We start from the raw sequence: 55197 nt of genomic DNA, 5'->3' as shown, positions 1-55197 counted from the left end.
CGGGGCGTTCCGCAACGTGCTCAAGATCAAGCCGCCGCTGCCCTTCGGCGAGCAGGACGCGGACCGACTGACCGAGACGCTCGCCGATGTGCTGAAGGAGCCGCGGCTGAAGGTGCTGCGGGCGGAGGACTGAAACGCGGTACGGTCGGGCGGGGCGGCTCAGGCCGGCTGCTTGGGATAGACGCTGACCTTCGGCCGGTCCTCGCTCCCCTCGAAGGTCACGATGCCGGATACCCGCGCGAAGAGGGTGTGGTCGCGGCCGATGCCGACGTTGAAGCCCGGATGGAACTTCGTGCCGCGCTGCCGGACGATGATGGAGCCAGCCGGGACGAGCTGGCCGCCGTAGGCCTTCACGCCCAGGTACTGGGGGTTGCTGTCACGGCCGTTGCGTGAGGAGCCGCCGCCTTTTTTGGTCGCCATGGTCCCGGACCCTTCTCGGTTAGACCGTCAGGATGTCGGTGATGCGCAGTTCGGTGAAGCTCTGCCGGTGGCCTTTCGTCCGCCGGTAGTTCTTCCGCCGCTTCTTCTTGAAGATCATCATGGAGCGGGTCCGGCCCTGGGCGACGATCTCCGCCGTGACCTTGGCGCGCTCGACCGTCGGGCGGCCGACCGTCACGCCGCCCTGGCCGGAGACGAGCAGGACCTCGCCCAACTCGACCGTCCCGCCGACCTCGCCGTCCAGCTTTTCGACCTTGAGCACCTGACCGGGCTCGACGCGATACTGCTTGCCGCCGGTCTCGACGATGGCGTACATAGCTCGATCCTCCTTGCGCAGGGCGGGCTTATGTATCATAGAGGTCTTCGGACTGTCAAGCCGGACGCGAGGGACGCCGGCCGACAGCTTGACTCCAGGGAGGTGCCTATGGCGATTCGATGCGGCCGGGCGCAGCCGCGCCGGCCCGTGATGTGCCCCATCGCGACGGTGCTGGTCCTGCTCGTGGCGATTCCCTGCCTCGCCGGTCTCCAGACCGCCGACCGGTTCACGGTCGTCCTCGACGGCGCCGCCGTCCGGGACAACCGGACCGGCCTGCTCTGGGAACGGGAGCCGGACGCGGTCCACGACGTCTGGAGCGCCTCGCTGGCCCGCTGCCGGGCCAAGACGGTCGGCGGGCGCACGGGCTGGCGGGCGCCGGCGGTCGAGGAGCTCAAGACGCTCGTGGACCCGGAGGAGCGGGACCCGGCGCTGCCCAAGGGCCATCCCTTCGCCAACATCCGCTCCGCGGTCTACTGGTCGGCGACGCCGTCGGACACGGACGACATCGTCGCCTGGCACGTGAGCTTCTTCAGCGGCGAGGCGGTGACCGACCAGAAGTCGCAGACGCGGCGCGTCTGGTGTGTCCTCGGCGAGCCGACGGCGCCGGGCGCGCGCTGAAGGCATCGCGCCGACGCATGTCCGTCGCGCGCCGCACCGGCTTCGCCCTTGCGGCGGTTGACGATGCTTTCGGGCCGCTGCTATAGTGGCGATCGGCGCGGGCGGCGGGGAGCGGCGCCGTCACGCACGCGGGGAGGGGCGATGCTCCAGCCGAGCGAGAAGATCTGGATGGACGGCTCCTTCGTCGGGTGGGAGGAGGCGACCGTCCACGTCCTGACCCACTCGCTCCATTACGGGCTGGCGGCCTTCGAAGGCCTGCGCTGCTACAAGGGCAGGCAGGGCTCCGCGATCTTCCGCCTGCCCGAGCACGTGGACCGTTTGTTCGAGTCGGCACACATCACCAATCTGAAGATTCCCTTCGACCGGAAGCAGATCAGCGAGGCCATCGTCGAGACGGTGCGCGTCAATCGGCTCGACGCCTGCTACATCCGGCCGCTGGTCTACGTCGGCTACGGGGCGATGGGCGTGTATCCCGGCGGCAACCCGGTCCGCGTCGCGATCGCCGCCTGGCGCTGGGGCACCTACCTCGGCGAGGAGGCGCTCGCCAAGGGCATCAAGGCCCGCGTGTCTTCCTTCACCCGCCACCATGTCAACGTGACCATGACCCGCGCCAAGGTCTCCGGCTACTACGTGAACTCCATCCTGGCCAAGGAGGAGGCGAAGGCCGACGGCTACGACGAGGGCATCCTGCTCGATCCCGACGGCTACGTGGCGGAGGGAACGGGCGAGAACATCTTCATCGTGCGACGCGGCCGGCTGATCACGACGCCGCTGACCTCGATCCTGGAGGGCATCACGAGGAACTCCGTGATGGAGCTGGCCCGCGAGCGGAACATCCCCGTGGTGGAGGAGCGCTTCACGCGCGACGCGCTCTACGTCGCGGACGAGGTGTTCCTGACCGGGACCGCCGCAGAGATCACCCCGGTGCGGGAGATCGACGGGCGCGTGATCGGCAAGGGCTCGCCGGGCCCGGTGACCATCACCCTGCAGAAGACCTTCTTCCAGATCGTCCAGGGCGAAGACACGGCCCACCAGGCCTGGATGACGAGGGTCTGAGACAGCGTCGCCAGTTCTCCGTATTCAGCGATCAGTTGAAAGGGAGGAGCGCGGGCCCGGCGCGAAGGGCTGCGGGCGGAGTGTCCGCGCAAAAGCTTCGCCGGAGGCTGACAACTGACGATGGAGAGCGTCGGGCTACGGCGTGGCCGGAGCCGGGGTCGGCGTCGCGCTGGACTCGGACTTCGCCCCTTCGGCGGCGGGGGCGCTGTCCTTCTTGTTGAGGTCGATCACGGTCGAGGAGAAGGTCCGTTCCTTGGAGAGGACGGCCAGGCCCAGAGACGTGAGCATGAAGATGATCGCGGCGGCCACCGTCACCTTGCTCAGGAACGTCCCCGGTCCGCGGCTGCCGAAGACCGTCTGGCTGGAGCCGCCGAAGGCGGCCCCGATCTCCGCTCCCTTGCCCGCCTGCAACAGGATGGAGGCGATCATCAGGAAGCAGACGATGACGTGGATCACGACCGCCAGGGTGTACATCCGGGTCTCCGATCGGGTTAACGGGCCGCCGTCCGCGAAACGGCGATGATTCTAGCAAAGGACTGCCCGTCCAAACAAGCCCCTCCGACGAGCGCGCCGTCCACCGCCGGCGCGGCCAGGAAGCCCGCGATGTTGTCGGGGGTCACGCTGCCGCCGTAGAGGATCCGGACCGCCTCGGCCGCCTCGGCGCCCCAGCCCTCCGCGAGCAGGGCCCGGCACAGACGGTGCACGGCCGCCGCCTGGTCCGGCGTCGCCGCCTTGCCCGTCCCGATCGCCCACACCGGCTCATAGGCGAGGACTACCTTCCGGGCGTCTTCTTTGGAGAGCCCGGCCAAGCCCTGCCGCAATTGGGCGGCGACCACCGGCTCCGTCCGCCCGGCCTCGCGGTCGGTCGGCCGCTCTCCGAGGCAGAGGATCGGCGTGAGCCCGTGCCGCAGCGCAGCCCGGACCTTCTTGTTGACGGCCTCGTCCGTCTCGCCGAACAGCTGCCGGCGCTCGGAGTGGCCCACGATCACGTAGCGGCAGCCCAGGTCCACGAGCATCGGGGCGGACACCTCGCCCGTGTAGGCGCCCTGGTCCTCCCAGAAGAGGTTCTGCGCACCGAGCTGCAGGGGCGATCCTTCGGGCAGGGCCTGCCGGACGGCGGCCAGCGCCGGAAAGGGCGGGGCCAGGACGACCTCGATCGGCTCGACCTCGGCGGCCGACAGGGCCAGTGTGCGGACGAACGCCCCCGCCTCCCCGGCGGTCTTGTTCATCTTCCAGTTGCCCACGATCAGGCGTCGGCGCACGGGGTCCTCCGGCGGGAGACGCGGCGAGCGGGCGTCGGTCAGGGGGCCAGGTCCGGAAGCGCGGAAAGGCCGGGCAGCTCCTTGCCCTCCAGGAGCTCCAGCGCGGCGCCGCCGCCGGTAGAGATGAAGGACATGCTCTCCGACTCGCCGGCCCGGTGGACGGCCAGCGCGGTATCGCCGCCGCCGACGATGGTCAGGGCGTAGGCGTTGGCCACGGCGTGGGCGAGCGAGAAGGTCCCGCGGGAGAAGGCGTCCACCTCGAACATGCCCATCGGGCCGTTCCAGAGGATCGTCTTCGCGTTCTGCACCGCCTCGCCGAAGAGCTTGACCGAGGCCGGCCCGATGTCCAGCCCGTACCACCCCTTGGGGATTTCCTGGATGGGGACGATCTTCGTCTCGGCGCCCGGCTCCAGGCTGTGGGCCACGACGCAGTCCACGGGGAGGTAGAACTTCACCCCCCTGGCGAAGGCGTGCGCCTGCACGCCGCGGGCGAAGTCGAGCATGTTGTCTTCGACCAGCGAGTTGCCGATCTCCAACCCCATCGCCTTGATGAAGGTGAAGGCCATGCCCCCGCCGATGATGACCTTGTCCACCCGTTTGCCGAGGTTCTCGATGATGTCGATCTTGCCCGACACCTTGGCGCCGCCGAGGATCGCGACGAAGGGCCGCATCGGGTCCGCCACCGCCCCCTGCAGGTACTCGATCTCCTTCTTGAGCAGGTAGCCGGCCGCCGACTCTTTGATGAATTTCGTGATGCCCACGATCGAGGCGTGGGCCCGGTGGGCGGCGCCGAAGGCATCGTTGATGTAGGCGTCCCCCAGCGAGGCGAGCGCGCGGGAGAACTCCTCGTCGTTGTTCTCCTCCTCCGCGTGGAAGCGGAGATTTTCGAGCAGGAGCACATCGCCCGGCTTCATCGTGGCGACCAGCGCCTCCACCTGGGGGCCGATGCAGTCCGGGGCGAACCGCACCTCCTTGCCCAGGAGCCGGCGGAGCCGCTTGGCCACGGGGGCCAGGCTGTACTTGGGGTCGGGCTTGCCCTTCGGCCGGCCCAGGTGGGAGCAGAGGATGACCTTGGCGCCCTCGTCCACGGCGCGGTTGATCGTGGGCAGGGTGGATCGGATGCGGGTGTCGTCGGTGATCTGGAGCGCGTCGTCGAGCGGGACGTTGAAGTCCGCCCGGATGATGACGCGCTTATTGTAGAGCTGCAGGTCTTCGATCGTCCGCTTGCGGATGGGCATCGTCGCGGCTCCGTTGCGGCGGCACCCGGGCGCGCGTCCGATGGAGCGGCGGACGGCCGGCGCGGGCATCCGGCCGGGCGGTCAGGGGCGGGTCATCAGGAACTTGACCAGGTCGCGGACCCGGCACGAATAGCCCCATTCGTTGTCGTACCAGGCGATCACCTTGATCAGCCGGCGGTCCTGCACGGTCGTCAGCCCCGCGTCCAGCGTGGCCGAGTGGGGGTCGCCGTTGCGGTCCACGGAGACGATCGGCTCCTCCAGGTACTGGAGGATGCCCTTGAGCGGCCCCTGCGCCGCCTCCCGGAACGCCCGGTTCACGGCGGCGGGGTCGGCGTCGCGCTCCGCCTCGACGGTCAGGTCCACCAGCGAGACGTTGGGCGTCGGGACGCGGATCGCCATCCCGTCCAGCTTCCCCTTGAGTTGCGGCAGCACGAGGTGCAGGGCCTTGGCCGCGCCGGTCGTCGTCGGCACCATCGAGAGCGCGGCGGCTCGCGCCCGCCGCAGGTCCTTGTGCGGCAGGTCGAGGAGTTGCTGGTCGTTCGTATAGGAATGGATCGTCGTCATCAGGCCGTGTTTGATGCCGAAGGTCTCCAGCAGCACCTTGGCGACCGGGGCCAGACAGTTCGTCGTGCAGGAGGCGTTGGAGATGATCGTGTGGGCGCGCGGGTCGTAGGTCCCCTCGTTGACGCCGAGGACGATCGTCACGTCCGGGTCCTTGGCCGGCGCCGTGATGATGACGCGCTTGGCGCCCGCCGAGAGGTGCCGGCTCGCGGCCTCGCGGTCGGTGAACCGGCCGGTGGATTCGATCACCAGGTCCACGCCGAGATGCTTCCAGGGCAGCTCCTTGGGGTCCTTCTGCGCGAGGATCGTGATGGTCTTGCCGTTGACGACGAGGGCGTCCTCCTTGGCCTGGACGTCGGCGTCCAGCGTGCCGTGGACCGAGTCGTACTTGAGCAGATACGCGAGGGTCTTGGCGTCTGTCAGGTCGTTGATGGCGACGAAGTCGAGGTCCTGATCCCTGAGCGCCGCGCGGAAGACGTTGCGGCCGATACGGCCGAAGCCATTGATCCCGATGCGAATAGCCATGTGCGGTGGTACTCCGTGAAGCGATCACCCGGTCGGGCGATCCCCGGCCGTCAAAGAGGGCTGAATAGTACCCAGGCGAAGGGGGGAAGTCAACCCGTCGGAAGGGGAAATGGGGAGATCGCGTGGAGCCGCGAATCCGCGGGTGCAGCAGGAGCGCTCATGAATCATGCGGGCTAGATCTTCATCGCCCCCTTCACGTCCTCCAGCGTCTGCCGGGCGACGGCGGCCGCGCGGCGGGCGCCGTCCCGGACGATCTCCTCGACGCGCCCCGGCGTCGCGGTGAGCGCGGCGCGGCCCTCCCAGATCGGCGTGAGCCGCTCGACCATCCGATCCGCCACCAGCGTCTTGCAGTCGATGCAGCCGATCGCGGCCGTCCGGCAGTCCCGGTCCACCTGCGCGATCGTCTCGCGCGTCGAGAAGATCTTATGGAAGTCGAAGACCGGACAGACCTCCGGGTTGCCGGGGTCGTGCCGGCGCACCCGCGCGGGGTCGGTGACCATCGTCTTGAGCTTCCGGCGGACGACCGGCTCCGCGTCCGAGAGGTTGATCGTGTTGCCGTAGCTCTTGCTCATCTTCCGGCCGTCCGTGCCGAGCACCCGGGGGAACTCCGTCAGCTTGTCCTTCGGCTCGGGGAACACCGGCCGGTAGAGGCTGTTGAACCGGCGCGCGATCTCGCGCGTCAGCTCCAGGTGCGGGAGCTGATCCTTGCCGACCGGCACGAACTCCGGCTTGTAGAGCAGGATGTCCGCGGCCTGGAGCACGGGGTAACCGAGGAAGCCGTAGGTCGAGAGGTCGCGCTCCGCGAGCTGCTCCTGCTTCTCTTTATAGGTGGGGTTCCGCTCCAGCCAGGGGATCGGGATGATCATCGAGAGCAGCAGGTGCAGGATCGCGTGCTCCGGCACGTGCGACTGGATGAAGACCGTGGACCGCTGCGGGTCGATGCCGGCCGCCAGCCAGTCGACGAGGAGCTCCCGCGAGTAGTCCTTGATCTTGTCCGTGTGCTCGTAATTGGTGGAGAGGGCGTGCCAGTCGGCCACGAAGAAGAAGCAGTCGTAGTCCGCCTGCAGGGCCTTGAAGTTCTCCAGCGCCCCCAGCCAGTTCCCCAGGTGCAGCAGCCCGCTGGGCTGCATGCCGCTCAACACTCGCTTCCGCACGATGGTCCCCCGCTTCTTGTCTGACGCCCGGCCGGCCGGGCTCGTGGTTATCCCAGCACCGTGGACAGGATGGTCCCCGCCATCAGGTTGACCAGCGAGCCGGTGATCGTCCGGATCACGTGGATCTGCGGGTCCAGCATGATCAGCAGGACGACGATCAGCATCCCGTAGGGCTCCAGGCGGCTCAGCGCGATCGCGGGCCGGGCCGGGAGCAGGCTGGTCAGCACCCGTCCCCCGTCGAGCGGCGGGATCGGGATCAGGTTGAACGTCATGAGCAGAACGTTGATGAAGACCGAGTACAGCGCCATCGCCGCGATCGGCAGCAGCAGCATCCCGAGCGGGTCGCGCCGCGGCGCGACCCCCGGTTGCGGCGGCCAGGACGCGGCGAGCGACGGGTCGATCGCCAGGAGCGCGCTCAGCAGCAGCGCGCTCGCCACGGCGAGGACCAGGTTCATCCCCGGCCCGGCCGCGGCGACGAGCGCCATGTCGCGTCGCGGGTTGTGCAGCTTGGAGGGGTCCACCGGCACCGGCCGGGCCCAGCCGAGGAAGAACCCCCCGGGCAGCAGCAGGCAGAGGAGTGGCAGGATGACCGTGCCGAAGGGGTCGACGTGCGCCAGCGGGTTCATCGTCAGCCGTCCCTGCAGGCGCGCCGTCGGGTCGCCGTACCGGTTCGCCACCCAGCCGTGGGCGTACTCGTGCAGGACCATCGCCAGGAGCAGCGGAAGGCCCATGTAGGAGATCGTATGGAGGACCTGCGGCAGCGACGTCATGACCGTGTCTCCACCGGCGGCCCTACTCGGCCTGGACGAACTTGCCCTGCCGGACCTGGATCACCAAGAGCCGCCGGTGCAGCGCGCCGTCCGGCCCGAAGCGGGCGGGGCCGGTGAGCGCCGGCCACTCGTCTTTCATCAGCAGATCGCGCACCGCCTTGCCGGAGGCGGCGCCGCGCTGGACGGCCTCCAGGACGAGCCGCGCCGCCTCGTAGGCTTGCGCGGAGAACAGCGTCGGGTTGGCCTGGTAGCGCCGGCGGTAACGGTCCACGAACTCCCGGATCGCGGGCGCCGGGCTGTCGAGGAAGAACCCGTCCACGAACACGCTGCCCTCGACCGCGCGCTCGGCCGTCCGGAGCAGGTCCGGGGAGTTTCCCCCGGCGCTGCCCAGCAGCGGCACCTTGACGTCGTAGAATCGGAGCTGGGGCGCGAGCAGCGCGAGCTGCCTCGCATCCGCCGGCGCGAAGACCGCGTCGAAGCCCGGGGTGTACAGGATCCGGGGCTGGCCCTTGCTGGTCGTCGTCGTCTCGGCCGTCCCGTACTTCTTCAGGTCCGCCTCCTTCAGCCGGCGGATCGGGGGGCCGAAGTCCGTGTCCGAGTCCTTGAAGGATTCCACGGCGATGATTTCCCCCCCGCGCCGCCGCACTTCCTGGCCGAACAAGCGCGCGAGCTCCTGCCCGTAGACCGTGTCCGGGTGGAGGATGCAGAACCGGCGCAGGCCGAGCGTGTCCATCGCGTACGCGGCCAGGCGGTCGGCCTGCAGGGGGAACGTCGCCGCCGTGTTGAACAGATAGGTCCCGTAGCGCCGGACGTCCGAGACCGTCGCGCCGGGGGACACGAAGGGCGTCTCCGTCTGCTCCGCCAGCCCCGCGAGCGCCGCCACCTCGCGCGAGAGCAGCGGGCCGATCACGGCCAGGGGGCGGTACTCGACGAGCAGCTCCGCCACCTCCGCCTTGAGGGCCGTGCGATCCCCCTCGCTGTCCTTGGCGACGAGCCCGATCGAGCCGCCGCCGCTCTCCTTGGCGCGGTCCAGCGCGATGCGGACGCCGTTGAGCGCCTCCGTGCCGTAGGGCGCGAGCCGCCCGGAGAGGGGCAGGACGGCCAGCAGCACGTGCTGGCTGGCCTTCGCCTTGGCCTTGAAGGCCCGGAGCTGCTCCGCGGCGGTCGGTGCGTAGGCGTGCGAGGGGAAGCGGTTCAGGAAGAGCCGAATCTGCCGCTCGGCCAGGAAATCGTCGCCCTGGGCCAGGTGCAGCTCGATCAGGCGGATGAGGGCCAGGTCGCCGGGAAACTCGGACGGGTAGGCGTCCCGCACGCGCCCCAAGGCCTTCTTGTCCATGTCTTGGACGAGGGCGCGGATGCGGTCCCGCACCGGCCCCTGCTCCGCCGCGGGCGCCGTCTGCGCCTCCTCGATCCAGGCCTGGATCGCGCGGAGCGCGTCGCCCTTCTTCACTTGCACGTCCCCGACGGTCTTGAGGATCGTCCGCTTCAGCGCCGGCTCCGTCTCCGCGGCGCGCGCCTCCGCGAGGACCGCCAGCGCCTCCTCGTACTGCTCCATTCCCGCGAGCGCGACGCCGAGCTGCACGCGGGCCTGGATCGCCAGCTCCGAGGAGGGGTATTCGCTCAGGAGCAGCTTCAGGTATGAGACGGCGTCGGCGTAGTCTTTCCGCTCGGTCAGGGCGGCGCCGAGCAGGAGATAGGCGTCGTCCACCTGTTCCGAGCGGGGACTGGCGGCCAGAAAGCTCTTGAGCTGCGCGATCGCCGCGTCGGTCTGGCCGGCGGCGAGCAGTTCCCCGGCCTGCTCGACGGCGCTCTTGGCGGCGGGCTTGCGGGCTTGGTCGGCCTGCTGTGCGCGGGCGGGCGAAGGCGCCCAGGGCTCAGGGCAGAGGAGGCACGAGGCCAGGACGAGGAACGCGAGCGCGGACGTGAGCCGGACACGCCACTGTGGTGCAGCCGATCTGGGCATGGTCTCCCGTCATCATGACGCTCGGCGGTGCTCGGTGGGGCGAAGGGTACTATAGGCAACGCCGTCAAAACGTGTCAAGGTCGCGGCGGCCGCACCCGTTGCCATCGCGGGCGGGCTCCGCTATAGTCGCGCAGGCCCGGCGCGGGCGGTCCAGCGCGGGCGGGACGAGGGCATGAGCGACCCACGGACAGACCCGAAGCCGGCGCCGGGCGCCGGCCGCCTGACCTCGCGGATGGACGAGCTGGCGGACCGCTACCTCGCCGACCTGCGGATCGCCGCCGGCCTGTCGCGCAACACCATCGAAGCCTACCGCCGCGACCTCGACAAGCTGCACGCCTACCTGGCTTCGATCGGCGCGGACGACCCCGCCGCCCTGACGAAGGCGACGGCGCCGGGGCTGCTCGCGCACCTGCGCATTGCCCGCCTCTCGCCCGCCTCGACGGCGCGGTGCCTGGCCGGTCTGCGCGGCTTCTACCGTTTCCTCTGCAAGGAGGGTTTCGCCCGCGAGAACCCGCTCGCGGACGTCGGCGCGCCGCGCCGCTGGGCGCGCCTGCCGAAGACGCTCACCCAGGCGGAGGTCGAGCGGCTGCTGGATCGCGTCGGCGGGACGAAGCCCGAGGACCGGCGCGACGCGGCCATGCTGGAGCTGCTCTACGCGACGGGGCTGCGGGTTTCCGAGCTGGTCGAGCTGGAGTTCGCCCAGGTGAACCTGGAGGTCGGCTACGTGCTGCCGATGGGGAAGGGCGGCAAGCAGCGGCTCGTGCCGATGGGGGACCAGGCCCTCAGGAAGCTGCGCGCCTATCTCGAGGACGCGCGCCCACGGCTCCTCAAGCGCCGGACGTCGCCCCACGTCTTCGTCACGCGGTTGGGCGGGAAGCTGACGCGGCAGGGCTTCTGGCGGCTCCTGCGCGCGCGGGCGGCCGCGGCCGGCATCCATCGGCGCCTCTCGCCTCACATGCTCCGGCATTCGTTCGCCACCCACCTGCTGGAGCACGGCGCCGACCTGCGGGCCGTCCAGGCGATGCTCGGACACGCGAGCGTGGCCACGACACAAATTTATACGTATGTCGAGCGGGAGCGCCTCAAGCGCCTGCACGAGCGGTTCTTCCCGCGGACGCAGCGCGGCGGCCGCCGCGGACCGGGAATGCCCGGCGCCGGTCGTCCCGGCCGTCCCCGCGGTTGACAAGGTCCCGTCGAGTTGTTACTATGCGCAAGTTTTTGGCGCGGCGCGGGTTTCGGGCGGATAGCTCAGTCGGTAGAGCGCTGCCCTTACAAGGCAGAGGTCACAGGTTCGATCCCTGTTCCGCCTACCAGCGGGTCCGAGGATCGGCGAGGACGATAACCCTGCTCCCTGTCTTGCCGGCGCGCCGAGCCGTGTCGTCATCCTGAATCTTCGTGGGAGTGACAATGCCCGTATCGCCCCCCCCGGCGGCTCTCGCCGGCACGGGGCAGCCGATCTCGAGCCATCATCTTGCCTGATCGTGGGGCCGTCGTTCAGCCTGGTTTAGGACGCCAGATTGTCAATCTGGAGGTCGCGGGTTCAAATCCCGTCGGCCCCGCCACTTTCTCCCCGCGACCGCCGTTGCGCATGACCGCCGTGATCCGCTGGAAAGGAGGGGGACGACGCGGGTAATGGCCTTTCATCTGTCTCCCACGGGCCTGTTCGGGTCACTCGGCGCCGTTTCGAAGGTCGTTCTGCTCATCCTGTTGTTCTTCTCGGTCGCTTCCTGGGCCATCATTCTGTATAAGTGGCGCGTCTTCCGGTCCGCTGACCGGGAGGACCAGCGCTTCCTGAGCGCCTACGGGCGGGGGCTGGACCCGGAGGAGCTGCGGCGGGACGCCCGACGCTATCCGTCGAGTCCGGCCGCCGCGGTTTGCCTGGGCGTCCTGGACCGCGCGACGCCCGAGGACGACGGCCAGCTCCGCGGCGCGCTGCCGAGCAGGTTCGGCGGCGCGGGGCCGGCGGAGGCGGTGGAGTCGTCCTACCTGCCCCGCATGGCGGAGCACCTCGTGCAGGGACAGGTGTCGCGGCTGGAATCCCTGCTCCCGTTCCTGGCGACCACGGGCAACATCACGCCCTTCATCGGGCTGTTGGGCACGGTCATGGGCATCATCGACGCCTTCCATGAGATCGGCCTCCAGGGCACGGCCAGCATCGGCGCGGTCGCGCCGGGGGTCGCGGAGGCGCTCGTCGCGACCGCCGCGGGCCTCTTCACGGCCATCCCCGCGGTGATCGCCTACAACTATTACTTGAGCCGCGTCCGCAAGGTCGCCTTCCGCGTGGAAGCCTTCACCACCGACGTTCTGGGCGCCGTCGCGGCCCGCGCGCGGGCGTCGGAGGTGCGCTCGTGACGACGGACGCGCGCCAGCGCCGGTTCCTGGCGGAGATCAACGTGATCCCGCTCGTGGACGTCGTGCTCGTCCTCCTCGTCATCTTCATGGTGACGGCGCCGATGCTCTACCGGGGCATGGACATCAAGCTCCCGACCTCGACCAGCAACACGATCAAGCCCGAGGAGCGGATGGTCCTGACCATCGAGCGCGATCAGAAGCTGTTCCTGGACAAGGACCCGGTCGGCGTGGATCAGCTGGAGACGCGGCTGCGCGCGGTGCGGCAGCGGAACGCCGACGTGGCGGTCTACCTGCGCGCCGACCGCGACGTGCCCTACGGGACGGTCGTGCGGGTCATGGACGGCGTGAAGCGGGCGGGCATCGAGAAGCTCGGTATGGTGACGGAGCCGGCCGGCCCGGAGCGGGTGGCCGATCCCCTGCCGGCGAAGGGGGCGGTGCGATGAGCCGGGCGGAACGAGCCGGAGCAGCGGGCACGAGATGACGGCGCGGTCCCCGCTCGGCCTGTTCGACCTCGGCACGCCCCGCGGGCCCTTCGCCCGCATGGCGGTGCTCTCGCTGGGCCTGCACCTGGGTCTGCTCGCCGTCCTGTTTGCCGTGCGGGGCACCCCCAAGATCCAGGAGACGCTCGCCTCCTACCAGGTGTCGCTCGTCAGCCTGCCCGCGCCGTCGCCGCCCCCGCAGCCGGAGGTCGAGCAGCCGCGCGAGCCGACCGTGCCGCCGCCCCCCGCGCCCAAGCCCGCCCCGGTCGTGAAGGAGCGCGTCAGGGCGGCCCCGCCGCCGGCCCGGCCGGCGCCCGCGCCCGCTCCGCCCGTCGAGGCGGCGCCGCGCGCGTCCGAACCGAAGCCGGCGCCGCCGCCGTTGCCGGCCCCGCAGGTGTCCGTGAAGCCGCGGGCGCCGATCGCGGCCCCCTCGCTCGCCGCCCCGGCGCCGGGCCAGGTGCCCCGCCGGCCGGAGCGCGACGAGGACCTCGGCGACCTGCTCCGGGGCATCCAGGCGCCGGCGGCTCCGAAGATCAAGGAAGTCCAGGCGGCCCCCATCGCCTCCCCCGTCCCGAAGGACCGGAGGGCCGAGGCGGCGCCGGCGCTGGACAAGGACCTGCGGGAGATCTTGCAGAAGGCCCAGGTGCCGGACGCGCCGGCGCCGCAACCCGCGCGCGGGACGCCGGCCCCGGCCCGGCGGCGGCTGGAGTTGACGAAGGAAGTCAACGAGAGGCTCGACGCCGCCCAGGCTGTCGTGCCGCCCGCCGCCGTCACGCCGGTACAGGCCAAGCCCGACTTGGCCTCCGCGCCGACGGCGCGCACGCCGGCCATGGCCATGGAGGTGCCGGGCGCCAGCACGGCGATGTCGCACTACTTCGGCTTGATCCAAGCCAAGATCAGCAAAATGTGGACCGCCCCGCCGGTGGACGTGTCAGGCCAGAGCCTTCGGGTGGTCGTCCGGTTCCGGCTGCACCGGTCCGGGACCGTCACGGCGGTGGTCGTCGAGCAATCCTCCGGCAACGGCTACTACGACGACGCGGGGCTGCGCGCCGTCAAGGCGGCCCAGCCGCTCCCGCCGTTCCCGCCGGAGTTCGCCGAACAGTCCTTCGAGGCCCATTTCAGCTTCACGGTGGGAGAGCCGCTCGGGTGAGGGGGGCGACATGATGCTGCGGTACTGCACGATCGTCTGGTGTCTGGCCCTGGCCGCCGGGGTCGCCGGGGCCGTGGACAACGGCGTGCCCGATGTCTTCTTGGAGGCGACGCGGCCGGACTTCCAGAAGATTCCCATCAGCGTCCTCTGGTACCAGCAGGAGGGCGCGGGGGCGGAGCGGGCGGGAGACACGGTCGCCGAGGTGCTGAAGGCGGACCTCCGCCGGTCGCAGGTCTTCGCCGTGACGGACGCGGCGGGCCTCGGCATCACGCCGAACGGCGCGACGCAGCCCGCGCCCACCCTGCTCAAGGAGGTGTCGGACCGGGGCGTGTCGCTCGTGGTCTGGGGGAAGGTGGCGACCCGGGCCTCCGACCTGGTCGTGGACCACTTCCTGCACGACAGCGCCGCCAGCGAGGGGATGGTCGGCAAGCGCTACGTCGGCTCGGCGAGCGTGCTGCGCCTCATGGCGCACCGCTTCGCGGACGAGCTCGTGTACCGCTACACGGGCGAGCAGGGCATCGCCAGGACCAAGCTCGCGTTCGTCTCCGAGCAGGGGGGGAGCCGCGAGCTCTACGTGATGGACTACGACGGCTACGGTCCCCGCCAGGTGACGGCGGACGGGTTCATCAATCTGATGCCGCGGTGGTGGCCCGACCGCCGCAGCCTTGTCTTCACCAGCTACCGGACGCGCAGCCGGCAGGATCTCGTGCAGCTCGACCTGGCCACGGGGAAGCGGACGACGCTCACCTCCACCGAGGGCCTGAACATCACGCCGTCTCCGTCGCCGGACGGCTCGCTGCTCGCCTTCGCCAGCAGCCGAGAGGGCAACTCGGAGCTGTATGTCCTGAACATGCAGACGAAGACGCTGCAGCGGCTGACCTTCGACCCGGCCGGCGACCTCTCGCCCACCTGGTCGCCCTCCGGCCGGGAGCTGGCCTTCGTCTCCGACCGGCGGGGCGGCCCGCAGGTCTATTTGATGGGCGTGGACGGCTCCAACGTGCGCCGGCTCACCTACGACGGCGATTACAACGCCGCGCCGGCCTGGTCCCCCAAGGGCGACTGGATCGCCTACGTCTGCCGGACGCCGGATCGCCAGTACAAGCTCTGCCTGATCACGCCGGACGGGCAGAAGCGGGTGCAGATCACGGCGGGGACCGGCGTGGACGACTCGCCGGCCTGGTCGCCGGACGGGCGGCATCTGGTCTTCAGCTCGACCGCCGAGGGCAAGAGCCACATCTATATGATCAATCGGGACGGAGGAGACCAGGAGCGGTTGACGTCCGGGGGGACGCACCACAGCTCCCCGGCCTGGTCGCCGACGTGAGGGCCGGACGTTGGAGCAACCTTTAACAAGGAGCACGGGAATGCGGGCACGGTATCACAGGGCTTGCCTGGTCGGAGCGATGGGACTAATGGTGCTGCTGGCGGGGGCCGGGTGCGACAAGCGATCGGTCCAAGCCGGCGCCGAGGGCTCGCTGGTCGAGCAACCCAAGCCCAAACCGGTGAGTCAGACGGTGGATCAGCCGACTCGGCCGGGCGGGGGGACCGAGATGGTCGCCCGGGACCTGCCCCCTCAGGACCTCGGTACGGGCGGACAGCCCGAGCCGACCGGCGGCATGCCGGAGGCTCAGCCTCCGGCCGCCCAGGGGACGCAGAGTCCCGCGGATGCGGCGCCGCCGGCGGAGCCGGACCACCTGAGCGGGCTCGAGCCGATCCGGCCCGGACGGGTGCCGTCGGAAGAGCGGGTGGAGGGCGGCGTGCTGGTCGCCAAGGCGGACCTCGGGGACGCCGCGCAGCGGCGGGCCGAGGACCTGGAGCGCGAGCGGCGGCTCGCCGCGCTGGCCGGGTTACAGGACGTCTATTTCCCCTTCGACAGTTGGGCGATCTCCACGGAGGGCCAGCGGGCGCTGGCCGCGGACGCCGAGTGGCTCAAGCAGAACGCGGGGACGAGGGTCGTCGTCGAGGGCCATTGCGACGAGCGCGGCACCCTGGCGTACAATATGGTCCTCGGCGAGAAGCGGGCCAACGCCGCCAGGAACTACATGCTCGAGCTCGGCGTGAAGCCGGACCAGGTCGCCGCCGTGTCCTACGGGAAAGAGCGCCCCGTCTGCAAGGACCACAATGAAGGTTGTTATCAGAAGAACCGCCGGGCGCACGTCGCGCCGCGGGTGGACTGAGCGGAGCCGGGGGGCGGGGGGGTGATGCCCCGGAAGGGCGAACGGCCGGCGACCCGCGCCCGCGCGTGGGCCGCGGCCGCCGCGGGTCTGGCGCTGGCCGGCTGCCTCGCGCAGGAAGCCGACCTGCGGAAGGTCAACGCCGACCTCGATGCGAAGATCCGCAAGCTGGACCAGCGCGAGCAAGAGATCCAGAAGCAGGTTAATGAAGCGACCAAGCAGATCAAGGCGGAAAGCGAAAAGGCGGAACGGCTGGTGTACGAGGCCCGGGCGCGACTGAACCAGGATATCACCGCGCTGCGCGAAGCGGACCTGCCCGGGGTGCTCGGCGGCGTCGAGCGCAATGAGCATCAGATCAAGATGCTCCGGGAACGTCTGGAGGACTTGGAGCATCGCGCCGCTCAGGATCGGCAGCACGTCGCCGCCGCGGAGAAGGCGCTCAAGGAGCAGGCCGCGGCCCAGCAGGCGGAGCGGGACCGCGCGCAGCAGGAGTCGGCCAAGCTGCTGGCCCGTCTCGACGCGGTGCAGGGGGCCCTGGTGGCCCTCGCGCCCAAGGTGGAGGCCAGGCTGCAGGAGCACGATCGGGCGATCGAGGAGGAGCGGGCCGAAGTCGCCGCCCTGTCCAAGCAGCTCCAGCAAGAGATGGTCAAGCTGACCCGGGCGCTGGAGGGCTTCAAGCAGGCCATGAACGACCTGGGCGAGAAGGTCGTGCAGCAGGAACGCAAGGACGCCGAGCGGGTCGCGCTCCTGAGCCAGCGGACCGACGAGCTCGCGGCCAAGGTCAACGGCGACGCCAAGGCGACGACCGAGTACCTCGTGCGGGTGGAGAAGAACTACGCGACGCTCGTGGAGGGCCTGAAGAACCTGACTCACAAGGTGCAGCTCCGGCTCGATCAGCAGGAGCAGCGGCTGGGCGAGGCGGCCCGCGCGTCGGAGGCGCTGAAGGGCGACCTGTCCCAGGTGATCCGGCAGGTCAACGAACGGATGCAGGAGCAGGACCGGCAGGTCGAGGGGCTGGGTAAGGGGCTCCAGGGCCTGGACGAGCGGCTGCGCGGGCTCTCGGCCGCCTCGGCCGGCGCCCCCCCCTCGCCGGGGCCTGCGGCCTCGACGCCGGTCGAGGGCGCGGAGACGGCCCAGGGAGGTGCGGCCCTTGCCGCCGTGGAGGGGGCGACGCTGGCCGTCACGACTCCACCCTCGGCTCCGACCCGGGCGGCCCCGCCACCAGACGCGGCTCCGGCGCCGAGCGACCGACGGGCCTACGACGAGGCGATGACCCGGTACAAGCAGGGCGATTTCGCGCGGGCGCAGCAAGGGTTCGCGCTGTTCCTGACCCAGTATCCGACCTCCGCGCTCGCGGGGAACGCGCAGTTCTGGCTGGGGGAGTGCTACTATAAACAGAAGAAGTTCCAGCGGGCGGTCGAGGCCTACGACCGGGTCCAGAGCGCCTACCCGACGAACGAGAAGGTGCCGGCGGCGCTGCTCAAGAAGGGGCACGCCTACCTGGCGCTCAAGGAACGGGAGCGGGCCTATCAGACGTGGAAACAGTTGGTTGATGCCTATCCGAAGAGCCCGGAGGCCGGCAAGGCCTTGGACGGGCTGAAGCAGGTGAACGTCACCCCATGAGCCCGATGACTCGACGGCAGCGGTCCGCGGGAGCGGCGGCCCTCGCGCTGGTGCTCGCCTCGGCGACGGCGGGCGGTTGCGCGAAGCACTCCGACTTCGTGGATGTCAGGACGGACCTGACCAAACTCCAGGATCAGAACAAGAAGGACCGGGAGACGCTGGACCGGCGGCTGCAGGCGATCGAATCCAAGCTGGGGAGCAGGCCCGCGGCCGACGGCTCGAAGGAGGCGGAGCAGCTCCGCGCGCAATTGGCCGACCTCAAGGCGCAGCTCCACGACCTGGAAAGCCGGCTGGCCCGCGTGGAGGGCACGGCCCAGGCGCCGTCGCTCCGGCCCGTGCCGCCGCCGGGACCCGTGGCCCGGGAGCAGCGGTCTCCGCCGCCGGTCGAGCCGGAGGCGCCGTCGTTGCCGGGTGTGACGGCGATCACGCCCACCTCGGCCTTCAACCTGGCCTATAACGATTACCTGAACGGCCGCTACGACCTGGCGATCGGCGGTTTCCAACGGTTCCTGAGGGACTTTCCCGGCAACAGCCTGACGCCGAACGCCCACTACTGGATCGGCGAGTCCTACTACAGCACGAAGGACTACGGGAAGGCCATGCAGGCCTTCGAGCGGGTGGTGAACGGCTTCCCGCGGAGCGAGAAGGTGCCGCCGGCCCTATTCAAGATGGGGCTCTGCGCCGCCGAGCTCGGCGACGCGATGAAGGCCAAGGCGTTGTTGCGCCGCGTGATCGAGGAATTTTCCGGGTCCGACGAGGCCAAGCTGGCCAAGAACAAGCTGGCCGAAATCCGGTGACGTCGGCGCCGGCCGGCGCCGGGTCCGCCCGTCATGCCCGCGCTCCCCTTCCGGCGCGGCGTCCGTCCGACGGACGCCGCGCCGGCCTTTTACGACGATGACCGTCGCGCAGACAACGGGCAAGATCCAGGTGCTGCCGGACGCCGTGGTCGGCCGGATCGCCGCCGGCGAGATCGTCGAGCGGCCGGCCGCCGTCGTCCGGGAGTTGATCGACAACAGCCTCGACGCGGGGAGCAGCCTGATCGTCGTCGAGGCGGTGGAGGGCGGCCGGCGGCTGATTCGCGTGACCGACGACGGCGAGGGGATGGGCCGGGCGGACGCGCAGCTCGCCTTCCAGCGCCACGCGACCAGCAAGCTCCGCTCCGAGCAGGACCTGTACGCCATCACCTCCTTGGGCTTCCGCGGGGAGGCCCTCCCCAGCATCGCCGCGGTGGCCAAGGTGCGGCTGACCACGGCGCGCCGCGAGGACCGCGTCGGCACCCGGCTCCACCTGTCCGGCGGCGCGATCACCCGCGTCGAGGATGCCGCCGCCTCGCCCGGGACGCAGGTGGAGGTGGCTGACCTCTTCTTCAACGTGCCCGCCCGCCGGAAGTTTCTCAAGACCACCGCCACGGAATTCTCGCACGTCTGCCAGGCGGTCCAGCAGGCGGCGCTGGCCTGGCCCCGGACCCACTTCCGCCTCCTGCACAACGGACAGCCGGTGCTCGACCTGCCGGCCGTGGCGTCCCGGCGGACGCGCGTGGGGCAGGTCTACGGCGAGGCGGTGCTGGAGCGGATGGTCGCGGTGCAGGCGGCGCAGCCGGGCCTGGCCCTGGAGGGGTTCGCCGTGGGGGCGGTGGAGGCCAAGGCCGGCCGCACGCCGCAGGACCTCTTCGTCAACCGGCGCTGGGTCAAGAACCCGACCGTCCAGCATGCGGTCTACGACGGCTACGGAACGTCGCTGGCCAGGGGCCGACAGCCGCTGTACGTGCTCTTCCTGGACGTGGACCCTGAGCGGGTGGACGTGAACGTGCATCCGGCGAAGCGGGAGGTCCGGTTCGCCGAGCCGGACCGCCTGCACCAATTGGTGAGGCGCGCCGTCCGCGAGGCCCTGGGGCTGCCCCTGGTCGAGGGGGCGGCCGCGCCACGGCCCGGCGCGCCCGGCCGTTCGGCGGGCGTGGCCGTTCGACCCACCGGAGGGTGGGAGCTGCGCGGGAGCGAAGCCGGCGCCGGCGGCGAGACGGCGGTCTCGGGCGGCCAGGCCGTCCTGCCCGGCTATGACCCCGGGACCCGCGAGCCCGCCGAGGCCGCGCAGGAAGCGGCGGGGACGTACCGCGCCGTCCCCGACCGTGAGGTCTTGCCGCTCGGCCAGATCAGCCGGACCTTCCTCGTCGCGCAGGTCGGCGCCGAGCTCCAAGTCATCGATCAGCACACGGCCCACGAGCGCGTGCTGTTCGAGCGGCTCTGGCGGTCCTGGCGGGACCGCGCCGTGCCGACGCAGCCCCTGCTCATCCCCGAGACGATCGAGCTCCCGCCGGCGCAGGCCGTGCTGCTCCGGGAGCGGCTCGGCGACCTGGCGGCCCTGGGGTTCGAGGTGGACCCCTTCGGCGCCACCGCCTTCCTCATCCGGAGCGCGCCGGCGCTCTTGGGCCGGCTGGACACGGCGGCCCTGGTCCAGGACCTCCTCGACGACCTCACGCAGTGGAAGGCCCTCACCTCGATCGAGGCGCGGGTGCGGCCGATCCTGGCCTCGTTGGCCTGCCACGGGGCGGTTCGGGCCGGCCGTCCGATGGAGCCGGCCGAGAGCCGCCGCCTCATCGAGGACTGGGTCGCCGAGGGGCTGCCCATGACCTGCCCGCACGGCCGCCGGGTGGCGCTGCGGCTGCCCGAAGAGGAGTTGGCCAGGATCTTCGGCCGCGCCTGAGGGCCGGGAGGGAAGCCCGATTGTGTTGGACCGCGCGACTGTGAGACAACTGAAGCCCCTGGTCGTCCTGGTCGGCCCGACCGCGGTCGGCAAGAGCCAGGTCGCCATCCTGGTCGCCCGGGCGCTCGGGACGGAGGTCCTGACGGCGGACTCCCGCCAGGTCTTCCGCGGCATGGACATCGGGACGGACAAGCCGTCCCTCGCAGAGCGCCTCGGCGTCCCGCACCGGCTGATCGACCTGGTCGAGCCCGACGAGCCCTTCAACGTCGGGGACTACCGGCGGCGGGCGCTGGCGGAGATCGCCAGGCTCCACGAGGCGGGGCTGGTCCCGCTCGTGGCGGGCGGGACCGGGCTCTATGTCCGCGCGTTGCTCCGCGGCCTCTGGGCGGGCCCCTCCGCGGACTGGACGCTGCGCGCACGTCTGGAGGAGGAGGCGCGGCTCGGCGGCGACGAGATCCTTCACCGGCGGCTGACCGCGGTGGACCCGGCGTCGGCCGCGCGGCTCAATCCGCGCGACCGGGCGAAGATCATCCGGGCGCTGGAGGTCCATCAGCTCCTGGGGCGACCGCTGTCGGACCTGCACCGGGAGCATGGGTTCGGGGAGCGGCCCTTCGCGACGCTCCTGCTCGGGCTGATCCGGGCGCGGCCTGCGCTCTACCGGCGGATCGAGGCGCGGGTGGAGCAGGAGCTGGCGAAGGGACTGTTGGAGGAAACGCGCGGCCTGCTCGCACGGGGCTACGGCCGGCACCTGGGCTCCATGAAGGGGCTGGGCTACCGGCAGATGGCCGGCTACCTCGAGGGCGAGTACGACTACGAGGAGGCGGTGCGGCGACTCAAGCGCGACACCAGGCGCTTCGCGAAGCGGCAGCTCACCTGGTTCCGACGGGAGCCCGGCCTGACCTGGCTCTCCCTCTCCGAGGAGGAGCCGGCGGCGCGGGTGGCGGAGCGGATCGTGGAGGAGATCGGGCGGTTTCTGGCCGGCCTGGCGGGCGGGGCGCGGGCGGACGCGGGCGCGGCCCGGGCGGCCGGGTGATCCAGGACGCGGCGAAACGGGGGGACGAGCGGGCCATGAAGAAGGGGCGGATCACGAGGGCGGAGCGGCCGCAGGCCGAGATCGGCATCATCGGCGGGAGCGGCCTCTACGCGATGGAGGGCCTGGAGGGCTCGAAGGAGGTGCGGCCGACGACGCCGTTCGGGCGGCCCTCCGACGCGCTGCTGGTGGGGACGCTGGACGGCGTGCGCGTCGCGTTCCTCTCGCGGCACGGGCGGGGCCACCGGCTCTCGCCGAGCGAGATCAACTATCGCGCGAACCTCTACGCGCTCAAGTCGCTGGGGGTCGGCCGGGTGCTCTCCGTGAGCGCGGTGGGCAGCATGAAGGAGGCGATCCGCCCCGGCGAGGTCGTGCTGCCCGACCAGTTCATCGACCTGACCAAGCGGCGGGTCGGGACCTTCTTCGAGGGGGGGATCGTCGCTCACGTGGCCTTCGCCGACCCGATCTGCCGCGACCTCTCCGAGGCGCTCACCAAGGCGGCGGAGGGGGCCGGTGCGACCGCCCACCGGGGCGGGACCTACGTCTGCATCGAGGGGCCCCAGTTCTCGACCCGCGGCGAGTCGTGGCTCTACCGGCAGTGGGGGGTGGACGTCATCGGCATGACGAACCTGCCCGAGGCGAAGCTCGCCCGCGAGGCGGAGCTCTGCTACGCGACGCTCGCCCTGGTGACCGACTACGACTGCTGGCACGACAGCCACGAGTCGGTCACGGTGGAGATGATCCTGGAGACCCTGCACCGGAACGTCGAGCTGGCCAAGCGCGTGTTGCGCGCCGCCGTGCCGCTCGCGGCCGGGCCGAGGACCTGCCCCTGCGCGCGCGCACTGGACCACGCGATCGTCACGGGGCCCGAGAAGATTCCGAACCACGTCAAGCGCCGGCTGTCGCTGCTCATCGGCCGCGCGCTGTCCGCCAAGAAAGGAGCCCGGTGAGATGGGGAAGCTGCTGGTCGTCGGCTCGGTCGCGCTGGATACGGTCAAGACGCCCTTCGGCGAGGCGACGGAGGCCCTCGGCGGCTCCGCCACGTTTTTCGCCGCCGCCGCGAGCTATTTCACGAGCGTGGACCTGATCGCGGTCGTGGGACAGGATTTTCCCGAGGAGCACCTGACCTTCCTCAAGAGCCGGGGGATCAACCTGGCGGGGCTGGAGCGCCGCCCCGGCGAGACCTTCCGCTGGAAGGGGCAGTACAGTTATCAGCTCAACGAGGCGCAGACGCTGGACACCCGCCTCAACGTCTTCGAGACCTTCCGCCCGAAGGTGGCCGAGGCGCTTCGCTCGCCGTCCATGCTGTTCCTGGCCAACATCGACCCGGAGCTGCAGCTCGACGTGCTGCGGCAGGTCCGGCGTCCCGCCCTGGTCGCGTGCGACACGATGAATTTTTGGATCAGCGGCAAGCCGGAGGCCCTCTGGCGCACGCTCGCCGAGGTGGACGTCCTCATCATCAACGACGGGGAGGCCCGTGCGCTCGGCGGCGATCCGAACCTGGTGAAGGTGGCCAAGACCATCCTGGCCCGGGGACCGCGGCACCTGATCATCAAGCGGGGCGAGTACGGCGTGCTCATGTTCAACCAGAAGGAGACGTTCGGCGCCCCTGCCTTCCCGCTGGAGCAGGTGAAGGACCCGACCGGCGCGGGCGACACCTTCGCCGGCGGCTTCATGGGCTACCTGGCGGCCACGGGCAATCTGTCGGAGGACTCCATCCGCCGGGCGATCATCTTCGGGAGCGTGATGGCCTCCTTCACCGTCGAGGCCTTCAGCCTTGACCGCCTCCGGACGCTCGACTACCAGGAGATCGAGGAGCGGTTCCGCTCGTTCAAGCGGCTGACCCACTTCGAGGACCTGACGTGAGGGGACGGTCTCTCCATCGCCCGGCCGCGTCGCGCCCGACGGGGCGGGGACTGGCGCTGGCGCTGGCGCTGGCCGCGCTGGCGGGCTGCGGGACCTCGAAGGAAGCCGTCCAGAAGGCGGACGGCCATTTCCGGGAGGGCATCGTCCATCTCACCGGCAACCCCCAGCAGGCCTTCGTCAGCCTGCAGAAGGCCGTCCAGCTCAACCCGGAACACCGCGACGCCCACTACTACCTCGGGCACCTCTACGCGCAGCAGGGCAAGCTGCCGCAGGCGGAGGCGGAGTTCCGTGCCGCGCTGGCGGTCGATCCGACCTATTCGGAGGCCTACACCTACCTCGGCCAGGTGCTCATGTACCAGAATCGCTGGTCGGAGGCGATCGAGGCGTACCGGCAGGCGCTGGCGAATCCCCTCTACGTGACGCCGGACCTCGCCTGGTTCCACCTGGGCGTGGCCCTCGCGCACGAGGGGGACTTCGAGGGGGCGATGCGCGCGTTCGAGGACGCCGCCCTCATTGCGCCCCCGAACGTGCCGCCGGCGCGGCTGCAGTTCGAGCTCGGGCGGACCTATTACCGCCTGGGGTACGGCGACAAGGCGAAGGAAGCGCTCACCCGCGTCACCGGCCTCGACAAGGATGGCGAGTACGGCCGGCAGGCGACCCAGTTGCTCGAACGGATCAAACCCTGATGGAACAGTTCGGCGAGCTCTTCACGCAGGCGAGGGAGCGGCGGGGGCTGACGCTCGAGGACGTCGCGGTCAAGACGCGCATCCATCCGGATTTTCTCCGCGCGCTGGAGGAGAGCAACTTCGCGAAGCTGCCGGACCAGGTCTTCGTGAAGGGGTTCGTGCGGGCCTACGCCCAGTCGCTCGGCCTCGACGAGGACGACGCGCTCCGGCGGTTCGTCGAGGCGGCGGGCCCCTTCTACGACAAACAGTCCGACCTGGAGCGGCTGCGCCGGAAGCAGGCGGAAGACGAGCGGAAGCGGCAGGCCAACCGCAAGGTGCTGGCCGCCGCGGTCGGCGTCGCGCTGCTCGGGCTCCTCCTGCTCCTGACGCGCGAGCAGTCGGCAGTGCCGCCCCCCTCGCCGGACGCCCCGGCCGAGTCGGACTCGCCGGGAACGATCGAGGGCAAGGCGAAGCCGGAGGGCGTCGCCGACACGGAGCAGGACTCCTCGGCCCTGCCCGCGCCGGACCTGTCGCCGCCCTTCCCGCTCGGGGGGGAGCCACCCGGGCAGACCCCGCCGAGCCCCTCCCGTGAGGGCGATGATCGGGGGGCCGGCGCTTCCGTGCCGCGCGAGGCGGCCTCCTCTCCGGCGACCAAGCCCGCTCCGGGGCGGCCGGCCGGCCCCTCCCTGCCCGGCGAGGCCCTGGTGCTGGAGCTGGAGGCCCACGAGATGAGCTGGGTCGTCGTCCAGGTGGACGGGGAGAGCCCGCAGGAGGCCCTCCTCCGGCCGGGCGAGAAGGTGCAGTGGAAGGCCAATGCCAAGCTGCTGGTGACGCTCGGCAACGCGGGGGGCGTGCACGTGGAGCTCAACGGCGTCCCCCAGGGGCCCTACGGCCCCAGCGGCACGGTGGTGCGGGATATCCTGTTCACACGATAGGCGCGGGCCCGCGTCCTCCCGGTCGGGACCTCCATCCGCCACGAGATGAGCACCGATCCCTCCTTCGACCCCCAGACCGACCGGGCCGTCCGGTTCCTGACTCCCAAGCTCCCCTTCGCGCCGACGGTGGGCCTCGTCCTCGGCTCCGGGCTCGGTCCGTATGCGGACCGCCCGCCCACCCGCCTCGTCGTCCCCTACGCGGACATCCCGGGATTTCCGCGCTGCGGCGTGGAGGGGCACGCGGGCCGGCTGGTCCTGAGCGACCGGTGCGGGCCGGGCGCGGCGATGCTGCAGGGGCGCGTCCACCGCTACGAGGGGGTCTCGCTCGACGAGGCGACGAGGCCCGTGCGGGTCCTGGCCGCGCTCGGGGTGCGGACGCTCCTCGTCACCTGCGCCGCGGGCTCGCTCGATGGAGCGGAGCCGGGCAGCCTCATGCTCATCGAGGACCACCTCAATCTCATGGGCGACAACCCGCTCATCGGGCGGACCGCGCCGGGCGTCGCCCGCTTCGTCGAGATGGCGGAAGCCTACGACGCCGGCCTCCGCGACATAGCCGCGGCGGCGGCGGCGGAGGCGGGGCTCGCCCTGCGCCGCGGGGTGCTGGCCGCGCTCACCGGCCCGACCTTCGAGACCGCGGCCGAGGCGGCGATGCTCCGGCGCCTCGGGGCCCAGGCGGTGAGCATGTCGGTTGTGCCGGAAGTCATCGCGGCCAGGGCCCTGGGGCTCAAGGTCCTCGGCCTGGCCCTGCTCACCAACGAATCCGGCGCCTCCTTGAAGGCCGGCGGAAGCCATGAGTCCGTGCTCGCGGCGGCGGGTCGGCAGACGGACGCGGTGGGACGCCTCCTCGACGGCATTCTCCGCCGTCTGGGCGGGGAAACCCGGCTCTGACGGCCCCACTGTTGCCTTGACAAGGGGGGGCGGCGTTGCTATAGTGCGGCGCCTTGAGGCCGTGCCTCGCCGTTTTCGACCCATGGGTTGATCCAAGAAAGGAGGAGTGGTGATGCGGTATATTTCGAGGTCCGTCGGTCTTTTAGCGGCATTCATGCTCGTCGCGTCCACGGTCGCCGTGGCCGAGGAGCGGGACCCCCTCAAGCCCCGCGTGCCGGCCGATCAGATCGCCGATGCGAAGAAGATGAAGAACCCCGTGCCGGCCACGCCGGAGAACCTGGCCAAGGGCAAGGCGCTGTTCGAGGGCAAGGGCACCTGCTTCAACTGCCACGGGAAGGAGGGCAAGGGGGACGGCCCCGCCGGCCAGATTCTGAACCCCAGCCCGCGGAACTTCACGAATTGCAAGTTCCACAAGAAGCGGAAGGACGGGGAGCTCTTCTGGGTGATCAAGAACGGCAGCCCGGGCACGGGCATGGTGCCGCTCATCCCGGCCGCGATCACCGAGGAGGAAGCCTGGACGATCATCAACTACGAGCGGAGCTTCTGCAAGGACGGCGGCGGCGACTGAGTCCCGACGCGCTCGGCCACCGGGGGCAGGGGAGGGCAACCTTCCCTGCCCCCTTTCTTTTGCTCGCCGGAGGCCGCGGCGGCGGGCGGGAGGAGCCGGGGCGTGCCCCGCGTCAGCGGGAGGCGGGTGAAGCGCCGCCCGGCCTGGTGAGCACCAGCCCCTCGAGGGGCGAGCCGGGGCGGAGCGGCGGCAGGATCTGTGGCTGCAGCTCCTGCTTGAAGGTGCCGCGCGACACGGAGGGGAGCGTCTGAGAGAGGTAGGCGGCCAGCTCGCCCAGCGTGACCCCGCCGTTGCCGTCCTTGTCGGCGTCACCGCGCAGTCCGCGGAGTACGTAGTAGGTCAGGAGCCCGTGGCGGACCAGGTCCGGCTCGAGCGCCGGCTGGAGGCCGGCCGCGGCGACGAGCCGGACCGGCGTGTCTCCCCCGACGTCCCACCGGAGCGGTTTTTGCTGTCCCTTCGGCCCGCCGCCGAGCCGGGCCACCGGCCCGTCGAAGATCAGCAGACTCTGCTTCGTCCGGAGCCGGCCCAGCGCCGCGGCCAGCTCCTTGAGCGGGTAGAGACGCGAACTCCCGTTCGCGCCGGCGTCGTAGGGCAGCAGGCTGACCTCGCCCGAGGGGCTGGCCATGGCGAGCCCGGCGAAGTAGACGATCACGACCGACTGCTCGTTCACGCGGGCGGGGAGCCAGTCGAGGAGCAGCTCCTCGATGTCGGGCCGCAGGGCGCTCGTGCCGACGAGCACCTTCACGTTGGAGGAGGGGACGCCCCCCAGCGCGCCGAGGTAAGCCGAGAGCAGCTCCGCGTCGGCGGCCGCGTACTTGCGCGCGAGGGGCTGCTGGTCTCGGTAGGCGGGGATGCCGATCGCGATCACGTACACGTTGGGCTGGCGGGCGCCGGAGGCCGGCGGCACCCGATCCACGTCGTCGAAGACCGGCGCGGCGGGGACGGCGGGGCCCGGTGCGGCCGCGCCGCCTCCGCCCGAGCGCAGGGAGGCGACGAGCATCTGCGAGGCGGGGATGCCGACCGCGCCGGAGCCCTCGGTCAGCGCGACCGTCAGCTCCGCCCGCTGCGGCGGCACGGACGGCGGCAGCGTGCCGACGAACTCGACGGAACGGGACTCGCCGGGCTGAAGCGTGCCGACCGGCAGGGTCGTCGCGGGGAACTGCGAGACCACGGCCGGCGTGCCGCTCACGGACACCCGCACGTCCCGCGCGGCCGTCTGTCCCGCGTTGACGACGTCCACCCGCACGCGCACCTTCTCCCCGCTCTCCAGCACGAGGTTGCCGCTCTCCTCCAGCAGCGTCGCCTTGAAGGCGAGGCCCGGCGCGCCCGCCGGCGCGGGAGCCGCCGGCGCGGCGGGCGGCGGGGCGGCCGGCAGGACGGCGGCCTGCTCCGGCTGCTTGAACAGCGAGCGCGCCTGCTTCATGAACTGCGTGGTGATCTCGGTCGCGGCCGCGTTCGTGAAGGCTCCGGCGGAGACGTAGGCACAGCGGTGCTGCGTCGGCTCGAGGATCAGCTTTTCCCGGTGCGTGGTCGTGAGCGGCCGTTCCAGGAGCAGCTTGCCGGCGGCGTCGTAGATGGCGAGCCCCGCCTCCAGGTGCATCTCCGCCGGCAGCCGGTCGTACATGTTGTCGGTCTGGACCTTGAGGCCCGACTGCAGCAGGCTGATCTTGGCGACGAGGTCCGGCGCCGCGGCGGGTTTCTCCGGTCCCTGGTAGTAGACGGTCTTGAAGGTCTGGTGGGCGCCCTCCAGCAACAGCGCTTCCAGCTCGTTACCGATGTGCATCTCGCTCGGGTGGTTGCAGGCGTCCACGTACTGCAGGCGGGCCGCGGGGAGGGACGGGTCGATGTCCAGCTTGATCGTGTAGGGCAGGGGCGGACCCAGGTCGGGCAGCTCGGCCCGGCCGAGGAGCGACTTCGGCGAGCCCTTGCAGCTCCCCGCGAGCGAGGCCAGCGCGAGGAGCACCAACGCGAGCGCCAGGCGCCCGGTCCTGGGTCTGGTCGTCATGCCGCCCATGCGATCGTGTCCGCCGAACCGAACATCGGGCCACCGTACCGAAATCGCGCGGTGAATGCAACCGGCGGACGCGCGGCGCGGCTTGCCAGGGCCGCCGCGTTTCTTTATCCTACGCCGCGACGGTGCGGCGAGCGGGGGCCGGCGTGGTCGTCCTCGGCCTGTTGAATCTGCGCGATGCGGCGGCGGCGGCGGTGCGGGACGGACGGATCGTCGCCGCCGCCGAAGAGGAGCGCTTCGTCCGGATCAAGCACGTCACGGCGCTGCCGTTGCGGGCCGTTCGCTCCTGTCTGGAAGCGGCCGGCGTCGAGCTCCGTGCCGTGGATTCGATCGCCGTCCCGTGGAAGTACTGGGTCGTGGGCCGGCGGGCCGCGCTCGCGTTGGGTGCGATGGTGCGGTCGCCGACGCTCTTCCGGGTGAAGGGGCGGCGCAGCGTGGAGCGGCTCTCCCGGGAATGGACCGAGCAGGTCTTCCTGGCCTCCGCGCTGCGACGCGAGTTCGGGCCCGGCGCGCCGCGCCCCGTCTTTCTCGACCACCACCTGTGCCACGCGGCGAGCACCTTCCTGCCCTCGCCCTTCGAGCGCGCGGCGATCCTCGTCGTGGACGGCGCCTCCGAGTCCCACACGGCGATGCTCGGCGTGGGGGAAGGCGCCGAGATCCGCGTCCTGCGCCGCATCCCCCTGCCCCACTCGCTCGGCCAGTTCTACGCGGCGATGACCGCGTTCCTGGGGTTCACGCCGGACCGCGACGAGTACATCGTCATGGGTCTGGCCGCCTACGGGGAGCCGCGGTTTGCGCCTGTGCTGCGCGAGCGGCTGCTGCGCCTGACGCCGGACGGCGGGTTCCGGCTCGACGTCCGGCTCTTGGACTTTCACCTCGCGCGCGTCGGCCTCTTCGCGCCGGCCCTGACCGAGCTGCTGGGGCCGAGCCGCCGTCCCGGCGAGGAGCTGACCGAGCGGCACAAGGACCTCGCCGCCAGCGCGCAACTCGTGCTCGAGGAGACGCTGCTGCACCTCGCCCGGCGGCTTGAGCGCGACACGCGGCTCCCCGCGCTCTGCCTCGCGGGCGGGGTGGCCTTCAACTGCGTCGCGAACAGCCGGCTCCGCCGCGAGCTGGGCTTCGAATCGGTCTTCGTACAGCCGGCCGCCGGGGACGCGGGGGCCGCGCTGGGCGCGGCGCTCTGGCAGTCCGTCCGGCTCGGCGCGCCGCGCGAGCCGATGACGCACGCTTACCTGGGGCCGTCCTTCGACGAGGCGGCCTGCCGCCGCGCGCTGGAGCGGGCCGGCCTGACCGCCGAGACCCTGCCGGAGCGGGAGCTGGTCGAGCGGGTCGCGGCCGAGCTGGCCCGCGGGCGCCTCGTCTTCTGGTTCCAGGGCCGGATGGAGTGGGGGCCGCGCGCGCTCGGCAACCGGAGCCTGCTCGCCGATCCCCGGCGGGAGGACATGCGCGAGCTGATCAACGCCAAGGTCAAGTTCCGCGAGCCCTTCCGTCCCTTCGCCCCCGCGGTGCCAGCGGAGCGGGCACCGGAGTTCTTCGACCCCGGCGAGGCCGCGCCCTACATGCTCTTCACGCAGCCGGTCCGGCCCGGAGCGAAGGGCCTGATCCCCGCCGTCGTCCACGTGGACGGGACCGCCCGCCTCCAGACGGTGGATCGGGACAGCAACCCTCGGTTCCGGCTCCTGCTGGAGGCCTTCGGGCGCCTGACCGGCGTGCCGGTCCTCCTGAACACCTCCTTCAACGTCCAGGAGCCCATCGTCTGCACGCCGGAGGAGGCGGTCGCCTGCTTCCTGCGCACGGAGGTGGACTGGCTGGCGCTGGGGAACCTCCTGGTCCATCGGCCGGGCAAGGCGTGATGCGCAAGGCCGCGGGGGCATCCGGTCCGGCCGCCGCTCAGGCCTCGTCCCCGCCGCCCCACGTCCGCTTCGCCGCCCTCGACGCCCTGCTGGTCCTGTTCATCGCGAACCTCGTCCTGCAGCCCCTGGTGGAGCCGGACTTCGGCTGGCATCTCCGCACGGGGCTCGACCTGATCGCCGGCGGGTGGACGCTCCCGGCGACCGATCCCTACTCCCACACGATGCCCGACTGGCCCTGGGTGGAACATGCCTGGCTGACCGACGGGCTGCTCGGGCTGATCTACCGGGGACTCGGGCCGGCCGGGGCGCTCGGGGCGATCCTCTTCTTCGCGCTGGTCGCGGCGGGGGCGTTCGGGCTGGTTCTGGTCGGTGCCCGTGCAGGGCGCACGGCCCGCCTGCTGGCCCTGGCGGGAATCCTCTGGACGGCCCTGCCCTTCCTCGGGGCCCGCACCCAGTTGGTCACGCTGCTCGGGATGGCGGGGCTCCTGCTGCTGTGGCGCCGCTCTCGAGACGGGCGGCCGGCGCAGTTGTGGGCGGTCCCGCCGCTCTTCCTGCTGTGGGCCAACCTGCACGGGGGCTTCACCGCAGGGCTCTTCACCCTCGGGCTCATCCTGGCTGCGTCGGTCCTCCTGCGCCTGGCGGTCGAGCGGCGTCCGAGCCTGGCGGCGCGGCTGGACGAGCCGGTCCCGGCCTGGGGGCAGGTCGGCCGCCTCGCGGCGGTGCTCGGCCTCTCGGTCCTGGCGACCCTCGTCAATCCCTACGGCTGGCGGCTGTACGGGGAAATCCTCGCTTCGCTGTCCGACCGCTACATGGTCGAGACGCTGCACGAATGGCAGCCCGTGTCGTTCGGCGACCGGGCCGGCGCGATCTACGGGGTCTATCTGGCCCTGCTGGCCGTCGGGGCGGCCATGGCGATTCGCCGCGTGGAACCGGTCCGCTGGGTGGTCCTGATCGTCTTTCTCTGGCTGTCGTTGCGGCACTGGCGCAACGTCCTGCTGTTCCTACTCGTGAGCGCGCCGCTGGCGGCGGAGGTGCTCGCCGCCAGCGGCGGGTGGGTCGCGGCCCGCTGCGCGGCCCGGTGGCGGGACCGGCTCATGCCGTTCCTGGCCGCCTGCGTCGCGGCGGTCGTCCTGCTCGTCCTGGGAGGGGAGCATCTGGTCCATGTCGCCCAGTGCGGCCTGCGGCCGGCCGCCTACTTCCGCCAGACCGAGTATCCGATCGAGGCGGTCGAGTGGGTGCGGGCGAACCGGGCCCGGCTTGGAAGCCGTCTGTACAACGATTATGGGGTCGGCGGGTTCCTGCTCTGGTGGCTGCCGGAGGAGAAGGTCTTCATCGACGGCCGGATGCCGGCCTTCCGGGTCGGCGACCGGTGGATCTTCAAGGACTACATGGACCTGACGGCACAGGAGCCGCCGGACCTTCGCGTGCTGGACAAGTACCGGGTGGATTGGGCGATGGTCGGACGGGACCTGCCGCTCGATCGAGGTCTGGCGCGGCGATCGGACTGGGAGCGCGTCTACGAGGATGCCAAGGTGAGGCTCTACGTCAAGCGGGCGTAAACGCCGCGGGCGTCGTTCCGCCGCACGGCGAGGAGTTCCAGGAACATCCGGAGCCCGTCGCGCAGGACCCAGACCTTGGAGCCGGGCTGGTCCGCCCAGTTGATCGCCACCTCCGCGACCGTGTAGCCGCGTTTGCGCGCGAGATAGAGCAGCTCCAGGTCGAACCCGTAGCCGTCGATCCGGGCCACGGAGAAGAGGTCCCGGGCCACGGAGGCGGGGAGCAGCTTGAACCCGCACTGGGTGTCGTCGATGTCGGGGATGCCCAGGCGCCGGACGCACCAGTTGAACAGGTTCCCGAGGACGCTTCGGTGCCAGCGGGCCCGCACGCGATACCGCGGGTCGCGGGAGGCCCGGAAGCGCGAGCCGATCGCCAGGTCGGCGCCCTCGGCCAGGGCCGACTCCAGGCGGGCCAGTTCCTCGATCGGGGTGGCGCCGTCGGCGTCGGCGATGAGGCACAGGGCGCCGCGGGCGGCGAGGATGCCGGTGCGGACGGCGCAGCCCTTGCCGCGATTCCTGGGGAGCGTCAGGAGCCGGAGCGACGGTTCTCGACGGCCGATCTCCTCCACGACGGCGCCGGTCCCGTCCCTGCTCCCGTCGTCCACCACGACAATCTCGTAGGAGATGCCCCGCGTGGTCAGGTAGGCCCGGATGGCCTTCAGGTAGGGCGGCAGCCGCCGGGCCTCGTTGTACGCCGGAATGACGATCGAGAGGGTCGGTGCCCCCGGCCGCTCGGCGCCGCTCACGCGGACGGCCCGGCGGGTTGGGGCGCAGCCGGCTCGTGGGGGCGTGGGGTGCCGGTCACGAGGAGCCAGCCTAGCCGCTCCCTTCGGGATTTGCAAGGCCGACCCTTGACAGGGGTGGAGGCGGCGCGCAACGTATAGCGGTCACAGGGGCCGGGAGGCGGCGGAGGAGGTGTCCGTTGCGCGGGGTGACGCCGGTCAGGGCGGCGGCGGGGCTGGTGCTGGTGTCGGCGATGCTGGGCGCCTGCGCCGCGACGACGCCGCCGGCGCGGCTGGGGCAGTATCTCGGCGGGCCCAGCGCCGCAGGGGCGGGCGCGACGCTCGGCCAGGATCGGCTGCGCGCCGCGCTGGTCGTGGTGCCGGACCGGGGGACGGACGGGACCTCGCCGACCCTGCCGGAGGGAGCCTTGGCCGGCCTGGCGGAGGACCTCAAGGGGCAGTTCACGACCTATCTCCCGCTCGACGTCCAGGCCGTCCTGTCGGCGGAGGGGCTGAAGCCGGAGGGGGGCCTCGACCAGTTCATCGTGCTCGGCCGGCAACGGGGCTTCGACTATGTGCTGGTCGTGATCGCCTCGGCCACGGAGCGGGAATACCCCATCGGCGTCTTCGTCGCATGGGTCGTGCACAGCCAACCGGGCCTCCGACGGGACAACTGGTCGCTCCTGGAGGTCGCGCTCGTGGACGTGCGCGGCGGACGGGTCCTCGTGGAGGCGGAGGGCCGGGGCTGGGCGACCCTCGACCGGCCCACGGCGCCGGACATCCGGCAGTGGTATCCCGTGGTCTGGAAGCGCCCCCTGGACCCGAACCGGCCCTTCTACCCCCTGACCGACGAGGGAGCCGCTGACTCGCTGCGGGTGATCGCCATGCAGGAGGCGGAAAAACGGCTGGTCCCCAACTTCCAGGATGCCTGGATCGCCAAGCGCCGCATGGCGTTGGCCCTGGATGGGCGGTGACCGGCGCCGGCGCGGCGCCGGGCGCGCCGGCGGGCCTGAAGGCGAGTTTTTGCCTTTGAAGGCCGGTCGGCGCTTAGTGTAGAATGGCAAAATCGTCTGATAACTCTGTGTCTTTTCGCGCGATTGCCCTGTTCCGTGGAGGCCGCGTCCGCCGGGACGGGGAGGGGAAGGTTTGCTGACGAACGTGGGTCCGCAGGGACCGGAACCGGGGAGCACTGAGGGAACAATCATGGACAGGATGGGCGAGCGGAGCGGGTGGGGCCGGGATCGGCGCCTGAGCGCGGTCCTGGCGATGGCGGGGGTGCTGGCGGCCGGCTCGATCGGGTACGCGGTGAGCGGACTGCCCGCCGAGGCGGCGGTGCCGGCGACGATGTCGCAGGGGTTCGCGGACATCGTGAAGAAGGTCACGCCGGCGGTCGTGAACATCGCCGTGACCGGAGGAGAGGGCGGGGAGCGCCGCGGCGGGCGCAAGCCGCTGCCGCCCGGCCCCTTCGGCCCTCCCGGCGAGGAACCGCCAGGCGGTGAGCCGCCCTTCCCGCCCGGTCCGCCTCCGTTTCCCGGCCCTCCCGGTCGGCCTGACCAGAGCGCCGGCTCCGGCGTGATCATCGATCCGAAGGGCTACATCGTCACCAACAACCACGTGGTCGAGAACGCCTCGCAGATCACCGTGACGCTGAGCGACAAGCGCGAGTTCAGCGCGAAGGTGGTCGGCACGGACCCCAAGACCGATCTGGCCGTCGTCAAGATCGAGGCGGACAACCTGCCGGCGCTCAAGTGGGCCGAGCATGAGAAGCTGCAGGTGGGCGACCTGGTGCTCGCCGTCGGCAGCCCCTTCGGGTTGAGCTCCACCGTGACGCTGGGCATCATCAGCGCCCTGGGTCGCGGTAACGTCGGCATCACGGACTACGAGGACTTCATCCAGACCGACGCGGCCATCAACCCGGGCAACTCCGGCGGCGCGCTCGTGAACATCAACGGCGAGCTGATCGGGATCAACACGGCCATCTTCTCCCGGACCGGCGGGTCCGAGGGGATCGGGTTCGCGATCCCGAGCAGCATCGCGCTGGACGTCGTGAGCAGCCTGATCAGGAGCGGCAAGGTGGTCCGCGGCTGGATGGGCATCGCGATCCAGGAGGTCACGCCGGCGCTGGCCAAGTCGTTCAAGATTCCCGAGCAGCGCAAGGGCGTGCTGATCAGCGACGTGAACGAGAACGGGCCCTCCGCGAAGGCGGGCCTCAAGCGCGGCGACGTGATCATCGCCTTCGACGACAAGGAGGTGGAGACCGTCAACCAGCTCCGCAACATGGTCGCCCGGACGACGGTGGGGCGGACCGCCAAGGTCAAGATCCTGCGCGACGGCAAGGAGCAGGTCGTCGCCATCAACGTGGCCGAGCGGCCGTCCGACGAGATGCTGGCCAAGCGCGAGCCGGCGGCGGCGCCCCCGGAGCAGCCGAAGCTGCCGGACAACGTGCTCGCGGCGCTGCGCGTGCAGCCGCTGGACCAGACGACGTTGAGCCAGCTCAACCTGCCGAGCAAGACGACCGGCGTCGTGATCAACCACGTGGAGCCGGGCAGCCCGGCCGAGGCGGCCGGCCTGCAGCGCGGCGACGTCATCCAGGAGGTCAACCACGAGACGGTCAAGTCCCTGGAGGACTTCCAGAAGATCGCGGGCAAGATCAAGAAGGAAGAGATGGTGGTGCTGCTGCTGAGCCGTCAGGGGAACAACCTGTTCGTCGCGGTGAACCCGAAGTGACACGTGCGGTCGAGGGAGCGTGGAAATGAGCCCCTCCGCCTGAGGCCCGTGGACTTCTCGAAGCTCAAAGAGTGGCTAGAGGACTCCGTCTTTCAGCCGCTCGAAGACAAGAAGATGCCGGTCATGGAGCACCTCGTGGAGCTCCAGGTCCGGCTCACGCGGGCCGTCGTCGTCGTGGGCCTCGTGTTCGTCGGCACGTTCTTCTACGCCGACGCGCTGGTGGCGTGGCTCCGCGTGCCCCTGCAGAACATGTTCGTGCCCGGCAAGCTCCAGTGGGTGCCCACGGACCTGCCGCTCATCCCGTTCGTGTTCCTGTCCCCCGCGGAGGCCCTCTGGCAGAACGTCAAGGTCGCCGGCCTGTTCGCACTGGTCCTGGCCATGCCCTACGTGCTGTGGGAAGTCTGGCAGTTCGTCGTGCCGGGCCTGCACGTGCAGGAGCGGCGCTTCGTCGGACCCTTCGTGCTGATCAGCGCCGTCGCCTTCTACTCGGGGCTCGCGTTCTCCTTCTTCTTCGTGCTGCCCTTCGCGCTGAACTTCCTGATCTCCTACGGCGTGGGCGCCGGGTTCATCCCGCAGATCTCGATCGCGCAGTACGTGGGGTTCGCCCTCTGGTTCCTGCTCATCTTCGGGGTGATCTTCGAGGTGCCGCTCGCGCTCACCCTCATGGCGAAGCTGGGCTGGGTGGACGCGCCCTTTCTGAAGCGGTACCGGAAGTGGGCGTTCCTCGGGGCCTTCGTGATCGCGGCGCTGCTGACGCCCACCCCCGATCCCTTCAACCAGTGTCTGATGGCGCTGCCCATGTACGTCTTCTACGAAGTGGGCATCGTGAGCGCGGGCTTCTTCTCCAAGAAGACCAAGGGGGCGGCGGCGGAGACCGAGGCCGCGCCCGGGCCGCCCGCCCCCGTCCTCAAGCCGGCCGTGCCCGCCGGTGCGGGCGAGGGGGAGTATCTGGCCGTGCCGGATTCCGGGCGGCGCCGGTGACGCCGACGTCCGACGCCGGTGGTGCCATGCGCGTCGCTCTCCTGGTGGTCAGCAGCAAGGTCGCGTCCGGGCGGGAGCCGGACCGGGGGCGGGAGGCGGTCGAGCGGATGGTGCGGGCGCTGCCGGCCGACGTCGCGGCCTACGAGGTCGTGCCGGACGACCGGGGGGCGATCCGCGAGGCGCTCGTGAGGCTCTGCGAGGGCGATGCGCCGGAGGTGATCCTCACGATGGGCGGAACGGGCGTGCGGCCCACGGACTGGACGCCGGAGGCGACGCGGGATGTCCTGGACCGCGAGATCCCCGGCATCGGCGAGGCGATGCGGCAGGAGAGCCTCAAGAAGGTGCGGACGGCCGTGCTGTCGAGGGCGACGGCCGGCGTGCGGGGCGGGACCCTGATCGTCAACCTGCCCGGCAGCCCGCAGGGGGCCAAGGAGAACCTGGCCGTGCTCCTGCCCATCCTGGAGCATACGGTGGAGAAGGTACGAAAGGCGTGAGGCGTCGGGGCGACGAGGAGAACACGGATGCCGAAAGAACTGAACATGGTCCAGCCGCCGGGGGCGGGGAGCGGCGACGCCTGCACCTACCTGTGGGCCTGCGCGATCTGCGACGAGAACGAGACCTGCCGGAAGGACAAGGAGGGGCACAGCCGCTGGCTCGTCGCCAAGCGGATGGAGCGCATCCAGCACAAGGTCCTCGTGATGAGCAACAAGGGCGGGGTGGGCAAGAGCACCGTGACCACCAACCTCGCCGTCAGCCTGGCGCTCAAGGGCCACGAGGTCGGCATCTGCGACATCGACATCCACGGACCCAACATCCCGAAGATGGTCGGGGCCGAGGGCCAGAAGCTCAAGATCAGCACCTCGGGCGGCATCATCCCCTTCCAGGCCTACAACCTGCGCATCGCCTCGATGTCCTTCCTGCTCCAGAACTCGGACGACCCGATCATCTGGCGCGACGCCTACAAGTACGAGTTCATCAACCAACTGCTCGGCGGGGTCGAGTGGCAGGATCTGGACTTTCTGCTCATCGACCTGCCGCCCGGCACGGGCAACGAATCGGTGACGACGATCGACTTGATCGGGCCGCAGCACGTCAGCGGCTGCGTGATCGTGACGACCCCGCAGGAGGTCGCGCTGCTGGACTCGCGCAAGTCGGTCACCTTCGCCAAGGACAGCGAGATTCCGATCATCGGGATCGTCGAGAACATGAGCGGGCTGGACTGCCCGCACTGCGGCAAGCACATCGAGGTGTTCCGCAAGGGCGGCGGCGAGGCCTCGGCCACCGACATGGGCGTGCCGTTCCTCGGGCGCATTCCGCTGGACCCGGAGGTCGTCACCCAGTGCGACGCGGGGGAGCCCTTCGCGATGTTCTACTCGGACACGCCGACCGCGGACGCCTACCACCAGATCGCGAACAAGGTGGAGGCCTTCTGCAAGCGCAGCGGGTCGCTGCTCAAGCTGTCGCCGCTCAAGAAACGGTAGGGGGACGCGCGTGGGAGGCATGGACGGATTGACGAGGCTGGAAGCCGCTCAGCGGATCGTGCTGGACGCGGCGCAGCCGCTGGGACTGGAGAAGGTCAGCCTCCTGGAGGCGACGGGCCGGGTGCTCGGCGAGGACATCCTGGCCGCGCGGGACAACCCGCCCTGGGACAACTCGGCGATGGACGGCTTCGCCGTGCGCGCGGAGGACCTCCGGCAAGAGCACGCGATCGCCAAGCCGGTCGAGCTGACGGTCATCGAGGAGGTGCCGGCCGGCAAGGTGGCGACCAAGGCCGTGGGGCCCGGACAGGCCATCCGCATCATGACCGGGGCGCCCATCCCCCGCGGCGCCGACACCGTCGTCAAGGTGGAGGAGACCGAGTCCTGCGGCGACCGCGTCCGCATCTTCAAGCCGGTCGAGCGGGGCGCCAACGTCCGGCCGCAGGGCGAGGACGTCAAGAAGGGCGAGCGGATCATCGCCAAGGGCACCCAGATCCGGCCGGGCGAGGCGGGGATGCTCGCCATCCTGGCCAAATCCTTCGTGCTCGTCTACCAGCGGCCGCGGGTCGCGGTCCTTTCCACCGGCGACGAGCTCGCCGACCTCGACGAGCGGTTCGACGAGGACAAGATCATCAACTCCAACAGCTACGGCATCGCGGCCGCGGTGCGGGAGGCGGGGGGCATCCCCATCCTGCTCGGCATCGCGCGGGACGAGCCGGCGGCGCTCAAGGAAAAGATCGCCCACGGCCTGACGGCGGACGTGCTCGTGCTCTCCGGCGGCGTGTCCATGGGCGACTACGACTTCACCAAGGCCGTGTTCCAGGAGCTGGGCGCCGAGATGAACTTCTGGAAGCTCGCCATCCGGCCGGGCCAGCCGCTCGCCTTCGGCCGCATCCGGGACACGCTGGCCTTCGGGCTGCCCGGCAACCCCGTCTCCTCGATGGTCACGTTCGAGCAGCTCGTGCGGCCGGCCCTGCTCAAGATGATGGGGCACCGGAGCTACGGACGCCCCGTCCTCCAGGCGGTCTTCCAGGAGAAGTTCTCCAAGCGACCGGACCGCCGGCACTTCCTGCGCGGGATCCTGACCCGCGAGGAGGGCGTGCTGAAGGTACGCACGACGGGAGACCAGGGGTCCGGCATCCTGACCTCGATGGTGAAGGCGAACTGCCTCATCGACGTCCCGGTCGAGACCGAGCGGCTGTCCCCCGGCGATCTCGTGGACGTGCAGGTGTTGAACGGCCAGTTCTGGGTGCGGTGATCCGCCCATGGCTCCACCGATTCTCTGCTTCGTCGGCCGGTCCAACAGCGGGAAGACGACGCTCGTCGAGCGCCTGATCCCCGAGCTGGTCCGGGCGGGCTATCGCGTGGCCACGATCAAGCACGCGGGCCACGGCTTCGACCTGGACACGGAGGGGAAGGATAGCTGGCGCCACAAGCAGGCGGGCGCCAGCGCGGTGGTCGTCCTCTCGCGGGGCAGCCTCGCCATGTTCGCCGACGTGCCGGAGGAGATCAAGGTGGAGGAGATCCGGGATCGGTTCCTGGATGCCGAGATCGACCTGATCCTCGCCGAGGGCTGGAAGAGCGACGACTTTCCGAAGATCGTCGTCGTGCGCGACCGCTACGGCGAGGTCCCCGTCTCGCCCGGCGGGCTGCTGGCCGTCGTGTCCGGCGGGCCCATCGAGCTTCCCGCCGGCGTGCCCTGGCTCGACCGGGACGACGTCGCCGGGCTGTCCGCGCTCGTCATGCGCCACTTTCCGAAACGCCGAGAGGCATGAGCCCCAAGCCGGGACCGCTCGCCATCCTCGTGATCCTGGCCGGCGCGCTGGCCCTCGGCGTCGCCGTTCCGCTGACCAACCACCCGAAGTTCTGCGCCACCTGCCACAACATCGCCCCCTCCTACGAGTCGTGGACGGCCTCGACGCACAAGGAGGTCACCTGCGTCGCCTGCCACGTGCGGCCCGGCGTCGAAGGCTTCCTGCACGACAAGGTCCGGGCGGGGCTCAAGGACGTGGCGATCACGCTGTTCGGCACGCCGACCGACGCGCACAACCTGCAGGCGACGGTCCACAGCGAGGTCTGCCTCGCCTGCCACCGTGCCATCCTGCGCGTGAGCGAGGTGGCCGAGCGGGACCTCCCCGAGCCGGTCAAGCAGGTCGGGCTCGTCATGAGCCACCGCATGCACATGGAGGCCTTCGCGAAGCGGGGCCGGGGTGAGGGGTGCACGACCTGCCACAGCCGCGTCGTCCACGAGAAGCCCATCAAGGGCTACCCGATCGTCATTCCGCGCGGGCACGTCCAGGAGGACGCCGAGCGGTACGAGCCGGACCATCCGCCGGGCAGCGCGCTCCACAAGGCGGCCCTGGCCGACTGTTTCCGCTGCCACGACGGCAAGACCACCTACGAGGGGCGGGTCTTGAGCCGCAAGTGCGAAACCTGCCACATTCCGGAGAAGATCAGCCGGTTCCTCTTCAACTGATCGGATCGGGAGCCCCATGCCGGCCATCGTCGAAGTCCAGCACCTCACCAAGCGGTTCGGCGACTTCACCGCCGTGGACGACGTGTCCTTCGAGGTCCGCGAGGGCGAGATCCTGGGCCTGCTCGGGCCCAACGGGGCCGGCAAGACCACGACCATCCAGATGATGCTCGGGCTCATCACGCCGACCGCCGGCGCCATCCGCATGTTCGGCCTGGACCTCGCCGCGCACCGGGAGCGGATCCTCAGCCGGGTCAACTTCTCCTCGACCTACATCTCCATGCCCTACGCGCTGACCGTGGAGGAGAACCTCCGGGTCGTCGCGCGGCTCTACGGCCTCTCGGACGTGCCCCGGCGCATCGAGGAAGTGGTCAAGAAGCTGGAGATGGAGGAGTTCCGGACCACGGTCACCCGGCGGCTGTCCTCCGGGCAGATGACGCGGCTCACCCTGGCCAAGGCCATCCTCACCGAGCCCAAGGTCCTGTTCCTCGACGAGCCGACGGCGAGCCTGGACCCGGACATCGCCCAGAAGATCCGGAGCCTCCTCAAGGAGGTCCGCGGCGCCGGTGGCCTGACGGTCCTCTACACCTCCCACAACATGAAGGAGGTGGAGGAGATGTCCGACCGCATCATCTTCCTCCAGCGGGGGCGGATCGTCGCCCAGGGAACGGCCGAGGAGATCACGACCCGGTTCGGCAAGGCCGACCTGGAGGAAGTCTTCCTCAAGATCGCGCGGGAACCATGAAGCTTCACCGCATCCTCGCCCTCATCACGCGCCACGTCTACCTCTACAAGCGGAGCCTCGCCCGGCTCATGGAAATCTTCTACTGGCCCTTCCTCGACCTCGTCGTCTGGGGCTTCATCACGGTCTACCTGATGCGGTTCAAGGGCGAGTTGCCCGGCGTCGTCACCTTCTTCCTCGGCGCGCTGATCCTGTGGGACGTCCTGTTCCGGGCTCAACAGGGCATCACGATCTCCTTCCTGGAGGAGATCTGGGCGCGGAACCTCATGAACCTCTTCGCGAGCCCGCTCACGCCCGGCGAGTTTCTGGCCGCCACGATGGCGATGAGCGTGCTCAAGGTCACGATGGTCTCGATCGTCATGGCCCTGGCGGCGCTGATCTTCTACTCGTACAACGTCTTCATGATCGGGGCGGCCCTGGTGCCCTTCGTCGTGAACCTGATCGTGACCGGCTGGACCATCGGCGTGTTCACGACGTCCCTGATCATGCGCTTCGGCCAGGAGGCGGAGGTGCTGGCCTGGGGCATGGTCTTCCTCTTCCAGCCGATCTCCTGCGTCTTCTACCCCCTCGAGGTCCTGCCGGGCTGGCTCCAGGCCGCGGCCTGGGCCAACCCCGCCGCGCACATCTTCGAGGGCATGCGGGCGGTGCTGACGGGGGCCGGGATGCCGCTCACGCACCTGGCCTGGGCCGCCGGCCTGAACGTCGTCTACCTCGCGGCGATGGTCGCCTGGTTCCACTACATCTTCAACGTTTGCAAGGACAAGGGGCTGCTGGTGCGGGTGGGGGAGTAGGGGGCCTCGGCCGGCGAAGGGGCGGGCGCAGGCGCACAGCTCAACGGAGGGGGACACGATGGCCAGGCTCGATGAGGTGGCGGAGGGCGTCTATCGGATCAACACGCCGGTGTCGCCGACGGTGGTGCCCGGCGGGTTCAGCTTCAATCAGTACCTGATCCTCGACGACGAGCCGCTGCTCTTCCACACGGGCTCGCGCCGTCTGTTCCCGGAGGTCGTCGAGGCCCTCCGCCGGGTCATGCCGCCGGACCGGCTGCGCTACATCGCCTTCTCCCACCATGAACAGGACGAGGACGGCGCGGTGAACGAGTTCCTGGCTGTTGCGCCGGCGGCCGTTCCGCTCTGCAGCGCGGTCAATGCGATGATCAACGGGGATGGCATGGACCGAGCGCCCAGGGTCCTGCGCGACGGCGAGCGGCTGCGCCTCGGCCGGCGCCTCGTCCGGTGGATCGACGCGCCCCATGTCCCGCACGGCTGGGAGTCCGGCTACGTGATGGAGGAGACGACGGGGACGCTGCTCTGCGGGGACCTCTTCACGCAGCCGGGCACGGGGGAGGCGAGCGTGACGGAAGGGGACGTGCTCGGTCCGAGCGAAGCGCTGCGCAAGCAGGGCGGGGACTATTTCTCCCATGGACCGCACCTCGCCCGGACGCTCGCCGCGATGGCGGCGCTCAAGCCCAGGCTGCTGGCGTGCATGCACGGGAGCGCCTGGCGGGGCGACGGGGCGCGGCTGATCGGCGAATTGGCGGGGGTGATCGGCGCGGGCCGGTGACGCCCGGTCGCCGGCTCACCCGGCGGCCGGGCGGAACCTGCCGGTCTCGACGTCCTGGATGAAGCCCAGCAGGTCGGCGAAGTACCGCGGCTGGTCGTCGTAGAGCGACAGGTGGCTGCCGCGCTCGCAGATCGCCACGCGGGATCGCGGGATCAGCGTCCCCATCCGCCGGATGTCCTCCACCCGCATCGTGTCGTGGCGCCCCACGGACAGCAGGGTCGGGACCCCGATGGCCGGCAGGTCCTTCCAGCGGTCCCAATCCTTCATCCGGCCGGTCACGACGAACTCGTTGGGCCCCTGGAGCGTCTGGTAGACCTGTCGGTTCATGTGCCGGAGGGTGCGCTTCACCGGCTCCGGCCAGGGCCACACCCGGCAGATGTGCTTCGTGTAGACCTGCTGAAACAGCGTCGCCTCGTATTCCGGCGCGTCGAACCGGCCGGCGGATTCGTATTTCTCCAGCAGGGCGAGCACGTCCGGTGGCAACCGCCGGCGGAGCTCATCGAGGTAGGCGGCGTAGGACGCCATGCTCGCCGTCATGTTGGAAATGATCAGTCCCTTGAGGTGGTGCTGATACTTCAGCGCGTACTCGATGGCGAGCATCCCGCCCCAGGAATGGCCGTAGAGGTAGAACCCCTCCAGCCCGAGGGCCGCCCGCACCTGCTCGACCTCCTCCTGGAACCGGTCCACGGTCCAGAGGTCGGGCGCATCCGGCTGGTCCGAATAGTGCGAGCCGAGCTGGTCGTAGTAGTAGAAGCGGATCCCCCGCTGCGGCAGGAAATCCTCGAAGCATTCCAGGTACTCGTGGGTCATGCCGGGGCCGCCGTGGAGGGTGAGGAGCGCGAGGGGACCGGTCCCCACGCGCTTCGTCCAGACGCGATAGCGTCCGTCCACCTGGACCACGCGGACGCCACCGGTCTTGACCTCCTCGTCGGGAGCGGCCGCCGGCGCCGCCTCCGTCTCCGGCGACGAGGCGGCCGGGATCGGCCGTGCGCCGATCGCCGAAGCCAGGAAGGTCAGGGTGCTCATCCGCAAAAATGCACGCCGATCAAGGTCGGGCATCTCATCGTCTCCTTCCGCATGGCGGGACGGTCGGGGCCGTCAGGTTTCCTTGAGCCGGTCCAGCCTGGCCCGGTCCATCTGGACGAACAGGGACTTCTCCTGCGTCACCGTGACCGTCCCCGGCTGGTGGCCCTTGGCCTTGCGCACCCACTTCCGCCGCGTGTAGATCACTTCTCCTTTCCCGCTTTTCTTCAAGTCGCTGTAGAGCAGGGCGAGGGTGGCCGCGTCCCTGAGGGTTTCCTGCGGCGGGTCGGTGCCCTTCTCCAGCCGGACGACGACGTGGGAGCCGGGGACGCCGCGGGCGTGGAGCCAGAGGTCGTCGCTGTGGGCGAACCGCAGGGTCAGCTCCTCGTTCTCTCGGGCGTTCCGGCCGACGTAGATGGGCAGGCCGTCGGATGAGGTGAACCGCCGGAAGGGGCCGGAGCGTTTGGCCGTCCCCTTGCCCGTCGTCGCCGGCCGGGACCCGCGGGGGGCGGAATGGCGTGCGGCGGTCGCCGGCTCCGGAGGATTCCAGGCGCCGTCGAGGACCGCCTCCCGCTGGGCGCGCAACCGGTCGAGCTCCCGTTCGGCGGCCTCCAGGCGTGGGCGGATTGCCCCCTCGGCGGCGATGAATTTCCGGTGCTTCTTAAAGTACTCCTCCATGTTGCCTGTCGGCCCCTTCGCGGGGTCCAGCGGGATGACCAGCTCCGGCAGCGCGGGGTCGAAATAGTCCACGACGGTCGCCCGATCCCGTCCGGCCTCGAGGCCGCCCAGGTTCGCCTTGAGCAGCTCGCCGTACCGGTTGTAGTCCCGGTACCGGCCGGCCTTGTCCAGGTCGGCGCGCAGCGCTTCCGCCCGTCTCGCGGTCTTCCTGAGCGCCTTCTTGATCTCCGCCAGCCTCGCCTGTCTCGCGCGCTCCCGCGCCCGCTCCGTCTCCCGTTCGTGATAGCGGTCCTCGAACAGGCGCGACAGGGGAAAGGGCTCCTCGCCGGTCGCGATGGGGCTCGCCGCCGGCTCGGGCTCCGGACGGGGCCGGTCCGCCGGCGGGGCCCAGGGTTTGCCGACCTCATGCCGTCCCTCGACGAGCGTGGCCAGGACCCGATCCTGCCCGTCCAGCAGCAGCAGGTCCGCGCTCCGGCCGGTCAATTCCGCGACGAGCGAGCAGGGGCCCTCCCGCGCCGTCAACCGGAGGCGGACGAGGCGATCGTCGCCGACCTGTTCGATCCCCTCGATCCGCGCGCCCGGGATGCGGGCGCGGAGAAATTGACAGAAGGGCGGGGGCGTCGGCGGGTTGGCGTAACGCCGTTGCGCCAGGTGCAGCCGTCCCGTGTCGGGGTCCGCCGAGAGCAGGAGCGTGAGGGTGCGCCCCCGGGCGCGGACCTCCAGGGTGACGGTCCGCGGGCCCGGCTGGTGGATCTTCTGCACCCAGCCGCCGGTCAGGGCCGGCGCGACTTCGGCGAGGAGCGATCGGATCTCGGTGTTGGAGAGGGCCATGGAGCGGCGACGATCCCGACGACGGACCCCAGTCTGCCGTTCCCGGCGCCGGAAAGCAAGGTCGCGCCGAGCCGCTTGACGTCATTTCGATGACGGGGGCCGCCACCGCATCGGCGGTTCGCGACGAAACCCGCCGAAAATCGTGCGCCCGGCGCCTGGCACCGGCATTGCTCCCTCCCGTCGCGTCCCCGTCAAGCGGCGGCCGAGGCATTCCGATAAGACCCGTAGGGGGCCCCAGAGGAGGAGGGCAAGCGATGCACTGCGAGCGATGTCAGGGCCTGATGGTCGAGGATCATCTGATCGACATGCAGGACGACAGCGGCAACCTGTGGCTCCGCACCCGCCGCTGCGTCATCTGCGGGGCGGTCTCGGAACCGCTCATCGACCGACGCCGGCGCGGGGTGGTCGCCGACGTGCGCCCGCTGGTGGCGCTCACTCCAAAGAACAGGGCGAAGCCCGCCCGGCACATCGTCCCGCTGACCGCCTGAGGCGAGCTGGCCTCCGCTCCCGAAGGACCGGCCGGCCGCCGTCGCCCGGTTCGCCCACCTGCGGCGGCCGGCGGTCGGCATCGCCCGCGCCGCCCCTCCGAACCGTTTCCCCGCACCCCCACCAGTCATCCCCGACCGGCCCACTCCGTTCAGTCGCCCCCAGATCCCGCCGATACCGACCGTGAGGCAGGGAGGAAACTCCGCCGGCCGTGCGCCGGTGGACAACAGGGAGGTGGCCCATGCGGGTGCGGAGACGGGCGCCGTTCATCTGTGTCGTGCTCGTGATGTGGCCCGTGCTCGGCGTGGCGGGATGGGCGTGGAGTTGCGACGCGGGGCCGGACCGCCGGGCCTTCGACTGGCGGCTGGCCGAGTGGGCCGAGCCGATGGGCAACGGCCTCATGCTCGTCGCCTTTCGTGGATCCGAGGGAGACGCGATCACGCACGTCGCCTACCATCGCGTCGTCCGCGTCGTGGCCGGCGTCGCGCCGGAACTGCCCGACGAGGAAGCGGCGCGGTTCATCCAGTTGGTCACGGAGGGCGATCTGGAGCCGCTCACCTATCTGGTCGTCCGGGAGGCGCTCACCTACGGCACGGACCTGGATCAGCAGGGCCTGCCGCGTCGCTCCTGGGGCGACCCGGAGGAAGATGGGCTGAACGGGAACGAACGGCGCGGAGGCTAGCCCCTTTCCGAGCCACCCTGGAACCCGATATGATGGCCCCGCCCGCTGGCGGTCCCTGAGCATCCCGGGCGGTCCATGGAGCCCTTGCCCCTCTCGCAACAGGCCCTCAACGTCCTCGAATGGCCGCGGGTGCTGGAAGCCCTCGCCGGCCGGGCCTGCTCGTCCCTGGGCGCCGCGCGCTGCCGGGCGCTCGAGCTGGAAGGCGACCTGCCGTCGGCCGAGGCGCGGGCGCGCGAGACGGCCGAGATGGCCGCCCTGCAGGAAAGCAGCGAGCCCTTCCCCTCCCTGGCCTTCCCCGACCTCCGCGAGGCGCTGAGCCGGGCCGGCAAGGGCGCCGTGCTGGAGCTGCCCGAGCTCCGGGACGCGGCGCTCCTGCTCGGTGCCGCCTTCGACGTCCTGCGCGCCCTGGGGCGGCGGCGCGAGCAGGCGCCGGCCCTCTGCGCCGTCGCCGCGCCGCTGGAGGCGCTCCACGCGGCCCACGGCGTCAAGCAGGCCCTCGACCGGGCGATCGACCCCGAGGGGCACCTGCGGGAGTCGGCCACCCCGGAGCTGCGGCGGCTGACGCACCAGGCCCAGGCCTTGAAGCAGACGATGCGGCACCGGCTGGAGGCGATCCTCGCCTCGCGCCGCTACGCCGAGCTGCTGCAGGAGCGGTACTTCGCCCAGCGCGAGGGGCGCTACGTCGTGCCCGTCAAGGTCGAGCAGCGGGACCGGGTGCCGGGCATCGTGCACGACGTCTCCGCCAGCGGCGCGACCGTATTCGTCGAGCCGCGCGAGCTCGTCGAGCTGAACAACTCCATCAAGGTCGCCGACCTGGAGGTGGAGCGGGAAGTCCGGCGGATCTGCCGGGAATTGTCCGGTCTGGTGGGGGCCCGGGCGGCGGAGCTGCTGGCCGGCCTGGACGTCCTGGCCCGGCTGGACTGCATCGCGGCCAAGGCCGCTTTCGGCCGGCTCGTCGGCGGGCGGACCGTCGCGCTCAACGACCGCGGGCGCATCGCGCTGCGGCGCGCGCGACACCCCCTGCTCGTCCTCTCGCGCGAGCAGGTCGTGCCCAACGATCTCGTGCTCGACGAGACCGTGCGGACCCTCGTCATCTCCGGTCCCAACACCGGGGGCAAGACGGTGACGCTCAAGCTGGCGGGGCTCTTCGCCCTGATGGTCCGGGCGGGCCTCCAGCTCCCCTGCGACGAGGGCTCCGAGATGGCGGTCTTCCCGGAGGTCTACGCCGACATCGGGGACGCCCAGGACCTGACGCGGGACCTCTCCAGCTTCTCCGCGCACATGGTCCAGATGATCGAGCTGCTCCGCCAGGCCGGGGGCCGGGCCGCGCCGACGCCCGGCGCGCCGGCCCGCGCGCTGGTGCTGCTGGATGAGCCCGTCACCTCCACCGACCCCGTGGAGGGCGCGGCCCTGGCCGAGGCGCTGTTGCTGCGGCTGGCGGAGCTGGACCTGAAGGTGATCGTCACCACCCATTACAACGCGCTCAAGACCCTGGCGCAGACGACCCCCGGGTTCCTGAACGCGAGCGTGGAGTTCGACGTGAGCCGGCTCGCCCCCACCTATCGGCTGATCATGGGCATCCCGGGGGGCTCCTCCGCGATCGAGATCGCCGGCCGTCTGGGGATGGACGAGGCCCTGCTGGAGCGGGCGGTCACGCTCCTGCGACGGGAGGATGTCCGGCTCGAACGCACGCTGGCCGAGTTGCAGGAACGGCAGCGCCGGCTCGACCGGGACCAGGCCCGCCTCGCCGAGCTGACGGCGGAGGCGGAGCGCGCGGCGCGGGAAGCGGCCGAGATCGCCGAACGCCTGCGGCGCACGGAGCGCGACGAGCGGAAGACCGTCAAGCGCAAGCTCACCGACGACCTCCTCAAGGCGCGGGCGGAGGTGCAGGCGGTCCTCGACGCGCTCAAGGGCGAGCGGACGCCGGCCAAGGCGCGCGAGGCCAAGCAGCGCCTCGCCGAGATCGCCGAGCAGGCCGAAAATCGTGTCGCGCCGCTCCGGGACACTGTCCCGCTGGACGAGCTCAAGGCCGGCGACGCGGTCGAGGTGAGCGGCCTGGGCGTGGTTGGCCGGCTGCTGGAGGCGCCGCGGGGCAAGAAGCGGCTGCGCGTCCGGGTCGGGGAGGCCGAGATGTCGGTGGCCGCCGACTCGCTCGTCGGCCTGCGCGGGGAGCAGGAAGGCGCGCCGCCGGCCCCGCCGCCGCCCGGCTCCGGCGTTCCCGCAGCGCGACTGGCGTGTTCCCGCACGGAGGCGGACGCGCCCGCCGTGCTCGACCTCCGCGGCCGGACCGCCGAGGACGCGCTGGAGGCCACCGTCGCCGCCCTGGACCGCGCCGCACTCGCCGGCGCGCCGCTGCTCCGGCTCATCCACGGCCACGGCACCGGCCGGCTAAAGACGGTCCTTCGCGACTACCTCAAGACGTCCCCCTACGTGGCCGACTTCCGTCCCGGCGAGCGGGCGGAAGGAGGCGACGGCGTGACGGTCGTGAACCTCCGATAGCGCGTCCCTGCTCCTCCCCGCGGCCCGCGCGTTCCGCCACCCTCCCGGCCGACGTCCGCTCCCGCCGAAGGGAGGCGCAACCCTCCCGTCGTGCTGGTGGATTTGCACAGGCCGGTGGTGGATATCGGCCAACCCTCGCCGCCGCTATTGACGAGGGCGGCCCGATATCGGGCGCTTGTGCGTTCCCCGCCTGGCACCGCGCTTGCGAGCCCCCGCACGGCAGCACGCGACGGCCGGTCCCGGTCGTCGCTACGAGAAAAGGAGGGACGTGATGAGGCGACATCTGGAACCAGTGGACCTGGTCGTGGCCGTGGGGCTGATGGCGACCGTCTTCGGCGGTGCCCTGTTTTTCCTGACCACGGAAGGGGCCTTGCAGGCCGGCGCGACGCAACCGGCGCCGATCGGCTCGGCCATGGGCGCGACGGATGGGATGCAGTGGGTCCAGCCGGCGCTCGGGCAGGCGATCGTGGACGACTACCTGCTCGAATGGAACCTGGCGCAGCACGCGGTGGGGCTGGTGACGGAGCTGAACCGCGCCACCGTGGCGGACCATCGGCTGCGCACGACGCCCTTCGGTTACCTGGAGCGGGTCAGGGCGATGGCCGGCCGGATCGAGGAGGATCACCTCGCCCGCGTCCAGTACGTCATGGGACGCACGATCGTGGCCTTCACCGACCGGGGGGTGCGCGAGCGGGCGCTGTCCGCCGAGCGGTCGGACACGCCCTTCAACCGCCGGCTGATCGGCACGGCCAGGGACATCGGGGAACGGATGGATCGGAGCTTCTACTCCGGCTGGCAGGCCCGGCTGGGTGAGATGATCGTGTCGGCCAGCGTGACGCAGGCCAGGATGGTCGAGGAGAGCCAGCAGCGCATCGGCTCGGCGATCGTCCGACTGGCCGCGGTCCAGGACCGCTACCTCTCGGCCAGGGACGCCTCGCAGCAGCAACTGGCGGCGATCACCGTGGCCGCCCTGCACGCGGAGCAGGCGGCGGATCGGTTCGCGCGGCTCGCGTCGGCCGACCGGCTGGCGCAGGAGCCGGGGGCGACGCTCCCGCTCTCCGAGCCGATCAGCCTGCCCGAGGTGCCCTACGGCTACCTGCTGCTCGCCTCCCTCGCGCTGACCGGCCTGTTCTTCGTGGGCCTGTCTCTGCCCGGCTTCCGGCCGGAGTCCGGGGCCGCGCGGTCGGCCGAGGCGGAGGCGCGGGTCGAGCACACCTTCCGGAAGACCGGCTGAGGGGGCCGGGGGGCGACGTCGGCACGACCGTGCCGGCGCCGCGTCGAGGGAGAACCTGATGATGTCCTGGGGGTACTGGGGGATCGTCGGCGCCTTGGTGGCGATGTTGGCGGTCCTCTTCGTCTGTCTGGAGATCCTGTCTCGCGGGGAACGGTGCGCTGGGCCGGACCGGGCCGGCGCCTCCGGCGGGACGCGACGCGACGCCGAGCCCGGAACCCGACACGCCGCATAATCGGGGTCTCGGGACCTGGCGGCGCCTGGAGGACGTCCTCCGACGGGGGACGCCCTCCGGTCGCCCCCGCGCGGCCCGTACGAGGACGTGAGCGATGAAACCCCGCCCCATGGGAAGGTCCCGCCCGCCGCCGTGAGGCCGGCGGTCGGCCGTTGACCGTCAACACCGTTCCCCGTCCGAACCACCGACTGGGAGGTGAGAGACATGTGCGCCTCGATCGGACTCAAGCTGACGGTGGGCAGCCTGCTGATGCTGACGCTGATCGCCGCGTCCCCGCCGGTCGCCGCCGCGACGGAGGACCGGCCGGAGGGCACCGGGCCGGCCGTCCACGAAGGGAAGCCGGGAGGGCAGACGGCCACCCCGGACGAGCAGATGGGCGTGCGCCGGGATGCGCCGGCCGGAGGAGAACTGGGCCGGGGCAGCGAGCGGCCCATGAGCATGCCCGAGGAAAGCGAGTTCATCCCGCCCACGGGGGGACAGGGGATGACGCCGGAGATGCTCGATGAGCTCCGGCACCAGGAAGAACGGGCCGCGCTGTCCTTCTGAAGGGTCGCGCGGAAGGGGCCTTCGCGCCGTCGGCCGACCGGTGTCGCCGTCCGGCGCGAAGGCCCTCGCGACGCCGCCTTGACTTCACCCCACCCCACGCCTACCATCGGTCCCACCGGACGATGCGCCGGGGCTCGCGGCGGCTGGTCCGCGTGGCGGCTCCTCGCGGGCTGCCTGCTCCTGGCGCCGTGGACCCTGGCCGGCGCGGAAACGGGCCCGCCGCTGCGGGTCGTGCTGGAGCGTGAGCAGACGGCGCGGCTCCTTGCCGTGGCGCTCTATGCGGGCCGTTACGTCGTCAACGAGAACCAGGACCGCATCAACCGGCCGACGGCGGACGCCGGGAGCTTCACGCCGGACCTGTTCGAGGCGCAATTCGTGGAGATGTTCCAGGTGCGCTCCGGCCTCGACCTGCGGACGATCGACTCCAGTCGTCTGCCTTCCGACGCCAAGCGGCTGCTCCGGACCATGATGGAGGTGAGTCGGGAGGTGGTGGCCGAGGCGGAGCCGGCGCTCGCCGTCGAGGGGGCGGGTTTCAAGGGCTTCGTCCCCGCGGTGTTCGGGGCCCGCGTCGCGGGCAAGTTCGCCGCGCGGACGGGGATCCGGTTGAAGCAGACGGCCCTCGCGCCGCGCAACCCGTCGAATGCGCCCGATGAATTCGAACGGGCGGCCCTGCGGGAGTTCGCCGACCCCGCCTACCCGCAGGAGCAGGTCATCAGCGAGCTCACCGCCGGCAGCCGCTCGCTGCGGCTCATGTTCCCGCTCTACGCGACCAGGCGGTGCCTGGACTGTCACGGCGAGCCGAAGGGCGTTCCCGACCAAACCGGCTATCCGCGCGAGGGGCTCCGGCTGGGGCAGAACGCCGGCGCCATCAGCGTGGTGATGCCGATCGAGCCATGAGGCTGGCCGGCTGCCTGGGCGTGATCACGGTCCTGCTCGCCGCGGGACCGGCGGTGCCGGCGGAGGGGCCCGGCCTCCCGCCGGAGAAGCCCGCCGGGAGCGGCGTCATCGTCCACCCCGACGGCTACATCCTCACCGCGCGCCATGTCCTCGCCGACGCCCGCCGCATCGTCGTGGTCACGCCGGGCGAGTTTCGCGCGCCGGCCGTGGTGGTCAGCGCCGACCCCGAGCATGACCTGGCCCTCCTGAAGATCGAGACGATCGGCCTGTCCGAAGCGCCGCTCGGCTACGCGAGCGAAGTGAAGCTCGATCAAGAGGTGCTGCTGCTCGGCTTCTCCTTCGGGCTCAGGGAAGTCTCGGTCGCGCGCGGGCGCATCGCCGCCATCCGCACGAAGGGCGTCCGACGGGTCCTCCAGGTGGATGCCGCCGTCAACCCCGGCAACAGCGGCGGCCCCCTCTTCAACGGCAGGGGCGAGCTCATCGGCATCCTGACGACCAAGTTCTCCCATCCGTCCGGCCTCGTCCCCGAGGGCATGGCGTTCGCCGTGCCGATCAGCTACGCCACGCCCTTGCTCGCGAACATTCCCGACTACGATTTCGCCGCGATCGGCCGTGGGCGCGGTGAGGCCGCGACGGGAGCGGGCGTCCCCGTGGAGGCCCTGGTTCGGACGGCGGTCCGGATCGAGGTCGCCAGGGGACGGGAGCCCGCGCCCGCCCCGCCGGGACCGGCCGCCGGGCTGCAGCCGGCCGAGGCACACCCGGCTCCGGCGGTCGGTCGGGAGCGCGGCCTCGCCCCGGACCGGGCCGCCGCCGACCCCCGGGCCGTGGAGGTCGCGCCGGGCAACGGCCGGCCGGCCGAGCTGCAGCAGGCGGAGCTGCGCCGGCTCGCGGAGCGGGGCGTGGCGGCGCCTGAGGGCATGGTGCTCATCCCCGCCGGCGACTTTCTGATGGGGGACGAGGACGGGCTGCCCGACGCCCGTCCGCCGCACCGGGTCCACCTGAGCGCCTACTGGATCGATCGGTACGAGGTCACGAACGAGCGGTACCGCGCCTGTGTCGAGGCCGGCGTCTGCGCGCCGCCGCGCGCGCGCGAGGCGTTCGACGATCCCCGCGCCGGCGCGCATCCGGTGACCAACGTCACGTGGCTGCAGGCGCGGACCTACTGTCACTGGCGGGGGGCGCGCCTGCCGACCGAGGCCGAGTGGGAGAAGGCGGCCCGCGGCCCCGACGCCCGGCGGTATCCCTGGGGCGACGACGAGGGGCCCATTCAACGCGGCCGGCACGACGGAGCGGGGCGGACCACCGAGCCGGTCGGCAGCCGGCCGGACGCCGCCTCGCCCTACGGCGTGCAGGACCTGGTCGGGAGCGTCTGGGAGTGGGTCAAGGACTGGTACGCGGAAGACTATTACGGCCGCAGCCCCGCCCGGGACCCGCAGGGGCCGCTGCGCGGTTCGTTCCGGGTGCTGCGGGGCGGCGACTGGACGAGGGGGGCGGTGGAGCTACGGGTCAGCGCCCGCGCCTGGGATGAGATGACCTACTGGGGGCCGACGCTGGGGTTTCGGTGCGCCGCGGACGCGCCCTGAGGCGGGGCCGTCATCCCGCGACGAGGCAGCGGTCCAGCAGGCGGTCCAGCGCGGCAAGGCGGGCGGTCTGGTCCTCGGGCGAGCCGACGGCCTGGTCGTCCGGGGCCAGCCCCGGCAGCGGCGGCCGCCCCCCCTCGGTGAGCAGCAGGGCCTGGAGCGGGAGCGCCGGCGCCAGGGTCTGCCTGGCCCGCAGGAAGGCCTCCAAGTGCGCCACCGCCTCTCGATCCTCCGGGTTGAGCAGGAGCAGCGCGGCCCTCGCGTGGGGAAGGTACTGCTCCCAGACCGGCCGGAAGCGCCGCTCACCCCGGACCGCGACCAGGTGCAGCACGTGGCCCGGGGCGATGAGAATCCGCCCGAAGTCGGCGCGGTGGTCGGCGGCCGGCTCCTCCGTCCCGACGGCGGCCCAGCGGGACCCGGCCAGGTCGCCGATCACGCCCTGGATCAAGGTGTCCGCGCCCGCCCCCGTGACTCCGACCACCAGGATGCGGTGGACCATCGTCCCGCGAAGCCCGGTCGCCGCGCGCCGGCCCCGCCGTCCCAACTCCTCCAATCGCGAGAGCACCTGCCGAACCAGCGGGGCCGCCGGCGACTCTTCGGCGGACGGGGCGGGCCGGCGATCCTCCTGCGCCCGATCCTGCTCGTGCCGCTCCAGCGCCAGGAGGTCCTGCACGAGGAGGTTCGCCATGCTGGCGGTGATCGGCCGCTCCTCCGGCGCGGCGTCCGGGACGAACAGGTAGCGGCCGGTCTTCCAGCCCAGGAGGATGAACAGCGGCTCCTCGCGCTTGGGCGAGCGGATGTCGGCCTGCACGATGACGCCCTCGTGGAAGTAGAGCGTGCCGGTCCGCTCGCCGTGGCTCAGGACCAGTGCGCCGGTCTTCTGCTCCAGCTCCAGCGTCTGGATCAGGTCGAGGAGGTCCACGTCCTCGAGGCGGCCGTTCGGGCCGATTTCCTCCAACGGGATCCGGCGGGCCAGCTCCAGCCGGTCCATCACCGTTTCCACGCTCTGCAGGAGGCGCTCCAACGGGCAGGGCTTGGTGACGTAGTCGTCGGAGCCGAGCTTGCGCGCCCGGACGCGGTCCGCGTCCTGGTCCCGGGCGGTGAGGAAGATGAAGGGGATCGTGCGGGCCTGCGGGTCCTGCCGGAGGCGGCTGCACAGCTCGTAGCCGTCCATCCCCGGCATGGCGATGTCGGCGATCACGACGTCGGGCCGCGCTTCGGCCATCCGGCGGAGGGCTTCCTCGCCGTTCAGGGCGGACCGCACCTCGTAGCCGCGTCCCTCGAGGTAGAGCGACAGGATGCGCAGCCAGCGGGCGTCGTCGTCGACTGCGAGGACTCTGGCGGCCATAGGCTGGAGCGGTGCGCGGCTCCTCTCGCGTCGGGGCCCGGCGGCGTCCCCCTAGCCGTTGAGGATCGTCGGCTGTCCCACGCCGTGAATCACGTCGTCGGTGATGACGACCGAGCGGACGTTCTTGAGCGCCGGCACCTCGTACATCAGGTCCAGCATCACGTCCTCGAGAATCGTGCGGAGGGCCCGGGCGCCGGTCTTCATCGCCGCGGCGCGGTGTGCGATCGCCTTCACCGCCGCCGGCGTGAACTCCAAGCGCACGCCCTCCAGCTCGAAGAGCGCCTGGTACTGCTTGAGCAGCGCGTTCTTGGGCTCGACGAGGATGCGCTCCAGGGCGGGCTCGTCCAGGTCCGAGAGCGTCGTCAACACCGGCAGCCGCCCGATGAACTCCGGGATCAGTCCGAACTTGAGCAGGTCCTCCGGCTGGACGCGCTCCAGCGGGCCGCCGGGGCCCGGCGCCTCCCGCGTCGTCGGACCCGCGCCGAAGCCCATCCGCTTCTGGGTGGTCCGGGCCGCGACGATCTGGTCGAGGCCGACGAAGGCCCCGCCGCAGATGAAGAGGATGTTCGTCGTGTCCACGCGGATGTACTCCTGCTCCGGGTGCTTGCGGCCGCCCTTGGGCGGGACGTTGCAGATCGTGCCTTCGATGAGCTTGAGGAGGGCCTGCTGGACCCCCTCGCCGGAGACGTCGCGGGTGATCGAGGCGCTCTCGGACTTGCGGCTG

55 protein-coding genes and 2 tRNA genes (2 of these 57 cut by a window edge) are annotated in these 55197 nt (G+C 71.2%); 42 read left to right on the top strand and 15 right to left on the bottom strand.

The genetic code is table 11. The annotated features are described in order from the left end of the window. A protein-coding gene (locus AC1U7O_RS16910) for an aminotransferase class III-fold pyridoxal phosphate-dependent enzyme (protein ID WP_479896065.1) crosses the window boundary here: on the top strand, window positions 1-133 show its end. 2945 nt of this gene lie to the left of the window's left edge; 133 of the gene's 3078 nt are visible here — the last part of the coding sequence; the start codon falls outside the window, past its left edge; it ends in the stop codon at window positions 131-133. Window positions 134-159: 26 nt separating this feature from the next. Here AC1U7O_RS16910 and rpmA read toward each other — a convergent pair whose 3' ends face one another. Both rpmA and rplU read right to left on the bottom strand, forming a co-directional pair. Then, window positions 160-420, bottom strand: a complete 261-nt coding sequence (rpmA, locus tag AC1U7O_RS16905) for a 50S ribosomal protein L27 (protein WP_479896064.1) — start codon at window positions 418-420, stop codon at window positions 160-162. A 19-nt stretch (window positions 421-439) separates the two neighbouring features. Next, on the bottom strand, window positions 440-793 hold the full coding sequence (gene rplU / locus AC1U7O_RS16900; RefSeq protein WP_479896063.1) for a 50S ribosomal protein L21: 354 nt from the start codon (window positions 791-793) through the stop codon (window positions 440-442). Window positions 794-862: 69 nt separating this feature from the next. Between rplU and AC1U7O_RS16895 the strand changes: the two genes are divergently transcribed. Next, a complete protein-coding gene (locus AC1U7O_RS16895) occupies window positions 863-1372 on the top strand; it encodes an Lcl C-terminal domain-containing protein (RefSeq protein ID WP_479896062.1) in 510 nt (169 codons plus the stop codon). A gap of 141 nt (window positions 1373-1513) precedes the next feature. Beyond that, the gene (locus AC1U7O_RS16890; RefSeq protein WP_479896061.1) at window positions 1514-2428 is read left to right on the top strand and encodes a branched-chain amino acid transaminase; all 915 of its coding nucleotides are present in this window, start codon (window positions 1514-1516) and stop codon (window positions 2426-2428) included. A 135-nt stretch (window positions 2429-2563) separates the two neighbouring features. Here AC1U7O_RS16890 and secG read toward each other — a convergent pair whose 3' ends face one another. From secG to AC1U7O_RS16855, 7 genes are all read right to left on the bottom strand, one after another. After that, a complete protein-coding gene (gene secG, locus AC1U7O_RS16885) occupies window positions 2564-2902 on the bottom strand; it encodes a preprotein translocase subunit SecG (protein WP_479896060.1) in 339 nt (112 codons plus the stop codon). A gap of 17 nt (window positions 2903-2919) precedes the next feature. Continuing rightward, the gene (gene tpiA, locus AC1U7O_RS16880; RefSeq protein WP_479896059.1) at window positions 2920-3690 is read right to left on the bottom strand and encodes a triose-phosphate isomerase; all 771 of its coding nucleotides are present in this window, start codon (window positions 3688-3690) and stop codon (window positions 2920-2922) included. 38 nt (window positions 3691-3728) lie between these two features. Further along, window positions 3729-4928, bottom strand: coding sequence for a phosphoglycerate kinase (locus AC1U7O_RS16875; protein WP_479896058.1), 1200 nt, complete (start codon window positions 4926-4928; stop codon window positions 3729-3731). Window positions 4929-5009: 81 nt separating this feature from the next. Beyond that, a complete protein-coding gene (gap, locus tag AC1U7O_RS16870) occupies window positions 5010-6014 on the bottom strand; it encodes a type I glyceraldehyde-3-phosphate dehydrogenase (RefSeq protein ID WP_479896057.1) in 1005 nt (334 codons plus the stop codon). 173 nt (window positions 6015-6187) lie between these two features. Further along, on the bottom strand, window positions 6188-7171 hold the full coding sequence (gene trpS / locus AC1U7O_RS16865; RefSeq protein WP_479896070.1) for a tryptophan--tRNA ligase: 984 nt from the start codon (window positions 7169-7171) through the stop codon (window positions 6188-6190). A 44-nt stretch (window positions 7172-7215) separates the two neighbouring features. Continuing rightward, complete coding sequence (locus tag AC1U7O_RS16860; RefSeq protein WP_479896056.1) at window positions 7216-7938, bottom strand: site-2 protease family protein; 723 nt, start codon at window positions 7936-7938, stop codon at window positions 7216-7218. A gap of 22 nt (window positions 7939-7960) precedes the next feature. Further along, window positions 7961-9901, bottom strand: coding sequence for a penicillin-binding protein activator (locus tag AC1U7O_RS16855; RefSeq protein ID WP_479896055.1), 1941 nt, complete (start codon window positions 9899-9901; stop codon window positions 7961-7963). Between the two features lie 172 nt (window positions 9902-10073). Here AC1U7O_RS16855 and xerD point away from each other — a divergent pair, with 172 nt between their 5' ends. The 18 genes from xerD to AC1U7O_RS16765 all read left to right on the top strand — a co-directional run bounded on the left by xerD (window position 10074) and on the right by AC1U7O_RS16765 (window position 26331). Beyond that, a complete protein-coding gene (gene xerD, locus AC1U7O_RS16850; protein WP_479896054.1) occupies window positions 10074-11084 on the top strand; it encodes a site-specific tyrosine recombinase XerD in 1011 nt (336 codons plus the stop codon). A gap of 54 nt (window positions 11085-11138) precedes the next feature. Next, window positions 11139-11214 (top strand) — tRNA-Val (locus AC1U7O_RS16845). A 170-nt stretch (window positions 11215-11384) separates the two neighbouring features. Beyond that, window positions 11385-11463: transfer RNA gene (locus AC1U7O_RS16840), tRNA-Asp, on the top strand. A 70-nt stretch (window positions 11464-11533) separates the two neighbouring features. Beyond that, window positions 11534-12253 carry a MotA/TolQ/ExbB proton channel family protein gene (locus AC1U7O_RS16835; protein WP_479896053.1) on the top strand — a complete coding sequence of 240 codons (720 nt, stop codon included), beginning with the start codon at window positions 11534-11536 and terminating at the stop codon, window positions 12251-12253. Further along, window positions 12250-12696, top strand: a complete 447-nt coding sequence (locus tag AC1U7O_RS16830; protein ID WP_479896052.1) for an ExbD/TolR family protein — start codon at window positions 12250-12252, stop codon at window positions 12694-12696. Before AC1U7O_RS16835 ends, AC1U7O_RS16830 begins: the two co-directional genes overlap by 4 nt. A gap of 34 nt (window positions 12697-12730) precedes the next feature. Beyond that, window positions 12731-13882 (top strand): cell envelope integrity protein TolA, encoded by a 1152-nt coding sequence (gene tolA, locus AC1U7O_RS16825; RefSeq protein WP_479896051.1) that lies wholly within the window; start codon window positions 12731-12733, stop codon window positions 13880-13882. Window positions 13883-13892: 10 nt separating this feature from the next. Further along, on the top strand, window positions 13893-15206 hold the full coding sequence (gene tolB / locus AC1U7O_RS16820; protein WP_479896050.1) for a Tol-Pal system beta propeller repeat protein TolB: 1314 nt from the start codon (window positions 13893-13895) through the stop codon (window positions 15204-15206). Between the two features lie 40 nt (window positions 15207-15246). Further along, on the top strand, window positions 15247-16059 hold the full coding sequence (gene pal / locus AC1U7O_RS16815) for a peptidoglycan-associated lipoprotein Pal (protein WP_479896049.1): 813 nt from the start codon (window positions 15247-15249) through the stop codon (window positions 16057-16059). A 24-nt stretch (window positions 16060-16083) separates the two neighbouring features. Next, entirely contained in the window at window positions 16084-17679 is a 1596-nt protein-coding gene (gene ybgF, locus AC1U7O_RS16810) for a tol-pal system protein YbgF (RefSeq protein WP_479896048.1), read from the top strand. 5 nt (window positions 17680-17684) lie between these two features. Continuing rightward, entirely contained in the window at window positions 17685-18476 is a 792-nt protein-coding gene (gene ybgF / locus AC1U7O_RS16805) for a tol-pal system protein YbgF (protein WP_479896047.1), read from the top strand. Window positions 18477-18573: 97 nt separating this feature from the next. Continuing rightward, window positions 18574-20379: a DNA mismatch repair endonuclease MutL gene (mutL, locus tag AC1U7O_RS16800; RefSeq protein ID WP_479896046.1), complete on the top strand. Its 1806-nt coding sequence runs from the start codon at window positions 18574-18576 to the stop codon at window positions 20377-20379. Between the two features lie 40 nt (window positions 20380-20419). Then, window positions 20420-21412 (top strand): tRNA (adenosine(37)-N6)-dimethylallyltransferase MiaA, encoded by a 993-nt coding sequence (gene miaA, locus AC1U7O_RS16795; RefSeq protein WP_479896045.1) that lies wholly within the window; start codon window positions 20420-20422, stop codon window positions 21410-21412. 35 nt (window positions 21413-21447) lie between these two features. Then, on the top strand, window positions 21448-22359 hold the full coding sequence (mtnP, locus tag AC1U7O_RS16790; protein ID WP_479896069.1) for an S-methyl-5'-thioadenosine phosphorylase: 912 nt from the start codon (window positions 21448-21450) through the stop codon (window positions 22357-22359). Between the two features lies 1 nt (window position 22360). After that, on the top strand, window positions 22361-23275 hold the full coding sequence (locus AC1U7O_RS16785) for a PfkB family carbohydrate kinase (RefSeq protein WP_479896044.1): 915 nt from the start codon (window positions 22361-22363) through the stop codon (window positions 23273-23275). Then, complete coding sequence (locus AC1U7O_RS16780) at window positions 23272-23961, top strand: tetratricopeptide repeat protein (protein ID WP_479896043.1); 690 nt, start codon at window positions 23272-23274, stop codon at window positions 23959-23961. Before AC1U7O_RS16785 ends, AC1U7O_RS16780 begins: the two co-directional genes overlap by 4 nt. Further along, a complete protein-coding gene (locus AC1U7O_RS16775) occupies window positions 23961-24875 on the top strand; it encodes a helix-turn-helix domain-containing protein (protein WP_479896042.1) in 915 nt (304 codons plus the stop codon). The genes AC1U7O_RS16780 and AC1U7O_RS16775 overlap by 1 nt, the downstream gene beginning before the upstream one ends. A gap of 45 nt (window positions 24876-24920) precedes the next feature. Continuing rightward, complete coding sequence (locus AC1U7O_RS16770) at window positions 24921-25763, top strand: purine-nucleoside phosphorylase (RefSeq protein WP_479896041.1); 843 nt, start codon at window positions 24921-24923, stop codon at window positions 25761-25763. A gap of 154 nt (window positions 25764-25917) precedes the next feature. Beyond that, window positions 25918-26331: a c-type cytochrome gene (locus tag AC1U7O_RS16765; RefSeq protein WP_479896040.1), complete on the top strand. Its 414-nt coding sequence runs from the start codon at window positions 25918-25920 to the stop codon at window positions 26329-26331. 112 nt (window positions 26332-26443) lie between these two features. On the opposite strand, the gene AC1U7O_RS16760 is transcribed toward AC1U7O_RS16765, so the two are convergent. After that, on the bottom strand, window positions 26444-28336 hold the full coding sequence (locus AC1U7O_RS16760; RefSeq protein WP_479896039.1) for a caspase family protein: 1893 nt from the start codon (window positions 28334-28336) through the stop codon (window positions 26444-26446). 152 nt (window positions 28337-28488) lie between these two features. On the opposite strand from AC1U7O_RS16760, the gene AC1U7O_RS16755 reads away from it, so the two are divergent. Together AC1U7O_RS16755 and AC1U7O_RS16750 are read left to right on the top strand one after the other, a co-directional pair. Continuing rightward, window positions 28489-30195 carry a carbamoyltransferase family protein gene (locus AC1U7O_RS16755; protein WP_479896038.1) on the top strand — a complete coding sequence of 569 codons (1707 nt, stop codon included), beginning with the start codon at window positions 28489-28491 and terminating at the stop codon, window positions 30193-30195. Continuing rightward, window positions 30195-31754 carry a hypothetical protein gene (locus AC1U7O_RS16750; protein WP_479896037.1) on the top strand — a complete coding sequence of 520 codons (1560 nt, stop codon included), beginning with the start codon at window positions 30195-30197 and terminating at the stop codon, window positions 31752-31754. Before AC1U7O_RS16755 ends, AC1U7O_RS16750 begins: the two co-directional genes overlap by 1 nt. On the opposite strand, the gene AC1U7O_RS16745 is transcribed toward AC1U7O_RS16750, so the two are convergent. Continuing rightward, window positions 31736-32497 carry a dolichyl-phosphate beta-glucosyltransferase gene (locus AC1U7O_RS16745; RefSeq protein ID WP_479896036.1) on the bottom strand — a complete coding sequence of 254 codons (762 nt, stop codon included), beginning with the start codon at window positions 32495-32497 and terminating at the stop codon, window positions 31736-31738. The genes AC1U7O_RS16750 and AC1U7O_RS16745 overlap by 19 nt on opposite strands. A 176-nt stretch (window positions 32498-32673) precedes the next feature. On the opposite strand from AC1U7O_RS16745, the gene AC1U7O_RS16740 reads away from it, so the two are divergent. The 11 genes from AC1U7O_RS16740 to AC1U7O_RS16690 all read left to right on the top strand — a co-directional run bounded on the left by AC1U7O_RS16740 (window position 32674) and on the right by AC1U7O_RS16690 (window position 42437). After that, a complete protein-coding gene (locus AC1U7O_RS16740) occupies window positions 32674-33447 on the top strand; it encodes a hypothetical protein (protein ID WP_479896035.1) in 774 nt (257 codons plus the stop codon). A gap of 229 nt (window positions 33448-33676) precedes the next feature. Then, a complete protein-coding gene (locus tag AC1U7O_RS16735; protein ID WP_479896034.1) occupies window positions 33677-35200 on the top strand; it encodes a DegQ family serine endoprotease in 1524 nt (507 codons plus the stop codon). Window positions 35201-35248: 48 nt separating this feature from the next. After that, window positions 35249-36181, top strand: coding sequence for a twin-arginine translocase subunit TatC (gene tatC / locus AC1U7O_RS16730; protein ID WP_479896033.1), 933 nt, complete (start codon window positions 35249-35251; stop codon window positions 36179-36181). A gap of 26 nt (window positions 36182-36207) precedes the next feature. Continuing rightward, window positions 36208-36675 (top strand): MogA/MoaB family molybdenum cofactor biosynthesis protein, encoded by a 468-nt coding sequence (locus tag AC1U7O_RS16725; protein ID WP_479896032.1) that lies wholly within the window; start codon window positions 36208-36210, stop codon window positions 36673-36675. Between the two features lie 27 nt (window positions 36676-36702). Then, a complete protein-coding gene (locus AC1U7O_RS16720) occupies window positions 36703-37662 on the top strand; it encodes an Mrp/NBP35 family ATP-binding protein (RefSeq protein ID WP_479896031.1) in 960 nt (319 codons plus the stop codon). Between the two features lie 19 nt (window positions 37663-37681). Then, window positions 37682-38917, top strand: a complete 1236-nt coding sequence (locus tag AC1U7O_RS16715) for a molybdopterin molybdotransferase MoeA (RefSeq protein ID WP_479896030.1) — start codon at window positions 37682-37684, stop codon at window positions 38915-38917. Window positions 38918-38924: 7 nt separating this feature from the next. Further along, window positions 38925-39434, top strand: coding sequence for a molybdopterin-guanine dinucleotide biosynthesis protein B (gene mobB, locus AC1U7O_RS16710; RefSeq protein ID WP_479896029.1), 510 nt, complete (start codon window positions 38925-38927; stop codon window positions 39432-39434). Further along, window positions 39431-40135 carry a cytochrome c3 family protein gene (locus tag AC1U7O_RS16705; RefSeq protein ID WP_479896028.1) on the top strand — a complete coding sequence of 235 codons (705 nt, stop codon included), beginning with the start codon at window positions 39431-39433 and terminating at the stop codon, window positions 40133-40135. The genes mobB and AC1U7O_RS16705 overlap by 4 nt, the downstream gene beginning before the upstream one ends. Window positions 40136-40151: 16 nt before the next feature. Next, window positions 40152-40877 carry an ABC transporter ATP-binding protein gene (locus AC1U7O_RS16700; RefSeq protein ID WP_479896027.1) on the top strand — a complete coding sequence of 242 codons (726 nt, stop codon included), beginning with the start codon at window positions 40152-40154 and terminating at the stop codon, window positions 40875-40877. Next, complete coding sequence (locus tag AC1U7O_RS16695) at window positions 40874-41665, top strand: ABC transporter permease (protein ID WP_479896026.1); 792 nt, start codon at window positions 40874-40876, stop codon at window positions 41663-41665. Before AC1U7O_RS16700 ends, AC1U7O_RS16695 begins: the two co-directional genes overlap by 4 nt. A 58-nt stretch (window positions 41666-41723) precedes the next feature. Beyond that, window positions 41724-42437: an oxygen-binding di-iron domain-containing protein gene (locus AC1U7O_RS16690; RefSeq protein WP_479896025.1), complete on the top strand. Its 714-nt coding sequence runs from the start codon at window positions 41724-41726 to the stop codon at window positions 42435-42437. Window positions 42438-42452: 15 nt separating this feature from the next. Here AC1U7O_RS16690 and AC1U7O_RS16685 read toward each other — a convergent pair whose 3' ends face one another. Both AC1U7O_RS16685 and AC1U7O_RS16680 read right to left on the bottom strand, forming a co-directional pair. Then, window positions 42453-43496, bottom strand: coding sequence for a proline iminopeptidase-family hydrolase (locus AC1U7O_RS16685; protein WP_479896024.1), 1044 nt, complete (start codon window positions 43494-43496; stop codon window positions 42453-42455). 39 nt (window positions 43497-43535) lie between these two features. Beyond that, window positions 43536-44969, bottom strand: coding sequence for an Rqc2 family fibronectin-binding protein (locus tag AC1U7O_RS16680; protein WP_479896023.1), 1434 nt, complete (start codon window positions 44967-44969; stop codon window positions 43536-43538). Between the two features lie 254 nt (window positions 44970-45223). Between AC1U7O_RS16680 and AC1U7O_RS16675 the strand changes: the two genes are divergently transcribed. The 8 genes from AC1U7O_RS16675 (at window position 45224) to AC1U7O_RS16640 (ending at window position 53128) form a co-directional block, all read left to right on the top strand. Beyond that, complete coding sequence (locus AC1U7O_RS16675; RefSeq protein ID WP_479896022.1) at window positions 45224-45457, top strand: hypothetical protein; 234 nt, start codon at window positions 45224-45226, stop codon at window positions 45455-45457. A 239-nt stretch (window positions 45458-45696) separates the two neighbouring features. Continuing rightward, window positions 45697-46137, top strand: a complete 441-nt coding sequence (locus AC1U7O_RS16670; protein WP_479896021.1) for a hypothetical protein — start codon at window positions 45697-45699, stop codon at window positions 46135-46137. A gap of 75 nt (window positions 46138-46212) precedes the next feature. Continuing rightward, window positions 46213-48636 carry an endonuclease MutS2 gene (locus AC1U7O_RS16665; protein WP_479896020.1) on the top strand — a complete coding sequence of 808 codons (2424 nt, stop codon included), beginning with the start codon at window positions 46213-46215 and terminating at the stop codon, window positions 48634-48636. A 271-nt stretch (window positions 48637-48907) separates the two neighbouring features. Continuing rightward, window positions 48908-49870 (top strand): hypothetical protein, encoded by a 963-nt coding sequence (locus AC1U7O_RS16660; RefSeq protein WP_479896019.1) that lies wholly within the window; start codon window positions 48908-48910, stop codon window positions 49868-49870. Window positions 49871-49928: 58 nt separating this feature from the next. Beyond that, on the top strand, window positions 49929-50102 hold the full coding sequence (locus AC1U7O_RS16655) for a hypothetical protein (RefSeq protein ID WP_479896018.1): 174 nt from the start codon (window positions 49929-49931) through the stop codon (window positions 50100-50102). 204 nt (window positions 50103-50306) lie between these two features. Beyond that, complete coding sequence (locus tag AC1U7O_RS16650; protein ID WP_479896017.1) at window positions 50307-50648, top strand: hypothetical protein; 342 nt, start codon at window positions 50307-50309, stop codon at window positions 50646-50648. Window positions 50649-50726: 78 nt separating this feature from the next. After that, a complete protein-coding gene (locus AC1U7O_RS16645) occupies window positions 50727-51545 on the top strand; it encodes a Tll0287-like domain-containing protein (RefSeq protein ID WP_479896016.1) in 819 nt (272 codons plus the stop codon). Next, window positions 51542-53128 (top strand): SUMF1/EgtB/PvdO family nonheme iron enzyme, encoded by a 1587-nt coding sequence (locus tag AC1U7O_RS16640; protein WP_479896015.1) that lies wholly within the window; start codon window positions 51542-51544, stop codon window positions 53126-53128. Before AC1U7O_RS16645 ends, AC1U7O_RS16640 begins: the two co-directional genes overlap by 4 nt. Before the next feature lie 10 nt (window positions 53129-53138). Here AC1U7O_RS16640 and AC1U7O_RS16635 read toward each other — a convergent pair whose 3' ends face one another. Next, window positions 53139-54473 (bottom strand): response regulator, encoded by a 1335-nt coding sequence (locus AC1U7O_RS16635; protein WP_479896014.1) that lies wholly within the window; start codon window positions 54471-54473, stop codon window positions 53139-53141. A 51-nt stretch (window positions 54474-54524) separates the two neighbouring features. Next, a protein-coding gene (gene clpX, locus AC1U7O_RS16630; RefSeq protein WP_479896013.1) for an ATP-dependent Clp protease ATP-binding subunit ClpX crosses the window boundary here: on the bottom strand, window positions 54525-55197 show its 3' portion. 605 nt of this gene lie beyond the right edge of the window; the window shows 673 of its 1278 coding nt (coding positions 606-1278); the start codon falls outside the window, past its right edge — the gene reads right to left on this strand; its stop codon occupies window positions 54525-54527.

It is taken from the genome of Candidatus Nitrospira neuquenensis, assembly GCF_979578155.1.
This window is presented reverse-complemented; position numbering and strand designations above follow the sequence as displayed.

Bases quoted from the DNA above. Each gene is read 5' to 3' on its own strand.
- AC1U7O_RS16705 (WP_479896028.1), top strand. From the start codon at position 39,431: ATGAGCCCCAAGCCGGGACCGCTCGCCATCCTCGTGATCCTGGCCGGC.
- AC1U7O_RS16635 (WP_479896014.1), bottom strand. From the start codon at position 54,473: ATGGCCGCCAGAGTCCTCGCAGTCGACGACGACGCCCGCTGGCTGCGC.
- rplU (WP_479896063.1), bottom strand. From the start codon at position 793: ATGATACATAAGCCCGCCCTGCGCAAGGAGGATCGAGCTATGTACGCC.
- AC1U7O_RS16765 (WP_479896040.1), top strand. From the start codon at position 25,918: ATGCTCGTCGCGTCCACGGTCGCCGTGGCCGAGGAGCGGGACCCCCTC.
- tolA (WP_479896051.1), top strand. From the start codon at position 12,731: ATGACGGCGCGGTCCCCGCTCGGCCTGTTCGACCTCGGCACGCCCCGC.
- ybgF (WP_479896048.1), top strand. From the start codon at position 16,084: ATGCCCCGGAAGGGCGAACGGCCGGCGACCCGCGCCCGCGCGTGGGCC.
- xerD (WP_479896054.1), top strand. From the start codon at position 10,074: ATGAGCGACCCACGGACAGACCCGAAGCCGGCGCCGGGCGCCGGCCGC.
- AC1U7O_RS16665 (WP_479896020.1), top strand. From the start codon at position 46,213: ATGGAGCCCTTGCCCCTCTCGCAACAGGCCCTCAACGTCCTCGAATGG.
- AC1U7O_RS16690 (WP_479896025.1), top strand. From the start codon at position 41,724: ATGGCCAGGCTCGATGAGGTGGCGGAGGGCGTCTATCGGATCAACACG.
- tolB (WP_479896050.1), top strand. From the start codon at position 13,893: ATGATGCTGCGGTACTGCACGATCGTCTGGTGTCTGGCCCTGGCCGCC.
- AC1U7O_RS16775 (WP_479896042.1), top strand. From the start codon at position 23,961: ATGGAACAGTTCGGCGAGCTCTTCACGCAGGCGAGGGAGCGGCGGGGG.
- AC1U7O_RS16660 (WP_479896019.1), top strand. From the start codon at position 48,908: ATGAGGCGACATCTGGAACCAGTGGACCTGGTCGTGGCCGTGGGGCTG.
- AC1U7O_RS16760 (WP_479896039.1), bottom strand. From the start codon at position 28,336: ATGACGACCAGACCCAGGACCGGGCGCCTGGCGCTCGCGTTGGTGCTC.
- mutL (WP_479896046.1), top strand. From the start codon at position 18,574: ATGACCGTCGCGCAGACAACGGGCAAGATCCAGGTGCTGCCGGACGCC.
- AC1U7O_RS16785 (WP_479896044.1), top strand. From the start codon at position 22,361: ATGGGGAAGCTGCTGGTCGTCGGCTCGGTCGCGCTGGATACGGTCAAG.
- gap (WP_479896057.1), bottom strand. From the start codon at position 6,014: ATGGCTATTCGCATCGGGATCAATGGCTTCGGCCGTATCGGCCGCAAC.
- AC1U7O_RS16685 (WP_479896024.1), bottom strand. From the start codon at position 43,496: ATGCCCGACCTTGATCGGCGTGCATTTTTGCGGATGAGCACCCTGACC.
- AC1U7O_RS16895 (WP_479896062.1), top strand. From the start codon at position 863: ATGGCGATTCGATGCGGCCGGGCGCAGCCGCGCCGGCCCGTGATGTGC.
- AC1U7O_RS16715 (WP_479896030.1), top strand. From the start codon at position 37,682: ATGGACGGATTGACGAGGCTGGAAGCCGCTCAGCGGATCGTGCTGGAC.
- AC1U7O_RS16640 (WP_479896015.1), top strand. From the start codon at position 51,542: ATGAGGCTGGCCGGCTGCCTGGGCGTGATCACGGTCCTGCTCGCCGCG.
- AC1U7O_RS16875 (WP_479896058.1), bottom strand. From the start codon at position 4,928: ATGCCCATCCGCAAGCGGACGATCGAAGACCTGCAGCTCTACAATAAG.
- AC1U7O_RS16770 (WP_479896041.1), top strand. From the start codon at position 24,921: ATGAGCACCGATCCCTCCTTCGACCCCCAGACCGACCGGGCCGTCCGG.
- rpmA (WP_479896064.1), bottom strand. From the start codon at position 420: ATGGCGACCAAAAAAGGCGGCGGCTCCTCACGCAACGGCCGTGACAGC.
- pal (WP_479896049.1), top strand. From the start codon at position 15,247: ATGCGGGCACGGTATCACAGGGCTTGCCTGGTCGGAGCGATGGGACTA.
- AC1U7O_RS16655 (WP_479896018.1), top strand. From the start codon at position 49,929: ATGATGTCCTGGGGGTACTGGGGGATCGTCGGCGCCTTGGTGGCGATG.
- AC1U7O_RS16700 (WP_479896027.1), top strand. From the start codon at position 40,152: ATGCCGGCCATCGTCGAAGTCCAGCACCTCACCAAGCGGTTCGGCGAC.
- AC1U7O_RS16890 (WP_479896061.1), top strand. From the start codon at position 1,514: ATGCTCCAGCCGAGCGAGAAGATCTGGATGGACGGCTCCTTCGTCGGG.
- secG (WP_479896060.1), bottom strand. From the start codon at position 2,902: ATGTACACCCTGGCGGTCGTGATCCACGTCATCGTCTGCTTCCTGATG.
- AC1U7O_RS16720 (WP_479896031.1), top strand. From the start codon at position 36,703: ATGCCGAAAGAACTGAACATGGTCCAGCCGCCGGGGGCGGGGAGCGGC.
- AC1U7O_RS16735 (WP_479896034.1), top strand. From the start codon at position 33,677: ATGGACAGGATGGGCGAGCGGAGCGGGTGGGGCCGGGATCGGCGCCTG.
- AC1U7O_RS16675 (WP_479896022.1), top strand. From the start codon at position 45,224: ATGCACTGCGAGCGATGTCAGGGCCTGATGGTCGAGGATCATCTGATC.
- AC1U7O_RS16855 (WP_479896055.1), bottom strand. From the start codon at position 9,901: ATGCCCAGATCGGCTGCACCACAGTGGCGTGTCCGGCTCACGTCCGCG.
- AC1U7O_RS16680 (WP_479896023.1), bottom strand. From the start codon at position 44,969: ATGGCCCTCTCCAACACCGAGATCCGATCGCTCCTCGCCGAAGTCGCG.
- AC1U7O_RS16835 (WP_479896053.1), top strand. From the start codon at position 11,534: ATGGCCTTTCATCTGTCTCCCACGGGCCTGTTCGGGTCACTCGGCGCC.
- mtnP (WP_479896069.1), top strand. From the start codon at position 21,448: ATGAAGAAGGGGCGGATCACGAGGGCGGAGCGGCCGCAGGCCGAGATC.
- AC1U7O_RS16695 (WP_479896026.1), top strand. From the start codon at position 40,874: ATGAAGCTTCACCGCATCCTCGCCCTCATCACGCGCCACGTCTACCTC.
- ybgF (WP_479896047.1), top strand. From the start codon at position 17,685: ATGACTCGACGGCAGCGGTCCGCGGGAGCGGCGGCCCTCGCGCTGGTG.
- AC1U7O_RS16860 (WP_479896056.1), bottom strand. From the start codon at position 7,938: ATGACGTCGCTGCCGCAGGTCCTCCATACGATCTCCTACATGGGCCTT.
- AC1U7O_RS16725 (WP_479896032.1), top strand. From the start codon at position 36,208: ATGCGCGTCGCTCTCCTGGTGGTCAGCAGCAAGGTCGCGTCCGGGCGG.
- AC1U7O_RS16670 (WP_479896021.1), top strand. From the start codon at position 45,697: ATGCGGGTGCGGAGACGGGCGCCGTTCATCTGTGTCGTGCTCGTGATG.
- AC1U7O_RS16750 (WP_479896037.1), top strand. From the start codon at position 30,195: ATGCGCAAGGCCGCGGGGGCATCCGGTCCGGCCGCCGCTCAGGCCTCG.
- mobB (WP_479896029.1), top strand. From the start codon at position 38,925: ATGGCTCCACCGATTCTCTGCTTCGTCGGCCGGTCCAACAGCGGGAAG.
- AC1U7O_RS16650 (WP_479896017.1), top strand. From the start codon at position 50,307: ATGTGCGCCTCGATCGGACTCAAGCTGACGGTGGGCAGCCTGCTGATG.